The sequence below is a fragment of the Neochlamydia sp. TUME1 genome, assembly GCF_000813645.1.
GTDB lineage: Bacteria > Chlamydiota > Chlamydiia > Chlamydiales > Parachlamydiaceae > Neochlamydia.
The window spans coordinates 1-45,642 of the sequence record NZ_JRXI01000030.1; the positions used below are offsets into that span (position 1 = coordinate 1).

At 36.4% G+C, this 45,642-nt stretch carries 28 protein-coding genes and 2 pseudogenes; 8 read left to right on the forward strand and 22 right to left on the reverse strand.

All coding sequences use genetic code 11. The features are described from left to right. The first annotated feature begins 304 nt into the window (after positions 1-304). Together DB41_RS01290 and DB41_RS01295 are read left to right on the forward strand one after the other, a co-directional pair. Positions 305-1,090, forward strand: coding sequence for a leucine-rich repeat domain-containing protein (locus tag DB41_RS01290; RefSeq protein ID WP_155117529.1), 786 nt, complete (start codon positions 305-307; stop codon positions 1,088-1,090). Between the two features lie 850 nt (positions 1,091-1,940). Next, positions 1,941-3,257 carry a cryptochrome/photolyase family protein gene (locus DB41_RS01295; RefSeq protein WP_052243775.1) on the forward strand — a complete coding sequence of 439 codons (1,317 nt, stop codon included), beginning with the start codon at positions 1,941-1,943 and terminating at the stop codon, positions 3,255-3,257. A gap of 374 nt (positions 3,258-3,631) precedes the next feature. Here the strand turns inward: DB41_RS01295 and DB41_RS12785 are convergent. Together DB41_RS12785 and DB41_RS01300 are read right to left on the reverse strand one after the other, a co-directional pair. Further along, positions 3,632-4,033, reverse strand: a pseudogene (locus DB41_RS12785) (DUF2177 family protein). 84 nt (positions 4,034-4,117) lie between these two features. Beyond that, the gene (locus DB41_RS01300) at positions 4,118-5,377 is read right to left on the reverse strand and encodes a PP2C family serine/threonine-protein phosphatase (RefSeq protein WP_052243776.1); all 1,260 of its coding nucleotides are present in this window, start codon (positions 5,375-5,377) and stop codon (positions 4,118-4,120) included. A 509-nt stretch (positions 5,378-5,886) separates the two neighbouring features. Here DB41_RS01300 and DB41_RS11555 point away from each other — a divergent pair. After that, positions 5,887-6,045, forward strand: a complete 159-nt coding sequence (locus DB41_RS11555) for a hypothetical protein (RefSeq protein ID WP_238578394.1) — start codon at positions 5,887-5,889, stop codon at positions 6,043-6,045. A 264-nt stretch (positions 6,046-6,309) separates the two neighbouring features. Here DB41_RS11555 and DB41_RS12625 read toward each other — a convergent pair whose 3' ends face one another. From DB41_RS12625 to DB41_RS01320, 4 genes are all read right to left on the reverse strand, one after another. Next, positions 6,310-6,798, reverse strand: a complete 489-nt coding sequence (locus DB41_RS12625) for a methylated-DNA--[protein]-cysteine S-methyltransferase (protein ID WP_039383499.1) — start codon at positions 6,796-6,798, stop codon at positions 6,310-6,312. Between the two features lie 28 nt (positions 6,799-6,826). Then, positions 6,827-8,242, reverse strand: a complete 1,416-nt coding sequence (locus tag DB41_RS01310) for a DNA-3-methyladenine glycosylase 2 family protein (RefSeq protein WP_039383500.1) — start codon at positions 8,240-8,242, stop codon at positions 6,827-6,829. Positions 8,243-8,773: 531 nt separating this feature from the next. Next, positions 8,774-9,871 (reverse strand): DHH family phosphoesterase, encoded by a 1,098-nt coding sequence (locus DB41_RS01315; protein WP_162180895.1) that lies wholly within the window; start codon positions 9,869-9,871, stop codon positions 8,774-8,776. Positions 9,872-10,710: 839 nt separating this feature from the next. Continuing rightward, entirely contained in the window at positions 10,711-12,882 is a 2,172-nt protein-coding gene (locus DB41_RS01320) for a copper-translocating P-type ATPase (protein ID WP_052243777.1), read from the reverse strand. A 915-nt stretch (positions 12,883-13,797) separates the two neighbouring features. Here DB41_RS01320 and map point away from each other — a divergent pair. Both map and DB41_RS01335 read left to right on the forward strand, forming a co-directional pair. Next, positions 13,798-14,691: a type II methionyl aminopeptidase gene (gene map / locus DB41_RS01330; RefSeq protein WP_039383505.1), complete on the forward strand. Its 894-nt coding sequence runs from the start codon at positions 13,798-13,800 to the stop codon at positions 14,689-14,691. Between the two features lie 410 nt (positions 14,692-15,101). Beyond that, positions 15,102-16,046 carry a YheT family hydrolase gene (locus DB41_RS01335; protein WP_039383507.1) on the forward strand — a complete coding sequence of 315 codons (945 nt, stop codon included), beginning with the start codon at positions 15,102-15,104 and terminating at the stop codon, positions 16,044-16,046. 379 nt (positions 16,047-16,425) lie between these two features. Here the strand turns inward: DB41_RS01335 and DB41_RS01340 are convergent, their stop codons facing one another. From DB41_RS01340 to DB41_RS01410, 15 genes are all read right to left on the reverse strand, one after another. Next, the gene (locus tag DB41_RS01340) at positions 16,426-16,983 is read right to left on the reverse strand and encodes a peptidylprolyl isomerase (protein ID WP_155117531.1); all 558 of its coding nucleotides are present in this window, start codon (positions 16,981-16,983) and stop codon (positions 16,426-16,428) included. Between the two features lie 163 nt (positions 16,984-17,146). Then, positions 17,147-20,128, reverse strand: coding sequence for a hypothetical protein (locus DB41_RS01345; RefSeq protein WP_039383508.1), 2,982 nt, complete (start codon positions 20,126-20,128; stop codon positions 17,147-17,149). Between the two features lie 1,058 nt (positions 20,129-21,186). Then, a complete protein-coding gene (locus DB41_RS10495) occupies positions 21,187-21,726 on the reverse strand; it encodes a leucine-rich repeat domain-containing protein (RefSeq protein WP_052243778.1) in 540 nt (179 codons plus the stop codon). Between the two features lie 275 nt (positions 21,727-22,001). Further along, positions 22,002-25,511: a DEAD/DEAH box helicase gene (locus DB41_RS01355; RefSeq protein ID WP_039383510.1), complete on the reverse strand. Its 3,510-nt coding sequence runs from the start codon at positions 25,509-25,511 to the stop codon at positions 22,002-22,004. Positions 25,512-25,596: 85 nt separating this feature from the next. Continuing rightward, positions 25,597-26,214, reverse strand: a complete 618-nt coding sequence (locus tag DB41_RS01360; RefSeq protein ID WP_039383511.1) for a hypothetical protein — start codon at positions 26,212-26,214, stop codon at positions 25,597-25,599. After that, the gene (locus tag DB41_RS01365; protein WP_039383513.1) at positions 26,215-26,844 is read right to left on the reverse strand and encodes a hypothetical protein; all 630 of its coding nucleotides are present in this window, start codon (positions 26,842-26,844) and stop codon (positions 26,215-26,217) included. After that, positions 26,845-27,486 (reverse strand): hypothetical protein, encoded by a 642-nt coding sequence (locus DB41_RS01370; protein ID WP_039383514.1) that lies wholly within the window; start codon positions 27,484-27,486, stop codon positions 26,845-26,847. Then, entirely contained in the window at positions 27,487-28,116 is a 630-nt protein-coding gene (locus DB41_RS01375; RefSeq protein WP_039383516.1) for a hypothetical protein, read from the reverse strand. After that, the gene (locus DB41_RS01380) at positions 28,117-28,599 is read right to left on the reverse strand and encodes a hypothetical protein (RefSeq protein WP_039383518.1); all 483 of its coding nucleotides are present in this window, start codon (positions 28,597-28,599) and stop codon (positions 28,117-28,119) included. Between the two features lie 22 nt (positions 28,600-28,621). Next, positions 28,622-29,272 carry a hypothetical protein gene (locus DB41_RS01385; protein WP_155117532.1) on the reverse strand — a complete coding sequence of 217 codons (651 nt, stop codon included), beginning with the start codon at positions 29,270-29,272 and terminating at the stop codon, positions 28,622-28,624. 595 nt (positions 29,273-29,867) lie between these two features. Then, positions 29,868-36,830 carry an ankyrin repeat domain-containing protein gene (locus DB41_RS01390; protein ID WP_039383521.1) on the reverse strand — a complete coding sequence of 2,321 codons (6,963 nt, stop codon included), beginning with the start codon at positions 36,828-36,830 and terminating at the stop codon, positions 29,868-29,870. 30 nt (positions 36,831-36,860) lie between these two features. Further along, a complete protein-coding gene (locus DB41_RS01395) occupies positions 36,861-37,499 on the reverse strand; it encodes a hypothetical protein (protein WP_039383523.1) in 639 nt (212 codons plus the stop codon). A gap of 603 nt (positions 37,500-38,102) precedes the next feature. Then, positions 38,103-39,500 (reverse strand): sodium:alanine symporter family protein, encoded by a 1,398-nt coding sequence (locus tag DB41_RS01400; RefSeq protein WP_052243779.1) that lies wholly within the window; start codon positions 39,498-39,500, stop codon positions 38,103-38,105. 16 nt (positions 39,501-39,516) lie between these two features. Next, entirely contained in the window at positions 39,517-40,908 is a 1,392-nt protein-coding gene (locus DB41_RS01405) for a sodium:alanine symporter family protein (protein ID WP_042241957.1), read from the reverse strand. A 171-nt stretch (positions 40,909-41,079) separates the two neighbouring features. After that, positions 41,080-42,633, reverse strand: a complete 1,554-nt coding sequence (locus DB41_RS01410; protein WP_039383525.1) for a hypothetical protein — start codon at positions 42,631-42,633, stop codon at positions 41,080-41,082. A 190-nt stretch (positions 42,634-42,823) separates the two neighbouring features. Here DB41_RS01410 and DB41_RS01415 point away from each other — a divergent pair, with 190 nt between their 5' ends. Then, positions 42,824-43,903, forward strand: a complete 1,080-nt coding sequence (locus DB41_RS01415; protein ID WP_080502349.1) for a 3-deoxy-7-phosphoheptulonate synthase — start codon at positions 42,824-42,826, stop codon at positions 43,901-43,903. Between the two features lie 13 nt (positions 43,904-43,916). Then, the gene (locus tag DB41_RS01420; protein WP_052243780.1) at positions 43,917-44,360 is read left to right on the forward strand and encodes a hypothetical protein; all 444 of its coding nucleotides are present in this window, start codon (positions 43,917-43,919) and stop codon (positions 44,358-44,360) included. 189 nt (positions 44,361-44,549) lie between these two features. Here DB41_RS01420 and DB41_RS01425 read toward each other — a convergent pair whose 3' ends face one another. Then, positions 44,550-44,909, reverse strand: coding sequence for a hypothetical protein (locus tag DB41_RS01425; protein WP_039383527.1), 360 nt, complete (start codon positions 44,907-44,909; stop codon positions 44,550-44,552). Positions 44,910-45,027: 118 nt separating this feature from the next. Here DB41_RS01425 and DB41_RS01430 point away from each other — a divergent pair. Further along, positions 45,028-45,642, forward strand: a pseudogene (locus DB41_RS01430) (IS5 family transposase); the annotation flags it as partial.

The following is a 45,642-nucleotide window of genomic DNA, read 5'->3' on the forward strand; positions in this document are numbered from 1 at the left end:
TTTAAAGCTTTTTTTCTTAAATCGTGTGAATATACCATGCCAATTGATTATACATACATCCTTAGAAAAATAAAATTCAAATAACTATATTAACCGCCTATGGCTTTGGGGCCGCCTACCGGGAGGAAAGGAGTACTTAAACCAAGCAAAAATTAAAGCTTTACCTTTAAAGATAAAAGGAGAGCTGCTAGCACAATGGATTAAAGAGCATGATAAAAGAATTACCGACCTTGATTTAAATATAAAATTAAAATGTTTAACTTTAATTCGGCCGCGAGTAGATTCATATTTTGAGGCTACAATTTTGCCGCCTGAAATCGGGCAACTTTCTCAGGTGAAAAGGCTTTCTATGAAATACAGATGGCTAACTGTACTTCCTGCCGAAATTGGGAAACTCTCTAAGCTGAAACAACTTGACTTAGGAGGCAACCTACTTGCCTCTCTTCCTGCTGAAATTGGGCAGCTCACTAGGCTGAAACAGCTTGACTTAAGCCGCAACCATCTTGCTTTTCTTCCTGCAAAGATAGGGCAGCTTTCTCAGCTGCCATCGCTTGACTTAAGTGACAACCAGCTAGCCGCACTTCCTGCTGAAATTGGGCAGCTTTCCCAGCTAACAAGGCTTTGGTTAAGCGACAACCAGCTCACCGCGCTTCCTGCGGAAATTGGACAGCTTCATTTTTTAAAAGAGCTTTACTTAGTCAATAACCAGCTAGCTACCCTGCCTCCCGAGTTTGGACAGCTTGATGAGCTGCGGCTACTTTACTTGAATAATAATCGGCTAACCTCTCTGCCTCTAACGATTGGACAGCTTTATTCCTTGCAAGAGCTTTACTTAGATAACAACCGGCTAGCGAATATCCCAGGAACCATCGGGCAGCTTCTTGATCTTGATAAACTTCACTTAAGCAACAACCGGCTAACTTCTGTGCCTAATGGCCTCGGACGACTTCCTTCCTTGCGAGAGCTTTACTTAGACAACAACAAGTTAACTGCTATTCCTGAATCACTCCGACCGCTTCCTGGTCATTTTGAAGTTGTTGTAAGGGGCAACCCTTTTCTAGAAAATGTTTATAAAAGTAAAATTGTTTGACGTTAAATTAGTAGATTAAAGATATTGCTAGATCAAGAGGTAAGGCGCTCTAAAGCATTTTTTTTTGCAACTTAAGTAACTTAGGTTTTGAAGCAGCATTTAACAAAACAACATTTAGCTCTCTTTAATTCAAAAAAATTCGTTTTCTTTAGCCTCTTTTAGCAAAAACTGAGCGGAGAAGTAAATCTTTTTTAAACATGTAGAGGCCCTTGTTTATTCAAGTTTTTATCTATTTTTTGATAGCCGAAAAAATAATTTGGTTAACAAGTCAAAAGTTTTTAAATAAAAAATTTACATCGTTACCTTTTTAAGGATGGCTACCATAGAGGCTTATATGCGAATTAAGTTACAAATTTCTTAACATAATTTTTTCTTATTTAGTTTAAATTATTTCTTAAGCTTATTCATTCACTCTATCGATTCTAGCCATCCATAAAAGCCAAACATTTAACTCACTTTCGATGCTAATAATTTATTTGCCCCTGCTATCTATTGTAGTCGCTTCTGCTCCAGCTATTCCAGCTAAAAGTTCAAAAATAGAAGATGACTGAATTAAAGCAAGTGGTATAGGCTTTTATAAATAATCATTAGCTTTTGTTTAGCATAAGAATTTTTAAGCAACCTTTTTTATATAATTCTTGTTTAAAAAGGGATCTATTTGAGATGGTTAGAGGAAAGTTAGAGAGAGGATTCATTAAAAAATGAAAGAGATTACCCTAATTTTTCCCCATCAGCTTTTTGAAAAACATCCTGCCTTAGATAAAACTCGCCCTGTTTGCTTAGCTGAAGAATTTCTTTTTTTAAGGTACAAAAATTTCACAAGCAGAAACTTGTGTTTTTGCGAGCAGCTATGAAAGCCTATGCCGAGTGGTTAGAAAAGCAAGGATATTCTGTTTTCTATATTGACTCCACCTCTTTAAATAAGCGGGGAGACCTTTTTGAAATTTTAGCCCAGAAAGAATATGACCAAGTTCATTTAGCGAATTTAACGGATGATTGGCTTTCCCAAGATCTTACTGAAGCTGCTAGAAAAAATCATTGGAACCTCTGCTTTTATGAGTCTCCAATGTTTTTGTGTACTGAAAAAGAGCTTCAGCTTTTTTTTAAAGAAAAAACCCATTATTCAATGGTTCCTTTTTACATTTATCAACGCAAGAAACTTAATATTTTGATGGAAGGAGACTCTCCTGTAGGGGGTAAATATAGTTTTGACAAAGAAAACAGAGAACGTTTACCTAAAGGAATTGCTATTCCTCCACTTATTGTGCCTAAACAAAATCGCTGGGTTAAAGAAGCAGTTGAGTATGTAGAAAAAGAATTCCCTAACGCCTATGGTAAGTCTACACCCTTTTCCTATGCCGTCACTTTCAACGAGGCTAAAGAAGTTCTTTCTGATTTTGTTGCGCATAGACTTCAGCTATTTGGTACCTATGAAGACGCCATACATGCCACAGAGGCAGTGATTTTTCATAGTGGCCTGTCACCTTTATTAAATATTGGATTGATAACTCCTCAAGAAGTAGTTGAAAAAACTCTTTCTGCTCATACAAACCTTAATATTCCTTTAAATTCCTTGGAAGGCTTTCTTCGGCAGATTATAGGCTGGCGCGAGTTTATTAGAGCTTGCTATCTCTTAAAAGGAAGAAAAGAAAGGTGTTCTAATTTTTTTAAGCATACTGCTCCTTTACCTAAAGGATTTTGGGATGGAACTACAGGAATTTTACCTATTGATAATGTAATTAAGCGCTTATTGCAGACAGGTTATTGCCATCATATCGAACGCCTCATGATTTTAGGGAATTTTCTGCTTTTAGTAGAAACAGATCCAAACGCTGTTTATGAATGGTTTATGGGTTATTTTGTTGATGCTTATGACTGGGTGATGGTACCTAATGTTTACGGAATGAGCCAATATGCTGATAAAGGATTGATGAGCACAAAACCTTACATATCAGGAGCTAACTATCTGCTTAAAATGAGTGCTTACAACAAAGAAGAGTGGGTAGATAAATGGGATGGCCTTTTTTGGCGCTTTCTTGCAAAACATCAAGCTTTCTTCGAAAGAAATCCTAGAACAAAGATGCTTCTTAAATTGCTACAAAAAAATGCTAATACTATTCATCCAAAAATAGCCTTAGCAGAAACATGGCTGATGCAACAGCGTTAACTTCTATATTGAAGAGTATGAGAATCAAGATAAATAATTTATAATCTTGACTAGATAAGTAATAGGAACAAAGAAATTTAATTTAGCTACGACCTTAAGAGCTGATGCAGCTTTTGCTTTGACAGCCTGTTCTCAAAGTCTCTATGATTTTCCTAAACTATCTTATAGGCTTTTAAGCTGCTCCGTATGTAATCCTATATTTTATAACATTCCTTTCCTTAAGTAGAGAGACAGCTCTTAGAGGGTTGAGTATGCAAACTTTGCTTTTCTTAAATTATTATTAATCTCTAGAAATAAAATTTATCTTTAAAATTAATGTAAGCTTTAAGGAACTCATGCCTAGCTCTAAAGTAGCCAAGCTATGTAAGCCCTTCTTAGCTGAATCGGCTGACAAAATATAATGTAAGCCTGCTTATGGTTCCTATTAGAAAAGATCCCCAACCCACATCTACCAGAGTTGCTATTAAAAGCCAATCTTTTAAAGTGGCTTGATTAGTAAGATCGTAGGTGGCCCAGGTAGCAAACCCAAATAGCATTCCTGTTAAGAAGGTGTTTAAATAGCTAGTTTTTTGGTGTAATGAGGGTATAAACCAAGAGAGATAAACATGCGGCATAGATCAAATAAAAAAAGTGGCGGGTATTATTTTAGGCGAATCATTCATAAGATGACCGATATTGGAGCGATAAAAGCCCTTCATCATCCAACCTAGCCATACAGCATCTATTGCTAGCATGAAAAATAGGCTGGAAAGAACCGATATAAGTCCAGGGTGCATGACCCTCCTAAAATTTTTTGTAAATGCTTGATTTATTCAATTAATAATCCTTTAACATCTTTGGCGTGCTATGTCTATTTTTATTTAATGTATTTTCACCACTACCACGGTGACATTATCTGCAGAATTTTTCTCCAGCGCATAATCCACCAATCGTTGAGCTAAATTTTTTGGGGAATTATTCCAGGAGGTTTTTTCCTCCTCTATTTCTTCTTCTTCTGTGTTTTCTAAGTCAACCAAAGGCTCTTCTTCTTTTTCTTGAGGCTCTGAGATAACATGTGCGATTATCTCATTTTCTAAAACATAATCTTTTAATCCATCACAAGCGATGATAAGAATGTCTCCTTTTCTTAATCGATTGATGGTAATTTTAGGTTTGTGAATAACTGCCGGTTTATCAGGCTTTCCGCTAGCATATTTATCACCGATAGCACGACTTACATTAAGGCCAATACGCGAATTAGGATACCTTAACGTTTTAGGATTTTTTGCAAGAGGCCATGTTTCTGCTAGCGTCGGATCTTCGAGGGCTATAGCTGCTCTTGCTGCTTCTTTTGCGTGCGTCCAATTGCGCACACAAGATAGAGCGATTGACTCTTTGTTCCTATAGATATTAGCTTCAGTATCACCTAATGTAGCTGTATAAATGAGATGGGTGTTTTTATCTATAAAGCTTATAGCTAATGTAGTGCCTATCATATCATAATAAGTATGCTGGATGATATTTTGGTGAATTTCATCAATTAATTGTTCGAAAGTTAGATGTACATTTCCTTTATTCAAAGCTAATGTTTCGGAAAAAATTTTTTCAAATTCTTCTTTAGCCTGTTCTGCGACTTGTTGGCCCCCATGTCCATCAAAAACCCCTACTAAAGCCCCTTGCAAGATCTCCTGAAAAAGGTGAACGTCTTCCATACGCGGCCTTCTACCTTGAGCTTCGGCTGACACATATTCTAAGCTTAGAGCAGGAGCTGTAGGCAGATTATCCTCTAAAATAGGAAGACAACTTTGATAACTAGCATACGCAAGAAAATCCTCTTCTTTATGCTCTTCTATAGCTTTTCGAGAGTTTCTTAACATTTTCTGCATAGCAGTATCTATCTTTAAGTTACGAGGCTTCCAAATTGCATATTTTTTTCTCTTTAAATTTTGTTTGCCTAGCTCTTTTTCCTTAACTTCCAGTGCTCGTTTTATCACCTTTTTTTCTTTTTGAAATGATTGAGCTTGTAATAAGGATTCTTTAGAATCATTTGCAGAGGTGGAAATTATAGGGTCAGAGAGATTCATCGCCATTTCAAAAAAAAAGCCTTCAGGCTTAGCTTGTCCATCCGTTCCTTTCATCATAAACAAATCCTACTTTAAAATAATCTTCTAGTACTTCTTCTGTCGCTCAACTTGATAAAATTTATCAAAAGCTTATATAAGTTTTTTGCTTTAAATTCTTCTAAAATCTAACAGTTATTTACTTTAGCTTGTTTTTATCTTTGTGCCTAGTAATAAAAATATTTAGCATTCATTTTTCTCATTTTCTGATTAACGGGGTAAGTATTAAATAAAGTGATTAATCATATTGTAAAGGAGAGGCTAGGTTCAAACACAGGGAAATGGAAAAGTAAAATTTGCTTCTCCTTTATCAATAGCTAGGAGGAGGCTTCACTGCATGTTACTTGGGGAGCGATAAGAAAAAGAGATTTATTACCAGCTATCAATGAGCGTAAAAGCTGCTTATAAAGCCAGTGCTTATAGATAAGCTTTTTACCGATCATCTTAAAGGCGAGGCCTAAATCCTTTAATGCCTCCAAGAAGAGGAGAAAGACTTAAAGCCAAGAGACGGACACTCGGTGACTAAAGAGATGAACGATCCATTAAAAGTCATTAAAGATTTTGGAAGAGACGAGGAAGCTAGGCAGCTTTGGAAGAGGCTCTGCAGCTATTATGGAAGATCGCTTGCTGCCACGGCAATGTCTTGCTTTAAAGAAGCTTTGAAAGGAATTCTTCCTCTAGGAAAGTAGCTTACCAGTGAGCAGGGTTATATGCTAAATCGTTGCCTGTAAATTAAGATCACAATAGTTGGAAGGTCTCCAAAGCATGGGTACTAGCTGATGTGATAAGCTCTAGGATAGGTTGCGCCTTATCAGATGAGCTACTCGCTCATTTGCGCTTTAGCGCTGGTTGAATCTTAGGAAATAAATCTCCTTAACTTTTATTTTAATTATTTTTTGAGTGCAAAGATTAAAAAAAGAAGAGGGTTAGAGTCTACTTCTTTTTTAATTTTTTTAAAAAATAGGAAAATCTTCAATCTTTAAAAGCGTTCTTTTAGCTTCTAATCCCCCAGCAAATCCTGTTAGTTTCCCATTCGTCCCAATGACCCGATGGCAAGGAATAACAATTGATAGTGGATTCCTTCCTATGGCTGCTCCTAAGGCACGTACTGCGCGAGGATGATTTATTTCTTTTGCAAGTTGTCCATAACTGAGAGTAGTGCCATAAGGAATATGCTTTAAGGCCTCCCAGACTTTGCTTTGGAAGGGTGTTCCGTGGTGTTCTAAAGGAAGCTCAAAGAATTTTCGCTTTTTATTGAAATATTCTAAAAGTTGCTTTTCAGCTTCTACAAGAAGAGGATGAGAGATATCTTCGATTAGTTCATTAAGCTTAACACGGTTGAGCTTTTCATGCTCCCATAAGATAGCTATAAGAACATGGTTTTGAGCTACCAGCTTTAATTTTCCTACAATTGAATCCATGTATTTATAAAAAATTTTCATCTAATAAAGCTCCTTTTTAAGATAAATGTTAAAAATATTTTTTCCATAGATAAACGGCAGCATATCCTCGCCAGGGTCGGATACAGCTTAAGTCCAACGAAGGATTTAACCTTAACGCTCTTTTCAAAATTAAATCGGTAGCTGGGAAAGCATCAGTGTCTGCTAAAGCTCGTAGGCTAATGTATTCTGCTGTCCAGGGCCCAATACCTTGAATGCCAAGAAGGGATTTTTTAAATTCCTCAGGCGCTTGAGCTGGTGAAAGACTAATTTCTTGTTGAAGAATTTTCTGGCTTAGCATTCGAATGGCAGCTTTGCGTATTTGCGTTGTTTTAATCTCATGCAGAGAAGCTTTTGCTAAAATTTCGGGAAGGGGAAATAAATATCTTTCTTCTTGCGTTACGGGATGAAAAATTTTTTCTCCATAATATAAAACCAAATGGCCAATTAGTTGGGAGGCATATTTCATGGTAATGCCTTGCCCTAAAATTGCGCAGATGGCTGTTTCATAAGGATCCCAACCATTAGCCAGCCTTAAGCCAGGCCATTGTTTCCATAGCAAAGATAAAGGCAAATGAGAAGCAAATTGATTGGCTATTAAAAGAGGATCGGAATCAAGGTCGAACATCTTACGGACACGATTGGCTACCTCAAATAAAACTTTTGTATCATGGCAAGCAATCCGCAGCTTGAGATAAGGATAGCGGCTATCTGCTTCCACTGATAAAGTTCCTATTGAATCTCCAATCTTAAAAACTCGCTCGTAGCTGTTTTCAGAAATGCTTTCTATATAAGGAATAAAATGGTTTTTAAAATGATTAATTAAATGCGGCCAGTCTAAAGGAGGATGATAAGTTAACTTTAAAATAATATTTTCGTGAGAGGAGTGAGAAAGATTTTTCTTTCGCATTGAAGAGGGAGGTTGCTTATAACATTTTTTAAAAGCATCATTAAAACGCCTTAAAGAGGAAAATCCAGCCTCTAACGCTATACGAGTTATAGAAAGCTTAGTCTCTGCAAGAAGCTTTAAAGCAAAATTTAAACGGTTATTATCCCAAATTTTTTGAGGAGTTAAGCCGACCTCTTCTCGAAATAACCGACGTAAATGCCTAGCGCTTAAGCCAAACTGTTCAGCAAAATAATCTTCTCCTTTATCTCCCATCCCCTGGTTTGTAAGTACTCTAAGGACACGCGACACTACTGCCGATTTGCCTGAATAGGCGGAGGAAGGGGTCGAAGATGGAGGATGGCATCGTAAGCAGGGTCTATAGCCTGCCTTCTCAGCAGATAAAGCCTCAAGAAAAAATTCCACATTTTGACGTTTTGGCCTAGCTGGACAGATAGGACGGCAATAAATTTTAGTGGTTTTTACTCCTACATAAAATTTGCCATCAAAGCGAGAATCTCGGGATAGAAAAGCTTTATAAAAAATATCTTCTTCATTCATAACCATGGCCTATTTTTCTCTAATATAGAAAGAGTTTAATTAGAATGCTCGCCATTTTCGGCCGGGATCCTAAAATATCAATAAATTACCTACAGAGTAAAGTTGTATGTTTAACATTAAGAGAAGGGTAACGATTAAAAGATTCTAAAGAGAAAATTAGACGGAGGGGAAAGTCTAGGAAGCATTATTGGAACAATGATCAAGTGAGAGATTCATCTAAAAATACGCTTGCTTAAGCCATTCCTTGCCTCTCCATTGTTTACAAAAAAGTTTCATTACTACTATGCAAAGCTTTTTTAGCTTGTCCCAAGCTTGCTCTTTAGCTCTTAAACGAAGCGAATGCTAGCTAGGCGCTTTAAGGTTCAGGTTAAAAGATTATGGGGAGACCTGGCGTTTGAGCCCAGCAATAGGTTTTTAGAGGGTGAATAAGGGGCTTATATTTGAATTTTTTTATAAATTTTATGGCATTTGGCTTGTTGCCAAAGAGGTTAAATAGGTAAAAAGCGTTGTCTTTTAAAGAATTTTTTTACTTTACCAGGATAGATTAGCTAAATTTTTCAAAAAATGAAAATAAGGTTGTAAATGCTTTCTAGCTATAAAACTTTCTATTTCATAATATGCCAAGCATTGATGCCTTAAAGAGCTTGGCATGAGTAGCTTCTTTAGTATCACGTCTTTTTCTACATAAAATTTAAAAGATTCTAAAATTAAGGGGGAAGGGGTATAGACGATTATTCTACGCTTCGGGCCTATGGGATTTATGGGAGACATAAATAGGATCAGTAGCGATAGTTTTTTTTCCTGAACATATGTATTTAGCAAAGGAAGCAAGCTTTGCCTCTCTTGTTGCCACCAATCGACTCCTTGCGGAAGAGAAGAAATTCCATAGAAAAAATTGCCGGCTAGATAGCTTTTGAAATCCTTATTAAGAAGCTGTAGGGGAGATAGTAGGGAGATATTATTCTTTTCTACCTGGAGGATGTCATAAAAATTAGAAGGAAGGGCGCCAGCAGCCACCTGGAGTAGCTTTTCAGCTATTTTAATATCTCGCCAGGTAGTCTTATCTATAGATTTTAAATTATGGGTATCTACTAATATAGGTGCCAATAGCAAGGTAGCTATTTTAGGCGTAATATTAATGGTAGGATGAGCGAACAGTTTTTCTGCAATTAAAGTGGCTGTAGAACCCACAGGTTCTATTAGCAAGCTGGCAGGCGAGAGAAGGGGATAATTTATTGGCTCAGGAAAATGATGATCGATAATGCTTTCTACTGCCGCAGAAAAAATCTGTTGGTCCATTCTTAAAATATGATGATCGACCAGATTTAAACGTAATTGCCTTCGAGAAAAGAGATAACTGAAAGGAGCCTCTTCTAAAAAAAGAAGATGATTAGTAGAAATTTTTGCTAGCTGAAGCAAATAGAGAAGGTCTTTGCGAGTATTTACCTCCTCCCTTTTGATGTTGATAAGAGGAAGGTAGAGCTCTTGTCTAGAATGATTTTCATATAATAAATAAGCATACATTAGGGAAGAGATAACGGAATCTAAATCAGCGGATTCATTCCCTAATACATAATGGATTACCGTTAAGTTATCTGGTAAGCTAAGGCATTTGAGATATTCATTCACGGAAGTTTTTAAAAATACTGAAAAAGGCATGTTTGGAAGTATTAATAGAAGCAAATAAATCGATCTTAAATCTCCCCCGCATATTAAGCAAGTTTTGTGGGCATTTTTTAGCCAAAAATATTAGCAATCATTCATATGAAAAAAGTAAAAAAGAAATTTTCTAAGTGTTGCGAGCCTAAAAGAGCAAGAGCTATTCATGCAAATAGCCCTAGATTGATGGCTAGCTGGTATAAAATGGATAGCTCGCCTCTTACATAATCATACGTATAAAGCCGATCATTTAGCACGTAGAATCTTTACAATTCTGCTGGATCTTGGATGTTTTAACGCTTCCATGTCATGCATTTATTGCGCTCCCTACAATTGCTTACAATGCTGAGCACGAGAAAAATACTAATCTTTAGAAGTTTAAAATAAGGCTAATTCAGCTCTTAAGCCCTGCTCAACTGTATATCAGCTGCAGAGAAGAGAAAGCGCAAAAAAATGGAGAGGGCTTAATTAAAAAGAGGTACCTTATCCACCAGGAAATTTAATCTTATAGTAGCAGTTTAGGGATTCAAAAGATCTAAAAATTTAGCTAGCCATCTAGCTTACGCCTAACATGCTGACTGATAAATGCGCAAGATAAGAGAAGAGATAAATATTTTAATAGACCCGTTTTATTTTAGCCACTTTACAAGGTAGTTGCTTTATAGGCTTTGAATGGTATTAAAACACGAACGGCACAAAGGAGGTAGCCTTGTGCATTGGTTGCTGGCCCAGTTACATTGTCTTAAATAAACGCTTAATCGCTTTTTGCTCAGCAATTTTTTTAAAGGTTGGTTTCTCTTTCTTCAGTATTAACACTTTCTTAGCCTTAATGCATTCCCGATAACTGACACAGAGCTAAACGCCATGATTGCACTGGCAATCATGGGATTTAAAAGCAATCCCATCCAAGGATACAGAATGCCGGCTGCTATAGAAACACCTACAATATTGTAGATAAAAGCAAAAAATAAATTTTGCCGAATATTGCGCATGGTAGCTCGACTTAACTTAATGGCTCGTACGATACCCATTAAGTCATCTTTTACTAAAGTAATTGAGGCACTTTCTTTAGCAATGTCTGTGCCTGTGCCCATAGCGATGCCTACATGGGCTGCAGCCAGGGCGGGTGCATCGTTGATTCCGTCACCAGCCATAGCAACAATATGCCTATTTTGTATGGCGTTCTGTATAAAAATGCTTTTACCTTGAGGAGTGATTTCCGCATAAGTCTCATCCATATGCGTAGCTAAAGCAACTGCTTGGGCTGTCTGCATATTATCTCCAGTCAGCATAATAACTTTCAAACCTAGCGAATGGAGTTCACGAATAGCTTGAGTAGAAGTGGGTTTTAGAGCATCAGCTAACGCAATAAAGCCTATAATATTTCCCTCGACAGCAACAAACAGCACTGTTTGCGCTTGTGCTTGCGCTGCTTGAGAGGCTTTTAGTAATTCTTCCTGGCTGTGCACCTGCATTCTTTGCATTAAATTTTGGGTGCCAATTAATACTTCTCTGTGATCAACTATTCCTGCAACGCCTTCACTAGTCATAGATTTAAATTTTACGCTCGGTAAAAGATTTAAAGATCGTCGTTGAGCTTCATTCACAATGGCTTGAGCTAGGGGATGCTCACTATTTTTTTCTACAGAAGCTGCGTATGTCAAAAGTTCATTTTCTTGCCAGCCATGCATGGCGGTGATTTGCAAGATACTAGGTTTTCCTTGGGTAACAGTACCGGTTTTATCTACCATTAAAGTGTCAACTTTTTCTAAAAGTTGTAAGGCTTCTGCATTTTTTATGAGAATGCCTGTTTGGGCGCCTCTGCCTATTCCCATCATAATTGACATAGGAGTAGCTAATCCTAAGGCACAGGGACATGCAATGATTAATACTGCCAGCGCATTAATGAAGGCAAAAACAAAGCTTGGCTCAGGTCCTTTCCATACCCATATCATAAATGTTAGAATGGCTACTCCTATCACCGCGGGGACAAAATATTTGGCAATTAAATCGGCAAGTTTTTGAATAGGAGCTTTGCTTCTTTGAGCTTGGGATACCATTTGGATGATATGTGCCAGCAGAGTGTGATTGCCCACACGTGTGGCTTGCATAAGAAAGCTACCCGCTTGATTTACAGTACCGCCTGTGATCTGATCCTTAGCTTCTTTTTCAACAGCAAGGGATTCACCAGTTAGCATTGACTCATCGATAAAACTTGTCCCTTCGATAATAAAGCCATCCACAGGAATTCTCTCACCGGGCTTTACTTTTAAAATGTCGCCTTCTTTTAGTTGATCTAAAGGTGTTTCTTGTTCTTGGCCATTTTTCATTACATGGGCGCTTTTAGCTGTTTGATTTATTAAAGAGCGCATCGCGTGGTTGGTGTGTACTTTAGCTTTAAGTTCTAACAGTTGCCCAAGGAGAACAAGTACAGTGATAACTGCTGCAGCTTCAAAATAAACAAACAACTGCCCATTTTCTTTAAAAGCTGCAGGAAAAATGTGAGGAAAGATCACAGCGGTGGTACTATATAAATAGGCGCTTCCTATTCCAAGGGCGATTAAAGAAAACATGTTTAGAGAACGATTGACTATAGATAGCCATGCCTTTTCAAAAAAGGGCCATCCTGCCCAAAGGACAACAGGCGTGGCAAGAATAAGTTGAATCCATTGAGATGTTGTTTTTAAAGATGGAATTAAAGCATCCAAGGTAGGATGCATTTTGCCCATAGCCAAAAAGAAAAGAGGGAGAGTTAGAATAAATGCTAATCTAAACCTCTGCCACGTCTCTACATATTCTGAATCATCTATTTCTAAGGAAGGATGGTTAATCTCTAAAGGCATACCACAAAGGGAGCAATAACCGCGATGATTTTGCTGAATCTCTGGATGCATGGGACAGCTATAACCTCCTCCTGAAAAGGTAGCTTTTGAAGCAACAGGCTCTTTACTTGCATGACAAGGGGGGAGAGAAATATTCATACAGATCCTTGATACTCGGAATTTACCCTTCCAATCACAGAATTTAAAGCTAAGAGTTTTGGGAGCCTTATCATTGCTTAATCCCTTGTAAGGTTTTTTTGTTTAAACCATTGGTTAAAAATTTGTCTATTAAAAAGTTAGGCTTTCTTAGGTTTTTGCTATAAAGTGTAGGAATGTCATTATGATCGCCCTGATTTATTAGGATTAACAAAATCTTTTAAGAAAGCTTAATTTAAGAGGCTTTGCTGCTAAAGCAAACTTACCTTAGCTTATCTTTCAACAGAGTCACTTTATTTTATTAGAGGCTCTTTCCTTTTCTTTTTCTAAAGTTTTTTTTGCCGCTTTCTTATAGAGGTGTTTTATCAGAATTCTTGCAAGATAGATAGAGAGCGAAAAAAATGAAAAGATAGATAAGCCAATATAGATACAGCTGGCCGTGTGGTTATAAAGGAAAATGAATACTTTTCTTAAACTTTGACCTTTTAGGCTCCATCCCAAAAAAGTGATAAAAATAAAATAAAAGCCAAAAAAAATGATTCCTAATCCTAAAGTCATCCATATTTTTTTGTCGAATTCATGGCATAAGCGAGGGATGGGGCTGCCCCATTGCTTAATAATATAGACACCTAAAAGAAAGGTTAAAGATAAAAATCCTAAGAAAAAAAGTAAAAGCAAGAATTGTACAGTGGTGTAATGCATGAATAATAAATTTTTAAAAAGTTTAGGACCTTGTTAAAAGCCTGCTAGTGAAGAATGTGCTTAGCTTATTTAAATGATTGGATTTCTTCTACCTTAAACTTACAAAAGAATTAGCTTATGCAGCTTTAACAAGTTAGCTCTTAAGAGAATAAAGGTTAAAGTAGATTTAATGCGCTAGATTGAATAGAATACTTTCGCAAAATAAGGAAGTGAAGAATGAATGAAAAATATAAGCAAGATTTTATTCAAGCTGGAAGGATGGCTCATCAAGTACGTGCTTTTGGTAAAGCATTAATTAAAGCTGGAGCTTCATATAATGAGGTTATTACTAAAATTAAGGAGAAGATATTTTCATTGGGAGCAATTCCTGCTTTTCCTCCTCAAATAGCTTTAGATAATGTGGCTGCGCATTTTTTACCTCAACCCGATGAAGATATTATTTTTTCCCAAGAAGTGATCAAATTGGATGTAGGAATATGTTATCAGGGCGCTATTGGTGATTGTGCGGTCACAGTAGACCTATCGGGCAAATATCAAGCTCTAATTGATGCTGTTGAAAATGCTTTATTAAGTGCTGAGCAATCTATCCAGGTGGGTCTACCTATTAAAGAAATTGGTAGAATTATTGAAGAAAAAATTTCCTCGTATGGATTTAAGCCTGTAAAAAACCTTGCAGGTCATGGGTTAGGAATTTATAAGGTACATATGGCTCCCTTAATTCCTAACTATTGCGACAATTCTACAGCTATCGTAAAGCCTGGCATGACCTTTGCCATTGAACCTTTTGCTACCGATGGAAAAGGTCTTATTTATGAAGCGGGGAGCCCTACAATCTTTTCTTTTGTGCGTGCCCGGCCTATTCCGTTATCGGTTCCTCGGTCTTTGATTGCAAAAATTAAAAGTTTTAGTGGCCTTCCTTTTTGTATGCATGATCTTATCGAAGCAGAGCTTGAACTTCCTGAAATTAGGCGTCATATGGCAGAGCTACTTAAAGCAGGGGTAATTGTAGGTTATGCTCCCTTAGTAGAAGAAGGGCAAGGCATAGTAGCACAAGCTGAAAATTCTGTATTAGTAGATAAAACGGGAAAAGTTTTTATAACCACACGTTAAGCAAAAACTTAAAGAATCAAAATAGATAATCGCATTAAGTTACTGCGTTTTTGTTAAGATCTTTTAAAAACTGTCGATAAAAAGTACAAGCCGGTGAAAAAGAAGATAGGCGTATCATATTCTTCAGGGTAAAGAGAGGGATGAAAAGAGAAAAGTCTCTTCTTATAAAGCCAGTAGAGGCTTAGCTTATTTACCACGCATGAAGTAAGAAACTTTAAGGGGCTAGCACATTTAGCTAAGCTCTCTTCTATCCATTATAAAGGCTAACGATCAAATTGCCTGCAGCTCATGATTAAGAAAATAATGGCACTCAGGGGTCTCAAAACCAAAGCTTGAAAAATTAACTTTAAAAGTTGCAGGGATCAGGCCTTTTTTGTGATAATTAGAGGCAAACCTTATAAAGGCATCCCTTGCTCAACAAATTAAATTTTCAGCCTCTTTTTGGATTGAGCTCTCCTCATGTCCAAACCACTTTACCGACCTTTCTAGTCAATGGTAAAGCACCGCCTTCCTATGAAATTCTAGTTTCATTAGAGGATGGTGATCAATTGTCCTGCTATCTTTCTAACCCTTATCCAGGAAAACCTCCTACCAAAATTGTAGTGATGGTTCATGGCCTGGGAGGAAGCCATCAATCAGGCTATCTTTTGCGGTTATCGCGAAAGATCTATCAAGCCGGCCACTGTGCGGTGCGTGTTAATCTTCGGAGTGGGGGAGTAAGTAAAGCCAAACGTCCTTATCATGGAGGCACAAGCCAAGATATCTTAAGTGTTTTGAAATGGCTTAAAATTCATTTTCCTACCTCTTCGCTTGTCTTAGTAGGCTTTTCTCTTGGTGGAAATATAGTTCTTAAATTAGCAGGTGAGCTAGGAGAAGAGGCGGTTCAATACATGGATCATCTCATAGCGGTATGCCCTCCTGTAGATTTACATCATGCTGTTCAATATATCGAAAAAGAAGCCTACTGGATTTACCATAAGTACTATTTAGCTCGTGTGTTAAAGCAGAGCCAAAAATGGCTAAAAGATCTTTCTATTCAATCGATGTATGAGTTTGATGATAAAGTGACCGCCCCTTTATGGGGATTTAAGGACGCTATCGATTATTATCAACACTGTAGCTCGATTAAATTTATTCATTCTATTGCGATCTCTACTCATATTTTATTTGCAGAAGACGATCCATTTATTGATTGCTACAGGATAGACTACAATCATATTCCTTCGAATGTAAATGTGTATATGACTACGTATGGTGGGCACATGGGGTTTCTCGGCTGGGCAGGCAAGGAACATGGTTGCCATTGGATGGATAAAACGCTTATGGATTGGATCTTCTCATCTTCCTCCTATTAGGAAATTGTATGTTTTAAAAAAACTCCGTCGACATATCCATTCCTCTAAAAGCTGTCTTTTTACTTAACACAAGGGATTTTATAAAGTACGGGGCTGCATAAGAAGTAGCTCAAAAAGGTATGACCCTAACTTTATAATTAAATTTGAATTATTTAAGTGTTTACTTAAACTTCCGAAGTTATTTATTAAGTCTATCCCCTCTCTATCCTGTAGAGAAGACAGATTGTAAAAGATCAAAAGACTTAAAAAAGAGTGAAGGGAGAAGCAGACCTTTAAAGATAGAAAAAAGAGGCTATCACGAAGATTAATTCAACAGTTCATAAAGCATACTAACGAGAGGATACAAATAACAATATATCTATATCCTCTCAATCAAATATTACCTTTTAAGGGAAATTTTAATAATTTTTTGCGCTACTAGAGGACGGTTTTGTGCATCAGTCTGTGCTCCCTCTATTTTTTGGACGATCTCATAACCTTTAGTGACTTCCCCAAAAATGGTGTGCTTTTGATCCAACCATGGGGTTTTAGCGGTGGTAATAAAAAATTGACTTCCATTGGTATGAGGACCTCTATTAGCCATGGCTAAGATACCAGGATGATCAAAATGGCGGTCTGGATGAAATTCATCGGCAAAAGGCTTGCCCCAGATGGATTGGCCACCTGTACCGTTACCTTCTGGATCACCTCCTTGAATCATAAAACCCTTAATTACTCGGTGAAAAGAAGTCCCGTTATAATAATTTTCTTTAGCATGAGTTAAAAAGTTTTCCACGGCTTTAGGCGCAAGGTCAGGAAAGAGTGTCACTTCAAAATTGCCTTGAGTAGTTTCAAAGACTACTACTGGATGTTTAGGCTGATAAGATTCCCCATAAATAGCTAGATGAGCAAACAGCTGAAAAAATGCTAAACTTAAAAATAACATCCATTTTTGCATGGTATACCTCTTGTTAATCAAAGGGTTTAGGATAGTAAAAAATTAACATAGGTAGTAAAAACAGTCAACCATTTGCCTATTAAAGAAATCTTAATCTTTGAATAACATACAATTTATATGGCAATGCCTAACAAGTATATAGAGAGAAAATTCAATTTCTAACTCAAACTTTCGATAAAGATGCTAGTTTCTTTAAGAATGCTTGAAACCCTTTAAAACCTTCTTCTACTAATTCGATAGAGTTATCCTCAATACAAGTTCTTATGGTGTCATTATAGCTTATAATATCGTTCTCTTCCTCTTCGCTATCATATTGAGCAGTATCCTCTTCTTCCTCTTCTTCACCATAAGCTGAAATGTTATCTTTTTCAGGCATGCTTATGATTGGCGATTTAGCTAAAGAATCAGTGTGTTTAGGAGAAATTATGCTGCTAAGAAGTTTTTTTGCTTCCTCTGAATTCATCATTAAGGTGATCTCTTCTTGAAGTGCGCAAATAATTTCTACATATTGTTCCAAAAGAATTTGATCTTCTATTCCTATTGTTAATCGCAAAGCAGTTTCACATTCGATACAAGCGGCATGGGGAAATCCAAAACTGCCTCGTACACAAAGAGGTAAATCAACTTGAGTAGTTTTTGAATAAATATAATGTTGCATAATATAGATTAGCACTGGCAAGTGCACTTTATCAATCTCCATTTTTTTCAAGATAGAATCAAAATGAAGACCTATCATGGGAATATTAGGATCTTTTTTTCCTAAGTGGATAAAACTATTTTCTCCTAGTTTTTCTTTAAGGCGTTCATAAACATAATCTGTGTTTTTTTTAATCTTTTTGACATAATTCTCAATTTCTTCGGGGCATCTTGTAAGCATAAGAGAGTGAAAACGCTGAGTTTCTATAGAAAAAACATCTCTATCTTGGTGTATTATTAATTCTTTAGTAAAATGGCTATAATCAGGATGAGCTGAGACTAAAACGACCCCTCCAGTATATTTATCCAGGCCAGCCTGAGTGAATTTTGCTAAACTACTTGTTACGACAAAAATAAGTTTTTTATTCTCCACCCATTCTTTAACAGCCTGATTAATTTCTGCTATTTCTTCATCAAAAAAAAGGCTTGTAGCAGTGTCTAACACAAAAATCAAAGGAGATTTGTTTTCGGAAGAACGATTTGTTAAAGCACTATTAATTAAATTTACTACTTCAATTTTTTTGACTTCATCAAGAGTGATATCATTAGGGTACAAATCAGAATAAATGACGTTTGCTTGGCAGAGCTTATCTGGAGAATCCAAAGCGTCTTGCAAGCGCATAGAAGATGAATTAAAATTTTTTTTAATAAATTTATCAAACCCTCTTTCTTCTTCTCTTAATTCATAGTAACATCCTTCTATAAAAATGGCTTCTTTCTTATCAGAAGACTTAAATGAAGACTTAAATAGGGAAAGGATAGCTTCTGTGATAGCTATAAAACAACGCATGCCTGAAGTATATGCATAACGATCAGTAGTAAACAGTTTCATCTCTTCCAAGGCTTCATAGATATCTAGTTTTATATCCATTAAGACCATCAGATATTCTATTTTCTCAAAAATTAAGCTAAATTCCTGCTGAACTTCTTGAAATTTCTGCTGGGGAGGTAGGGAAAATAAAGCTCCCTCTTTATGTGATAAGCTATAAATTTTTTTCAATTTTTTAAAGATTTTATCTAGGGCTTGAGCATAGCAAGCCAAAAACACAGGATTTTTTTTCCATTTGCTTAACTCATGAAAATGTTCATGCATGAATCTTATCAACTTATTAAGAATAGGAAGGTAACAACTAGAAATTTCTAAAGAGATTGCAACATCTGCTTCTAGCGCTTCATTTATTCTAGCATATTTTTCCTGTATATCCTCCAATCTAGAAGAGTAATTAGAAGGTGAGGAAGGTAAAATAGAGGGAAAAGGAAAGTATTGATTTTTCAAATCAGCTAACGAAAAGCCACTTTTAAGCAAATGATGTTTCATTTGAAGCATTTCAGGAATATATCCTAACGTGTATTGAAAGTTTGCAAATGCTTCAATTATCTTAAATGCTCGTTTACTTACAAAAAGGTCTTGACCCCCCACTTTTATGACGCCTCCTATCATAAATTCCTTTACTAGAGGTTTTTCTTCCATGCTTTCAAATGTTTTATTCACAAGCTCCAAGTAACCGCTAAGAGAAAATTCATAAGGGTTGTGAGAAGCCAGAGAAGATGTTATATCTAAAAAATAATTTTCTTCCTGATCTGTGTCGGGCTCTTCTTCTTTTACTTGTTCGTCCTCATCTAAATAAATAACGTTGCAGCTACGACATAAAGGCTTTATGAAAAAAGGATATTCATCATTTTTTATAACCCTAAATTCATACTCGCTAACTTCTTCTTGAGGAAAGTGTTTTTCTATCTCTGCTAAAAACAGCTGTACGGCCACTCCCCCATCTCCCCGATAGTAAAGTGGGTAGTTATCGTTAATATATTCTATGAGAGGAAGATGATAAGGTGTAATCACACCCTTGTGTTGATCAAAAATGGGAATTTTTGCTCCTTTAGCTAAAAAATGAAGATACCTTACATGGAGGTTATGAATAATTTCATCGAGATGAGCATTTTGACGATCATCATTAAGCTTTTTCGATTTCACTAAGTTATCTGTTTCAATTAATAGTTTGTTTAGCTCTTTCCAACTTTCTCGTGTAAGAGCACGAAGCAGTACTAAAGGAACTTTTTTTAAAGCAGAAGGAATATGCTTTGGGGAATTATCTGATAGAGGAATGATTTGTCTGCTTATCCGCATTGCGTGTTCAGCCAGCCTGCTTTTTAGTTCGTCAAAATAGGACAGATCTAAATTTTTTCTCTGGTTTAATAATAGGGTTGCTATGCTGTGTACCTCAAGCTCTTGCTGGCTTTGCCTTTCCGAAATGGATAGATTAAAAACTTTCCTAAAAATTTTCTGAGATTTTTTATCTTTATTAATTTCTTGTAAGAGAGGGGTTATGATACCTTCTATCATTTCTAAGGAAGTACTCTCTTTTTGTAGCTCCTGGTATAATTTACTTAGCTGTAAAGGAAAGACTTGGGTAACGGCGGCAATCGGCTGAGAAGGATAAAAATGCATGACATCTCGAGTAATTAATTTTTAGTAAAAAAAACAGCAATATACTAACAATTCTTCATTATTTTTGCAAATAAAGCTTTCTTAGTTTAGCCATATATAAATAATTAAATATTTATTTTAAGAGTAATGTCAAAAATGACTATAAAAGTAAGCGGCCTCAAGTGTTATCAGTTATTTTCTGGCAGGTAAAATACTTTCTAGTGTTTATATTCGTTTAATCATCTATTGAATTGGTAGGCAACCTTCATCTGCACAACTATTTGCAGAGAATGCGGAGCTAAAAGCTGAAAATGCACTTAGAAGTTGTGTTGAAGAGGGCAGAAAAGATAATTACCTAGTCCGGATATGATTTAAAGAGTGGTTTGGACTTAGATAGGCTTTTCTAAAAGTGTTTTTTTTCGTAAATTGCTATAACTTTTTTAAGCGTAAATCATTGTAAACCTGAGTTCCGAGTTTCTTAGGTGGTAATCAAGAGACCCGTTTTTTTGGCGAGAAAACCGCACAAAAGCTTAATAGCAAAGGAGCATGCTTTTTCATTATCGCCTAAAAAAGTCGAAACTCAGGTTACTAAAGGCGTACTGCCAAGATAATGTAAAATTTTATGAGCCATCCAAGGTTAAGGAAATGGATTAAAGTTCATGTAAGCTTAAAGGCCATTATTTAAAAGATTTTTGCTAAGGTAATCTATAGTCTATAAGGGATAAGATAGTAAAACGGCCAAACCTTGACTGGATCAATCTGTTAAGCCTATTAGAAAGGTATAGGCAAGGTTGCTTTAAAGATAAAGCCTAAGAAAAGAACATTAGGGTTGAATTATAGCAAACCAGCATAAAAGAAATTTTTTTGTATAAGCGGCAATCTGAAAGCCAAGGAGAGGGGGAATGAAAGAACGGCTTTCAAAATATAGAAAATTAACAGGTGGGGACCAAGAGAGCTGCCTACTAATTTTTAGCAGCCAAATAAAAACGTTTCTACTCTACCTCAAAAAAGCTAAAGATTTCTTAATATAATTTATAGCCCTTAATTATTTTTTCATGCTTAATTAAGGGCTTACTTGGTCAAGTAAATGTCACGGTAGCAGGATAACTTGCGATAATATTTTTGCAACTATAGGGAATTTCTTTAATTTTTGTCCTATAAAGAGAAATACTTCTAAGATTATTCATCTCTTGATTAATAACATAGTCTGGTAGACTTTCGATAGGGTTTCCATTTAAAATTAGGCTGCGGAGCTTGGTAAGTTTTTTAATTTCTTCTCCTTCTGGAAAAGTTTTTAACTTGTTAGAACATAAGTCTAAGATGGTCAAATTTTTAAGTAAAGATAACCCTTCTGGTATAGCTTCCAAATCCTTACCACAAATTTTTAACGCCTTAATCTTTTCTAGATCTTTTAGAGCTTCCTCGGGATTAGAGTAATGAGCCTTTACCAATTTTCTTGCTTCTCGATCTCCGTTTTCGAAAATAAGTTTGCACCATTTTGAAGCTTCATTATTAATAGTAGAGGAAGGTGCTTTTTCCCCTGCTTTTATTATATGTCTCTCGTCACCATGATAGCCATGAGGTCCAGAAAAATGAAGACTGTTAGCTATTATACCCATAAAGTGCTCCTTTTATAGGAAGTTTTTTATTTCACGATATCATTTTTATTTTATTATTAGCAACTTAACAAATTTTTTTATCTCTTGTAAAAATTTTAACAAGTAATGGCAGGTTCGCTGGCCCCAGCTTAATTGCCCGTTAATCGAGTTGGTTTTTTAATCAAGAATATGAGAACTTCGGGCCGTATAGGATGCCTCCAGAACACCTTTACCCCCAGTTGCTTTATTACTTTTTTTATTCAGTAGAATTGAACAGACACTTATTAAATTACTTTTCAAGGGGCTATATTTTTTAAACTAACTTTGGCCATTTCGCGAATGTATTCGATAAAAAACGAACCTGAAGAATCCTGATATTTTTTCCATAAAGCCATATGATGTTCAAACAACTCTTTAATTTCCTCTTTTAACAAAGCAAGTTTGTGATTCCTAATGCGGAAAATCTGATTATTAAGAGCATTGAAAGCTTCTTCGTTTTTATCTTCTTTTTCTATCTTTATAAGCCAATCCACTTCCTCTTGAGCCCTAATCATCTCTTGGATCTTTAATTGACCCGACATCTCTGAAAACTTTTTATAAACTTTTACTGACCATGTATGAAGGATTTGAGCTTGGAGATGGGCCCCTATATGTTTAAGAAGGTTCTTCCACTGTCCTTGTTCTGCTTGACCTACTTGAAGCAGTTTTAATATATCTTTTACTATCAGCTGCTCGGTAGGGCTTAACGTATGAATATCGGGGGAATGATTTTTACTTATTTTTTGATTTTTTAGAGTATCAGTCCATTTTTCTAAAATCTGTTCATTATTACAAAGAGCATTAAATGAGTGGAGAAAAGTAAAAAATTCTTGTACTAAGGTATAGCAATAGCGTTCAATCTCAGCTTGAAAGATTTGCTGATGCTTTAGAAAATTTGCTTCTCTCATTCGTTGATAGTGAAGGCAATGCTCAATAAATTCATCCCGTTGGACTTCTATTTCCTGCATACACTTCAGCAAATGCGGTAGATTTTCCAAAGAAATGATGATTTCTGAAGACCCCTTTTGTCCTTGACGGCCTGCTCTTCCACGTGCTTGATATTCCACTCGGTCAGAGTTAGGGTAAAATGTTAATATCACATGCAGGCCTCCTCTCTCGAGGCTTTCGGGATCTAGTCTAATATCCGTGCCTCTGCCTGCATTATTAGTAGCAATGGTAAGGGCGCCTGGTAGGCCAGCCACGGCTAAAATATCCTCTTCTTTTTCAGCTTGTATTTCATTAAGCATCCGATGGGAAATGTTATTTTTGGCTAACATTTCTCCAAGCACTTCGGAGGCATGAATAGTAGGGCATAAGACTAAAAGAGGGCGTTTTGTTTGTTTAAATTGTTGAATTTTCTCAATAATGGTTTGCAGATGAAGTTCGTTGGTATTTACAGCAACTAGAGGAAAATCTTTCCTTAGCACTGGCTTTTGTGTAGGAACATCAAAGGTTTCTACCTGATAAATTTTTCTTAATGTTTCTCTTTCTATTTGTGATCCAAGCGTGCCAGTAAGCCCATACAAGCAATTATACATTTCGTAAAATGCAGGGTGGGATAAAGAAATAGGAGTTATGGTTTCCTTTGCCGGGGAAATAGAATGTTTAATTTCCACAAATTCATGTAGGCCATGGCTCCAACGAGAATGCTTGTGTATGCGCCCTGTATTAACTGCATCGACGATTAAAATCTTTTTTTTATCTTCGCCGCTTTTAGCATCAACCACATAATCTATATTTTCCTGCAAAACGAAAAGGGCTTTAAAAGCGGATTTGAGCCAATTTTTTAATTGCCTATTGGCTAATTGATGAACTTGAGAACTAAATTTTCCATTTGAATATTCTTTTAAAAATTCTTTAAGTTGTTGGAGGGATTCATCCTTAAAAAGACCTTTAGTATAGTTTGCTTTTACAAATGCAAATATGGGCTTGTATACCCAACTAAAATGTATTTCAGCAGCATGTCCTAATCGTGCACTATTAGCTGCTGTATCGATCGTTAAATTATCTAGTTCATCAATGATTGCATAATTAAAACGTTTAAAAAGGTTAGGTTCGGAATGTTGAGGAAAGATTGGCTTAAAATAAAGCATTTCGCGCATCACAGCAAACTCAAAATCAGTGGCAGTTCCATATAGTATATTTGCTTTGAAGGAATTAGCTTCTGGCTCATTTTTGCAGATATGCGAGGAACTAATTGCAAAAATGTTAAAAAATTTGGCTGCTTGTAGCTGGTCACGCATGGCTAGGTTTTTTGAAGAAGAGATAACGTGAACGCTTTTATTCTGCATAGCTAATACAAAAGCAAGCAAGGTCACAATCAAGGACTTACCTTCGCCTGTCTTGACTTGAGCTATGCAACTTGTCTCATGCGCTAATAAACCTAGTACGGTCAGGGTTTGAATGCTATGAAGCTCTATTTGAAATTTTATCTTTAAAGCTAAGTGACCGATAGCCATAATCTTTAAAATATCGCTATAGTTTGGCTGAAGGTGAAGACGGATTTTATGTGCCAAACTAATTAATTCTTCCAACTGCAAATGTTTCCACTTGTGGCACAAACCTTGTATTAAGGAGAACTGCTTAGTAATAGTTTTTAAATGCACGTCAGGAAGGCAGAAGTGAACATGGCCATCATCTTTTTTAAATCTTTCAAGCACATTTTTTATATCTTTTTCTAGAATAGATGCATTCGTATGGGTAGTAGGTGCAAGCTGCTCTAGCTTTTCTAAGAACTGATCAGGGCTTAGCTGGCAGTTGGAGTAACAATCTAATAATTCAAAAGCATGTTCGGCTGTCTGTAGATCTTCCGCCAAAATATGCATAAGCTTGAGAATATGTATAATATGCTCTAGCCTAATGGAAAAGTGTACAAGCGTAGCCTCGTAAAAAATCTGCAGCGTTTCTTCTCCCCATTTTTTATAAATATGTTGGGCTTCTGCAAGTATCTCTTCTAGCTCTGCTAGGCAAAGCTCTTTTTCTCCCCAAGAATCTTTCCTGCGGGATGCAAGGATAGTAATTTTAATGAGAGCAACTTTAGAGCTCTCATTAAGCTTGGAATCCTTTTTTACCTTAGAAAAAAAGGATTTGTAGGTTTCTATCTCTACTTGATTTTTTTCTAAAGAAAAGTCTAGATAGCTAATAGCTGTTTGGATTAAATGAGGGAGGGAAAAGCTTTTTTCTAAAGCATTTAATAGATTTGCTGGAACTGTTTTAAGCAAGGGAGCCTGTGGAGGGTGCTCTTGCTTTTTAAATGGGGCTATTGAATTTATCTTTTCCAGATTGTTACGCTGGTTTTTCAATTTTAATCCAAGCTTTCTTATTGCTACCTCATAAGGAGGAAAGTGAGAGATCGAGGACAAAGGCGCAGTGGTTAATAAGGTAATTTGGTAAAAAGCCTCAATAGCTTCTAAAATTACAGGCAAGCTAAAATTCTCCTGCATGTCCACACATGTGCCCAGAGCTTGCTCCCCCTTCATTGCAAAAATCTTAGTAAGCTTTTTCAATATCTCCCTTATATTATTTTTACCCTCAGTTATAATTACATATAAAATTTTTTCTGTAATCTCTCGGCAGCTTTTACTGGATTGGTTAAGAATGTCTAAAGAAAGCTTTGCTATTTTAATATCCACTTTTAAAGTAGAGCTTAATAAATTATATTTTATATGTCTTTTTAATGGAGAGTTGCATTCTTGAAGGATTTCATGGTGGAGAGGGGTTAAGTAATAATTAAAATCATAATGAGGAAAGTTGACGGCTGGCAACATAGAAATCCTTAATTTTTTCTGCAAAAAAAAGAGAGTTTAGGGAGGTAAAGTAATAACTTTTTTATTTCTTTCTAATTTCCAATATTTATGTTAGTAATAGAGAAAAAGTATTTTCTGCGCCTTGTGAAGCTTTTTCTGCTTCTAGCACATACTTTTCAAATAGGGTGTAAACTTCTTTAAAGCTTGTAATGAAATCTATGCGTTGATCTAATTCATACTCCAGGTCAAGTTTTTCTACCCCTAAAATATTTAATTGGTCCACAGGATCATTAAGATCAAGATCAATAGCAAGCCTCGTTCTGGGAGAGCCTCTTTGATTTTTAATAAAAAGATGTTTGTATTTATGGTAATATTCTAAGCATTTAGCTTTAAGCTCAGGCCTTTCATTTATAAAGGTATCTAAAAGATAAGTTTTCTGCTTTAATTCTTCAATTTTGGGTTTAAGCTTTTCACATTCTATCCTTGCCTCGGTATCGATAGGATCTTCTTTTTCAAACCACCAAATTGAAAGATCATCCTTAAGATCCTTATAAAATTCTTGTAAATAATAAAAAATCTCAAGAGCAATTTTTTTTATGCGGGCGCCTAAATAAGAACATATTTTACAAATTCTAGCGAATACTTGAGAAGCATGCCCAGTTTTTTGTGAGCATGCTTTGATAGGAAGTATACAAGATGAAGTAACACTTAAAGTTATTGCCATTTAATCTTCCTTATTTTCCAAAGCTTGTGTTAATAGAAGAGGAAAAACGTTTCCTGCTCCTTTTGTAGCTTTTTCTGCTTCTAGCACATGCTTTTCAAATAGGGCGTGAACTTCTTTAAACCTTGTAATAAAATTTATGCGTTGGTTTAATTCAAATTCAAGGTCAAGTTTCTCTACTGCGAGAATATTTAACTGATCCACAGGATTATCAAGATCAAAATCAGTTCTCCCACATCCTCTAATATTCTTGATAAGAAGATGTTTATATTTGTGGTAATATTCTAGGCATTTATTCTTAAGCTCAGGTCTTTCATTTATAAAGGTATCTAGAAGATAAGTTTTCCGCTTTAATTCTTCGATCTTAGGTTTGAGTTTTTCACATTCTATCCTTGCCTCAGTATCGATAGGATCTTCTTTTTCAAACCACCAAATTGAAAGATCGTCTTTAAGATCCTTAAAAAATTCTTGAAAATAATAAAAAATTCCAAGAGCAATTTCTTTTATTCGGGCTAGCAAATAAGAACACCTTCTACGCATATCAGCGAATAGTTGAGAAGCATGCCCAGTTTTTTGTGGGCATGTTTTGATAGGAAGTATACAAGATGAAGTAACACTTGAAGTTATTGCCATTCAATCTTTCTTATTTTCCAAAGCTTGTGTTAATAGAAGAGGAAAAACATTTCCTGCACCTTTTGCAGCTTTTTCTGCTTCTAGCACATGCTTTTCAAACAAGGCGTGAACTTCTTTAAAGCTTGTAATGAAATCTATGCGTTGATCTAATTCATACTCAAGATCGATTTTTTCTACTTCTAGAATATTTAATTGATCCACAGGATTATTAAGGTCAAGATCAATAGCAAGCCTTGTTCTTGGAGAACCTCTTTGATTCTTGATGAAAAAATGTTTATATTTATGGTAATATTCTAAGCATTTATTTTTTAGCTCCGGCCTTTCGTTTATAAAGGTATCCAGGAGAAAGGTTTTCCGCTTTAATTCTTCAATCTCAGGTCTAAGCCTTTCACATTCTATCCTTGCCTCTGTATCGAGAGGATCTTCTTTTTCAAACCACCAAATTGAAAGATCGTCTTTAAGATCCTTAAAAAACTCTTGAAAATAATAAAAAATTCCAAGAGCAATTTCTTTTATTCGGGCTAGCAAATAAGAACACCTTTTACGCATATCAGCGAATAGTTGAGAAGCATGCGCAGTTTTTTGTGGGCATGTTTTGATAGGAAGTATAAAAGATGAAGTAACACTTGAAGTTATTGCCATTCAATCTTCCTTATTTTCCAAAGCTTGTGTTAATAGAAGAGGAAAAACATTTCCTGCACCTTTTGCAGCTTTTTCTGCTTCTAGCACATACTTTTCAAACAAGGCGTAAACTTCTTTAAAGCTTGTAATAAAATCTATACGTTGATCTAATTCATACTCCAGGTCAAGTTTTTCTACTGCAAGAATATTTAACTGATCCACAGGATTGTCAAGATCAAAATCAGTTCTCCCACACCCCCTAGTATTTTTAATAAAAAAATGTTTGTATTTATGGTAATATCCTAAGCATTTAGCTTTAAGCTCTGGTCTTTCGTTTATAAAGGTATCCAGAAGTAAAGTTTTTCGCTTTAATTCTTCAATTTCGGGCCTAAGTTTTTCACATTCTAACCTTGCTTCTGTATCGATAGGATCTTCTTTTTCAAACCACCAAATTGAAAGATCATCCTTAAGATCCTTATAAAATTCTTGTAAATAATAGAAAATCTCAAGAGCAATTTTTTTTATGCGGGCGCCTAAATAAGAACATATTTTACAAATTCTAGCGAATACTTGAGAAGCATGCCCAGTTTTTTGTGGGCATGCTTTGAAAGGAAGTATACAAAATGAAGTAGCACTTAAAGTTATTATCATTTAATCCTCCTCATTCTCCAAAACTTGTGTTAATAGAAGAGGAAAAGTATTTCCTGCGCCTTTTGCAGCTTTTTGTGCTTCTAGCACATGCTTTTCAAACAGGGCGTATACTTCTTTAAAGCTAGTAAGAAAATCTATGCGTTGATTTAACTCATATTCCAGGTCAAGCTTTTCTACTGCAAGAATATTTAACTGATCCACAGGATTGCCAAGATCAAAATCAGTTCTCCCACACCCTCTAATATTTTTAATAAAAAAATGCTTATATTTGTGGTAATATTTTAAACATTCATTTTTAAGCTCAGGCCTTTCATTTATGAAGGTATCTAGAAGATAAGTCTTCTGCTTTAATTCTTCAATTTCGGGTCTAAGCCTTTCACATTCTATCCTTGCCTCAGTGTCGATAGGATCTTCTTTTTCTACCCACAAATTTGAAAGGTAATTATTAAAATTATCAGATATATTTTGGAAAATGGCAAACATATAAATTCCTCTTTAAGTAGTTTTAGGAAAAAGTGAATTTATTTTTTAATTGCTGGAGAAAAATAGCTATATCTACGCCTTCTATAATAAAAGATTGTTGAGGAAACAATGTTTGGTTAACTAAAAAGTGCTGCTGTAGCGTTTTGAATAAATCAACTGAACATTCTTCATCTTTCTCCAATTCTTGAAGCTCTTTTAACACTCGTGCTGCGCTTAGTTCTAAATGTACTTGCATGTTCTCTAACCTATTTTTTTCAGCTAGGTCTATGGATTGAATCCACTTTAATCGATGTGTACTTCCTTCGCGTAAGACAAAAGTGTCCACTAGTTTTCGTGCAGAAAAGCTACTTCCTAACAACCCGCATGCAAACGTTATTGCTCCGGCGGGAACTGCTCCTATACCCCCTCCTGCTAAAGCTCCTCCCAGTGCTCCTGTGCCGCCTAAAACAGCTGCTCCTGCGACTGCTATTTTAACCCATGTCCATTGATGGCGGTTTCTTAATTTTTTTAAATTGTTTGCATCTAAAGCAGTAGCAAATTCGAGCGTTTTTATATAATTATTAATAGCATTTCTATAAATTCGGTCGAGCATTGAAATTTCTGGTGATAATTTTTTTGGATCTAAGCCTGCTAAGGCAGAAGGCAATAGAGAGTCTCCTTGAAGGATTGCCATAATATGCTCAAAGTTTATGGCTCTCTTTTCTTCGGCAGTCATCAAAACGGGATTTTTTTTCCAGTCCAATGTTGAATTTTTTTGACTAAAGTAAGCTTTTTTCCGTCATATTTTGCACGGATACGAGTGCAAGAGAAAGAAACGGTAAGAGACATAAAATTATTTCCTTATATAATGAGTTAAATTTTTTTATCCTATATATACGCTTAAGCACCATCTAAACAATGAATTATACTGGGTCAGAATCTGAAAATTTCTTCAGCCTTTATTTAAATTCACTTCGCCTGTTTTCCTTTCTTTTCTTATAAGAAACTGTTTTTCTTATTAATTATTTTATGTTTATATAAGCATAAAGAGAGGTAGCTAGGGTAATGTTGAGTAGGATGTTTTTTCTTAAATTATGTAGTGCTATTTCCTTTTACATATTTTAGCCTGATAGTCTTAATTTACTGGTTTCATCCCTCGTCTTTTAACAGCCAATTATCTTGTTGCTTTTGTTTTATTCCAAGTGGCCAGCGTGTTATATATTAGCCTAAAATTAAGCCTGGCAATTGTCCTTAAGTTCCCTCTTTTAATAGCCGGAGGGTTTTTTTAATTATATTAGAGGTCCTATTTTATGAAGGAATTTTTTGGCCTCATTATTTAATAAATTTAAAAGTTTTTCCTTTCCCTCAAAGTTTATTTTCTCTACCTGTTGAATAATATTTAAGGCCGAAATATCTGGATATAATGCATGAGCTCCTGCCTTAATGAGTAATTTGGCGATATCAAAATGTTGTTTTTGCACACAGGCATACCATAAAGGCGTACGGTAGTGTTTATCACAAATATCCACATCAATATTAACAGGTGATTGAGAGTGCAAAAGGCGGCGCACAGATTCTGTTTGTCCTTTTCTTACAGCTAAATGTAAAGCAGAACTGCCTTCGCTGTCTTGTTCGTTGATATATTGCGTACGAGATAAGAGAGGAATAGCTAGCGGGTAATTACTTCTTACGGCTCGATGTAAAAGTGTTTCATTTTTCTTCTTTTTTTTATCCAACTTTTGATATTTTTTGAAGACACAACGTAAAATATGGTTTTCTTGGGAAATCAAATCTATAGGACGTTTGCCTTCAACATTGCAAATTTCTTGATTCGCACCGCAGGTTAACAGTAAGCGGACAATCTCTACCTGACCTTTTTGAGCTGCACTATGTAAGGGAGTTAATCCGTTATCATCTTGGATGTCTAAGTTGGCATGATTTAAAATTAAAATTACAATATGGTTGAAGTTTCTAGCTGCGGTGGCTAAATGCATCAATGTTTTACCTTCGTGATTAGTTTCATCTAAATCCGGCCGTGCAAATCCAATCAACAGTCGAAAGTGTGTATAAGAGCTATTTTCTGCCGCTAATTCAAAAGCATTTTTGTTTAGAGGACCATTTGCCCATGGATCCGCACCATTCTGTAAGAGCCATGCTGTGCTTTGCAAGGCTCCTTGCATGCAAGCAATATGCAAGCCTGTATGATAGGGCTTTAATAAAGTATTAGGAGTGATACCATGCTGATAGAGATAAATGACGGCCTCAATATTATCCTGAGAAATTGCTATTCGAGCAGCTTGATTGAGGCTTTCAACATTTTTTGAGATACGATATTTATAGAATATCTCTAAGAGCGGCTTGGCAGCTTTGTTCATAGCGGCAAATGATAAAACATCTAAGCCGTGATCAGTTTTTGATTGAACTTGAACTTGCTGTTTTAGTAGCCATCTGGCAGTTTCTGCTTGGCCATTAAAGATGGCCAAATGAAGGGGAGTGGCTCCTTGAAAAAGGCTGTCATTATTAGGTAAATCATTTAAATTTTCTGATGTTTCTAATTCTACGGGGGTATCTAAAGAAACACCTAATTGTTTTAAGTTGGATAAAATATCTGTTTGGCCATGATAAGCTGCAAGATGGGCAGGTTCTAGGCTTGAGCGAGAGGTATTATTACATGCCTCTTGACGTGCCATCAATAGCTTGAGCACTCGCTTTGCTCCTGGAAGAGTAATAATGTTAATTTCCTTTTCATCTATAATATGAGGATTAGCCCCCTTGAGAAGGAGATGGCGAGCAATTTCCTCTCTTTCTAAGGCCAAAGAGATAGATAAAGGCGTTACCTTTTCTAATGTTCCTATTTGATTGGGGCGAGCTCCATATTTTAAGAGAGCATTAACGGCAAGGGATTTATTATGCTTGCATGCAAAAATTAGTGGTGTTATCCGCTCAAAGTCATAATGTTCAAGATTGGCTCCGAATTCAGCAAGTATACGAATGTTTTCTTTAGCAGTTGGAGTATTGTTCCGTATAGCATAAAAGAGGGGGGTACGCCCCTCATTATCTTTTCTATTTAAATCTTTCTTTTTAAGCTGTTGAATGAGTGTTTTTAACTCTACAAGATTGCAGTATTGCGCTGCTAAATGGAGAGGGGTGCTTCCTTTATGGTTTTTTACAGTTAATTCACTAGCAGGAATGCTCAAAAGAGAGAGATTGTTTTTGGCAAGCAGGTGGGCGACTGTATCTCCATTACTATCACTTACTTTATGTATAAGAACGGGATATTTTAATAATTCGCTTATAAGCAAGCGAACATTATCCTTTTTAAAAAATTGAAGAATAAAATGTAGATAAGTTCCCCAATAATTAGAAAAGTTATCGGGCGAGAAGATTATCTCCTTAGAATCAAACTGAGGGAAAATTTCTAGTAAACCATTGACATCATCATTATTCAACATTTGATAAAATTTACTAACCCTTAAATCTCTTTCGGCTGTCTTATTGTTTAAAATAGCAACTACACCTGGATGCTTGCAAGCAAGCTCTAGATTAGATTTACCAGATTTGTGGCCTTCATTCAGGAATCCCGCATTTAGAAGAAGCTGAACACTGTGAGGATTTCCCTGTGAACACGCTAGATGCAAAGCATTATAATCAGAATGAGTAGTTCTCTTATCTAGAAAGCCTGTATGTAAGATGGCTTCAAGAATTTCCTTATCTCCTCGGAATGCAGCTAACATTGTAGGAGTCCATCCATAGGGGTTAGCATAGTTAAAGGAGGCAAAATTCTTGCGTAAGAGAAAAAAAGCTTTCTTAGAATGATGAAGAATGGCCTCATATAAAGCATCGTCTAAAACAGCTTGTGAAGGCTTGGTAAGCATTAATAAATCAAAAATTCTTTCATCATCTTTTCGTGCAGCTTCACATAAATCCTCTCCACTTATAAGGATTTTGTGCTTGAGTAGGAATGTGACTAATTCTAAGCTATTGGATCGAATAGCATAAAATAAGGGAGAATGGTTCTTATCGTCTATTTTTGAAAGGTTGGCACCTTTTTCTACCAATAACTGTACTAATGCCTGTGAACCTGTTCGAGCAGCTAAATGAGAAGCACAGCAATTACGATCATCAAGAGGAATGTTGACTAAATCAATGGTTGTAAAGCTCTTCAACAGCAGTTCAATGCAAGCCTGCTGCCCTGATTTCATAGCTGCATAGAAAAGGTGTTTTTTTCCATAATGATTCTCTAAAGAAATATTGTTTTTCTTTACTATCTGAATAAGGAAATGCAATACACGCAAGCTTCCATTTTCTGCAGCAATATAAGCAAGTGTTTTACCATATTCTTTTTCTAACGGTTGCATGCTATCTTTTACCTTATAAATCAAACTTCTAAAAAGAAAGATACCATCAGCCTTTGCAAGATAATGTAACAGCTTCCATCCGTTAGGCCCCTCGATGGCTTCTAAATTTGCTCCCATAGGTTTGAAAATGAGTGAAATAATCTCATAATTTCCTGCCTGCGCGGCTACTAACGTATACTTATCTAGTTCCTCAGAAGATATATCTATTGAATTAAATATTTTTTTGATGCAGGCGTTATAGGTGCTTGCTAACAAGGGCCGTGGGTAGATGGAGGCATGTTTTTTGAAAAGTTCTTTGACAATAGACCAAGCTCCTAGGGAAGCAGCTATGCTGAAAGGTGTTTCATTTTCTATATTAACGCTATTTAAATCTTCTGTAAAATTGATTAAGAGCTGTGCTGCAGAAAGATTGCCATAACGGAGTGCAATATGTAAGGGAGTATCGCCACAGCAGCTTTTATATTGGCTAAATTTAGGAGTATTAAGTGCTACAAACTCTATAACTTCAGAGGATCCTTCTTGCGCGGCTGCTTCAATGGCAAGAGAAGAGGGTTGGGTGGCTTGAAAAAGTAATTTAAGGATAGGAAGGCAATTATTCCTTATAGCAATTTCTATAGCTGTAACGCCATCTTGGCGCTTAATAGATGGATCGGCTCCTTTTTCAAGTAAAATGCTTACCACTTCCACTAAATTATGCTCGCAAGCCATCATCAGGGGAGTTCCTCCTTCATCAGAGCAAATGTTTATGCAAGAATTGACGATAGATTTACTTTCCAATAGCCTGTGAATAATTGAAAGGTCTCCCTCATGTAAGGCGCAATGCAATTCTGTATATCCGCCAGAGAGAGTAGCTAAGACAGTTTTCCGTTTTAATAAATGATGTATGAACTCTAGCTGTTGATGTTGAATAGCGACAATTAAAGCAGTCGATCCATTATTGCTTGCTGCAGAGATCAAATTTGCATTCTTTTTTAATAATAACTCTAAGTGTTTTACATTTCCTGCCATAGCAGCATAGTGGATAGGTAAATAGCCGTGCACATCCTTTAACTCACAGGCTAGAGTTTGACTCAATAAAGTGTCTAAATAAAAAGGATTTCTAGCTAAAGCAGCAATATGGAGAAGTGTTCTTTTATATCTATCGATCATTTTATGCAAAGGCGGCTTTGTTGCCATTAATTTCATAAATTCATCTTTTTGGTCCGCCTGGATAGCTTTTTCAAGCTTTTGCCTTTGCTCTACCGCTTTCCAGTCGTTTCCTTTAGGGACTAGAAGATAGGATTCCATCCAACTGTAATCTTGAATCCATTCTAGGGGAGCATCTTCATGCATTAAACTAAAGGCAGCTCCTTGGAAATTTTCGCTTTTTATTTTAGTCCATGTTTCGGGAATTAATTTGTGTAATTTGCTCCAGTTATCGTGGACAATGGTATTGGCCAGGGGAGAACCTTGTATCTGCTCGGTGGCTAGCTCCATTCCGCAACCTCCTACCACTCTTTTGGACTTTTCTTTGATCTCTTTGCTAACCTGGGGTGAAGTATGAATTTGTTCATATTGAAGTTTATTAAGAGTAACAGAGTTATTGCTAATTTTACTTATATCAAAAATCAACTCAAAAAGTTTGGCATATAAAAGCGCTCTAGCCTTTGGCTCACTAAGTTTCAAGGAGTAATAATTGATTTTTAAATTTTTTAAAATTTCAACGTAGTCCGACAAAATTTGCTCAAAATAAAGAGAAGCTACTCGTTTATAAGTAGGTTGGAATAGATCATTTTGATTTAAATAAGTTTGAACCGACAAATTAGCATGTTGAAAAGCATTTTTTTTGACGATTTCTTGTAAGAGATCCAGGAGGGCTGTCTTTTGATCTAAAAAAAACTTTTTCTCTAAATTTTCTTCCTCTCTATGGAGTAGCATTAGCTCGCTAAGGCTTTTAAAGTAGCCTTTTAGCTTTCCTTCGTGGCTTTTCAAAAATTGACGCATGATTTCACGTTTATTAACTTCAAGCTTTTCTGTATGGTGTATGGAGATAGGAAGATAAGGAAATAAGGGAGGGCATCCGTGCACAAGAGATTGCTCACATGATGGTAAGATAGGAACTTTGCCATATTTTTTTAATGTGGAAAAATAACTAGAAAAAAAATTGATGATCCCAAGCATAGAAAAATAATGGCGACAAAGAGGCATCTTGACCATATGATTGTGAATTCTTTCTGACATGAGTTCATAAGCATTTTCCAAATCGGTATAGGCTGCAGGCATACATCCATATTTTCTCACATGCTTTGCGAGCGCTTCATTGTAGGCTGGAGAAGGTTCTATGGTATAGCGAACCTCAAAATCTGTATCTATTAAGAATAAGTTTTCTTCTTTACGATAACTATTTTGTTTGGCAATAATTCTAAATGAATTTTTGAATCCTTCTTGGCTTTCAAAAATTTTTTCGTATGGCTCATCTACAAAAAGAGCATCATGGATTTTATCCCATAATCTTTTACTTTTGATTAAATGAGTTAAGCCATTAACCGCAAAATAATTTTTATCTCCATCTTTTAAATAAGCTTTGCAGTATTCCTCAAAGCTTATTAGCTTTTCTAAAGCAGAGGCCGACTTTTTATTCCAGTCTGGATTTTTATACCATTCATCTACAAACTCTTCGGAATAAATGCCTCCATTTAGGTAACCCTTCATCATATAATCTAGCATGCTGATTACACGACCTACGAGAGTATTTTCATAAGCTGGATGAATGACGGGAAATAGATCAGCTGTTCCCTGTTTGAAATGCAAGCTGAAAAAAGGTATAGCATTATCTACATAAATCCCTACAGCTAGCTCTCGCAAAATGTGCTGAAGCTCTTCATTTGAAAAAGGAAATTCTCCATGAGGAAGTTGAGGTAAGCAGAAAAAGTGAGTGTTCTCAAATAAAGCATTTGGTGAATCGAATAAGCCTTCAATATATTCCATGCTGCAGGCTACTCCGCCAATCTCTCCTCCTGCACCCGCTTTAGCAGGAATAGGAGAATGGGGATGGGTAGAGTTATAAGAATTTGTCAGTCGCGTTTGTTGCAAGGTTTGATAGAATTGCTTATGGGCTGGAGTGGCTGCTTTAGTGGTAAATTTGTATGAATCATCTAAAATTCTACTTGTTTTAGCTAAAATACTTTCAAGCTCTTTTCTCTCATCGGCTGTAAGATCATCAAAACGCAAGCGTAATCTAATGTCTCTTATAATTTTCTTTGCCCCATTCTGCTGATCACTTACATCTTTTATATGGTCATAGGGTTTACCGTTTTTCGGGTTTAGGAGAGGTTTGCCTTCTCTGTTTAATAGTACTATGCCTTGTGCTTCTTTTCGATAAGCTGTATAGTGATAACGATTCAAAGCTCCCTTTTCAGTTAGACGTATTAAGCGTTCATTCAAATCTTTAATCACTTCCTGACAAGGCTTTTTATCATACTGGCTTTGAGCTACTTTTCCTTCTAGAATGTAATTATGCCTACCTGCGGCTTCCAGATGGGGCCAGATAGAGAGGCTTAAGGTGTTAACATCATAGGCGATATCCCATTTACGCAAGCTACAGCTTGTTAAACGAGCAATAAGCTTAGCCGGTGGCTCCTGAGAATTTAAAGAATTAATGATCTTTTTTTCAGGTACAATCACTAGCTGTCCTTCTCTCTCCAACACAGCTCCTATCATTTTATCATCCATTTTCCATAGCTGAATGATGCGACCCTCAATATCATGAAAGGGGAGTATAAGAGGAATTAATTTTTGCTTTAAAAAATGCACCTTATCGTAGTTGATTGGTTGAATACGTTTATTTGTAAATCCTTCTCGGCTAGATAGATTTAAAGGAGGATGTAAAGTAAATTGTGAAGGTGAGTTAACCATTTTTTATTCTTCCTTCGTTAGGAGAGGTAATTAGAATTTTTGCTGGAGCCTTTGGCGAGCTTTTTTTAGCACACTTAAATCTAAAAGCTCCATTTGACCGTTGAGGAGACAATTTTCTATATCATCAGTATCAGTAAGGTCCTGATACTTTTTTCCCGAAGCAATAGCTAAAGCATTAAAGGCACAGCTTCGTATAAATTCACGAGCATAAGTACTATGTTCATGAAAACTATTCAGTTTTTCAAGGTTTTCAAAAACATCTAACACAAGCTGAAGAAGCTCTGGATCATCATTCTCTTTAAGAAAATCTCCGGCGATGCTTAACGCCCATAAGCGTATATCATCATGGGGATCCCATTCTACACCTCTAATAAACATTTTAAGTTCTTTTAAATAGTCCTTAGTGTACTCCCAGTAAGTGCACAGAGCTTTTAAAGCTTGCATGCATACCCATGGTTCCGTTTGATAATAAAGAAATTTTTCCAGTAAAGGGCGGTGACGAGTTAATCCTAATCTGCCTACAATAAATATCCATGTATCTAAATCTTCATCTTCATCCGCCTCTTTATCTTGAAGTTTTTGTTCCACATAGGCAATTTCTTCAGGAGTCAGTTTACCCCATTTTGCTTCATGGGATAAATCGCTTGCTCTGCGCATTTTTTTTGACATGTCTTTGTTGATCCCCTAGTAAGCGTTATAGGATTAAAAATTGCCTAATTTTCATATAGGATAATACATTATATAAATTATGAATCTTATTATTTTAGGTAAAATAAAACAAGTGTTAATTTAACTAAGTTTATTTTTTTTCTCGGAAAGGATTTAAAAAGAGGGTTTATTTGGTAATAGAATAATTTGTAGTTCATTAAAGAAGATTATTGAAGCGGTTGGATTAGCGGAGAGCTAGTAATTAAAGTTCTAGCTTCTCTGGAATAGCTAAAAGCGAAGTAAGATAAGATGAATAACTTTTAAGCCAGAAATATTTAATTTGAGTGAATAAGAAGTTATAGGAAAGCTTAAGTTTATAATCTCAACAATACATTTAAATCTTTCCTAGCTAACTCTCTTAATTAAGTTCATAGTTTTTTAAAGCCCATGATTGCATAAAGAGCTGCTTAAAAAATTATAACTGATATGCCAAAGAGAAAATTAAAATGATTAGTGACCGGCTTTAAAAGGCAATTTCTTAATTTAAGCTTATTTTTTTACCCAATTATTCTGTTCAGATTATAGTTGCATTGATGAAAGGCAGTTTACCTTAAGAAAAAAGCTTTAAACCCTACCTTTCTGTTCATGGGAAAGCACTTTAAGAAATGAGCGGCTTTCAGCGATCACTACTTTTGACAAGGCACAGAGGCCAATTAAATTTGGAAAAGCCATTAAGCCATTGCATATATCAGAGATTTTCCAAACGACATCAAGCTCTAAGATGGCGCCAGGAATGACTACTAAGGTAAAAATAGCCCTATAAAAAGGGACGGATTTAGAGCCTAGTAGATATTCTACACATTTTTCTCCATAATAAGCCCATCCTAAGAGAGTGGTAAAAGCAAAGAGCACAAGGCCTAGAGTCACCACATAAGCTCCTCCTGAAAATGTTTGGTTAAAAGCTGCAACGGTCATCGAAGCTCCATTGAGGAGCTTGCCCTCTGCATCTAAACTACCAAAAACTTCGGTGACCCCTAGGACCAAGGCCGTGGCACTACACATTACAATGGTGGCTAAAAAGCAGCCTGTCATAGAAACTAAAGCTTGGCGTCCTGGTAAATCTGTTTTGGCGGCTGCGGCAGCAATCGACGCTGTTCCTAATCCTGCTTCGCTAGTCATGAGGCCACGGCTGACACCCACCTGAATAGCCATTAACATGGTCGAACCTGCAAATCCCCCAAAGGCGGCTTGCCCTGAAAAGGCATACTGGAAAATGTGTGATAAAGCGGCAGGTAAGCGATCATAATATTTACACAGTATCACGCCTGCTCCGCCAATATAAATGATGGCCATGAAAGGAACTAATAAACCAGCAACCTTACCAATCGATTTAATTCCTCCCAAGAGAGTAGCCCCTGTTAAAAGTGCTACAATGAAGCCAGTCACCCAGGGCTCGATGTGAAAGACATTTTTCATTACATCTGCCACAGAGTTGGCTTGAAGCATATTACCGCCTCCAAACGTTCCAATGGCTCCAAAAATTGCAAATAACACTGAAAGCCACTTCCATCCTAATCCATATTCAATGAAATACATGGGCCCCCCACACATTTCGCCTCGTCCATCCACCTTGCGATATTTAACAGCTAAAATGGCTTCAGCATATTTAATGGCCATACCTATCAGTGCGGTGACCCACATCCAGAAAAGTGCCCCTAAGCCGCCTATGGCAATAGCTGTGGCTACACCCGCAATATTTCCTATTCCTATGGTAGCTGCTAAAGCCGTCATTAAAGACTCAAAATGGCTAATATCACCTTGACCTGATACATCTTTTTGTCTGCCAAAAGCTATTTTTAAGGCATAGGGGAGGTAGCGAAATTGTAAGCCTTTTAAGGCTATTGTAAGATAGAGTCCAACTCCTACCAACAAGATCAATAGGGGCGCCCCCCATATCCAACTGTAAATATTATCTAAAGTATGCAGAAGCAAAGAGCTTAATTCTAAATGTGTGGTTGCCATTTCTATGAAGTCCTAGTTATTGCTTCGATTCAAAGGTTTTTTGTAAGGCTAATCTTTCTTTTTGAACTAAGGCTAAGAAACGTTCATTTTCTGCCACAACCACTGCCGATAAACCTATCAAGGAAATTAGATTAGGGATGACCATCAATCCATTGGTAATATCTGCTAAATACCAAGCGATTTCCATCTTGGTTACAGCACTTGGAATAATAATCAAGGTGAATAAAATGCGATAAACATTTACAGAATTAATGCCAAAAATGTATTCAAAGCATTTTTCTCCATAGTAGGCCCAAGCCAGTACGGTAGAAAAAGCAAATAAAATAAGGCCAATAGAAACGATATAACTGCCGCCAGGGATGGTGGATTCAAAGGCTGCAAATGCCATCGCAGCCCCATTTAAAACCTCTCCTGAATCGTTGATAGCTCCCTGCACCTGGGTAACTGCTAATACAAGGCCCGTTACTGTGCAAACAATCACTGTAGAAATTAAAGCACCTGTCATCGTAATCATGCCTTGACGCCCAGGGCTATCGGTTTTGGCAGCCGCCGCCGCTATAGATGAAATCCCTAAACCTGCTTCATTGGAAAATACGCTACGCGAGACCCCTGATTGTATAGCCATCATAAGAGTAGCTCCTACAAATCCACCGGTTGCCCCTTGCCCTGTAAAAGCAGTTTTGATGATGAGTCCAAAAGCATGGGGAATTTTATCAAAATGAAAAGTAATAACAATAAGCCCGCCGATAATATAAAATAGAGCCATAATAGGGACTAATACGCCGGCCACATGGCCAATACTTTTAACCCCTCCAATAATGACTAATCCTGTAATGCCGGCTAGTACAATTCCTGTCCAAAAAGGATCCACCGCTTTAAGATGTTGAATAGCTTCGGTAATAGCATTAACTTGTACTAGATTGCCAGTGGTGATTGCTGCTAAAGCTCCTAAAAGAGCAAACAGGAGAGCCATCCATTTCCAGCCTAAACCTTTCTCAATATACTGCATGGGGCCACCCATCATCTCGCCACGGTCATCTATTATCCGATATTTTACGGCTAATATAGATTCTGCATATTTAGTAGCCATTCCTACAAATGCTGTTATCCACATCCAAAAAATTGAACCTAAGCCACCGACAGCTAAACCTGTAGCTACTCCCACAATTGCTCCTGTTCCAATAGCGCCTGCTAAAGAGGTCATTAATGCTTCAAAAGGGCTAATATCCCCTTGAGAATTTTGGCGCGTGCGGGCAAATACTTGTTTGATTGCATAACCGAGATAACGAAACTGCACACCTTTCAAAATAATGGTCAAGTAAGCCCCGGTGCCGATAAGAAAAATAAGAAGAGGTGCACTCCAGATAGCGTTTTTAAAGTTATTCAGAAAAATATCCACATTTTCCATCAGGAAGTCCTTTGTTTGAGGAAGAAAAAGGATATCTTAAAAAAGCTTTTTATTAAAGTCTAAAGCGGTTAACAGCAGCTAAGCGATTAAACTAAAAATTATATTAAAGGCTTTTCATATGAGTTAATTTCTTTAAATTTTAAGGCCACTTTAGAAGAGTGGGCAAAGAAGTTAAAAAAGAAATTCCTTTCCTTGCTTTTGCTCATGCAGCAGGCGATGTTTTGAGCGCTGCTCTAAAGAGCCTTTCATATCTTTTTCCTTAAGTAAATGAGGAAGTGATAGGTTAAGGTCGGGGAGAATCTGCAAAATAATGAAACGAGCATCCTCAGCGAAAAATTTGAAGTATTCTCCCAAAGGGGTATTTTCGCTTTTTTGTGGGCATTTTCTTTCTTCTCTATCCATTCTACTGATAAGGGCATCGATCTGGATAAGAAGAGAATCTACAAATAAGCGGCATTCGTGGCTAGATAGATGACCGGCACTTTGTTGCTTAGCCAAAGAACGCAGTAGGCTTAGCTGTTTTGATAATAAGCCTATTTGGCACAAAAAAGGGGCATAAAAATTGTAATTCCAATCAGGACGATGAGCGGAAAACCATGTTTCTACCCACATAAAGGCAGGTATCTGGGTGTTCCACATCATTTGAGAAGCTGTCCATAGGTTACAGTGGTGAATCCCTTTTTTGGCGGGAAGTTGATTAGCTATGCATAAGACTCCTAAAAAACGTTCATTTTGGCAACGTAACATGTATTCATCAATTAAATCATCAACTAAAAGAGGCCATAAGCCCTCACTTTGAGGCACTTGCCCTACATTGAGGATAGGCATTAAAGGGGAGAAAGATTTCTCAATTTGATGACGGAGCTGATTCCAAAAAGGATGTGGGGATTGATTATTAAGCAAGCAATCTCCAGCAGTCACAGAATAAGCTAAAATAGTGTTCTGCCGTAAGTCGATAGCTAGACGTGACATCCAGATAGCACTTTGCTGAGCAGATTCTTCTTCATCTGCAGGCACATAGAAAATTAAAGTTTTAGATTTTTCTAAAATATTTTCCAATAAGTGTGCTTCTTCTAAGACTACTTCGGGTAGAGTATAAAAATCCACACCGGGGGCTTCTAAAAATTCAGGACGCTGCCATTGACTTTCCCAAAAAAGAAAATCATAATGGGCATTTTGAGAGGAGATTTGGCTAATGTAGCTTTTAACTTTATCGCTATAATCTGGGATTAAAGGTGAGCAAATAGTTTGGTGCTGAGCTTGAAAATGCGAAAGCTTTAGAACAACTTTTAATCCATAACTTTGCAAAGCTGCACAAAGGCTCGTAAGATTTATTTGATCACTCGATTGATCAACAATCATGGTATTATATCCTAATTCCAACACGGCTGTAGCAAATGCTTCTATTTTATGAGGCTCGCCTAAAAGAGCTTTAACAGAATCTTCTATCCATAAAGGGCGAATTTTAAATCGAGGTTTAATATGCCCTAAAAAATCGGCAAGATGGCCGCTGCGTATTCCAGTATGAATTTGTTGGAGAGCATAAATCGCGCCTAGATAACCTTGAGCTTTTATTGTTATCCTTCCTGCAGCATAATTAGCATTAAAGTTTTCCGAGTCACTACTTTCAATAGGGAGCCAATCAATTTCAGGGTAAGGCTTAAGGGCTTTAATAGAAGAATATTGTTTTCGCAGCTTTTCAAAGACTAACTTTAGTTTTTGCATTTTTAAGAAGTAGGGGGGTAATTCATTATAAAAAGTTTTAAATTTTTTTATTAGTAAATGTTTTAAAAAATATTATATAGCTTATAAAAAAGAAAAAGTCTGGGATCAGGCTTTGTATCCTAGTTGGTATTTAATCTTGCTTTTTGCTAACCTTCAGCTTTTCAATCTACCTTTAATTTAATAAGAGCTTATGCTTCATTATAAACCACTTCCGTCGCCGAGGGAGTTAAAAATATTATATCCTTTAGATGCTGAGGCCATCCTCTTTATAGAAAATGCACGAAAAGAAATTTCTAATATTTTGGAAGGGAAAGATCGAAGGCATCTGATTATTGTGGGACCTTGTTCTATTCATGATATGAAATCTATACGTGAATACGCTTTTAAATTAAAACTTTTAATGCATGAAGTTGCCGACCAATTTTTACTTGTCATGCGCACCTATTTTGAAAAACCTCGTACTGTTGTGGGCTGGAAAGGTTTTTTACATGATCCTGAACTTAACAATAGCAATAATATCGAACAGGGCCTTAAATTAACAAGGCAACTTTTAATAGATCTTGCCCGTTTAAAAATTCCCACGGCTGCAGAATTTCTTGAGCCTCATTCTTGTGCTTATCTTGATGATCTAATTGCATGGGGATGTATTGGAGCGCGCACTTCAGCTTCTCAGACACATCGCCAAATGGCTTCTGGCTTGCCTATGCCAGTAGCATTTAAAAATAGTGTAGAAGGAAATGTAGAAGTTGCTATTCATGGTATTATTTCTTCTGCTCAGCCCCACTCTTATATGGGAATAAATCAGGAGGGCCAAATCTCTGTTATGCATACACAAGGTAATTTTAAAGGGCATGTAGTTTTAAGGGGAAGTGATTCGGGTACAAATTTTGACTCTGCATCTCTTGCGCAGGTTGTAAAATCTTTGACAAAATTTAATTTACCTTTAAATTTTCTTATCGATTGCTCACATGGTAACTCTAAGCGTCTGCATGAGCAGCAATGCCAGGTGTTTCATTCAGTCATTGATCAAATTATCGAGGGCAATGCTTCCATCCGTGGTCTAATGTTAGAGAGCCATCTACATGCAGGTAATCAGCCGATGTTGAAAAACCCTCAGCTTCTACGCTATGCGGTTTCTCTTACAGATCCCTGTATAGGCTGGGAGACGACTGCCGCGCTTATTCGTGAGGCTTATAATAAAATGCGCTATGCGCTTCCTATGGAGAACAACTTTAATCAGACCTTGCATTCTGCAAGCTGTAATTTTTAAAGAAGCAGGTAATGTGAGAACCATTTGTTTAGTATTATTCTTATATGTTTTGGGGGGATGTTCTAAGAACGCTTATTTATCCGTCCAATCTTCCTATTTTACAAAAGAATCTTTAGCAAGCTATCGTGTAGGAACACCCGATCCTATGCTTGCCAATCCGCCCGTAGAACAACAACTGCTAATCTCCTGGTCTATTCCTTATCCCTATTTAAAGAGTGAGAATTTGCATTTAGATATCTATATTCAATTACGCAATAAAGAGCAGGTGAAATTAACTCTTCCTTTAAAAAAATCACATGGCTCATATCTATATGTTTTGGCGAATGAGCGTTACTTTAATACTAAAGGAATATTAACTTATAAAGTTGACTTAATAGCTGATGGCAGGGTGGTAGAAGAGTGGCGGCATCATTTATGGCATGAAATTATTCGAGTAGGAGAAGATGGATCAAACTAAGCAAGAGATATTGGTTATTAATAAGCTCGATTCCTTACTTATAGCTCCAGCCACTATCCGCCAAGATAGCGAAAATTAAGATATCTAATCATTAAGACTAATCAATTCAAATAAGGGCCCGATAAGTCCTGTAAAGGTAGCGATAATTCCTATCTTCTGACATAATTAAGATGCTAATTATTTGAAAATTCAATATCCATAAAAATTAGTATTTAAGTAATAATTTTGTAGCTCTTGCGTGGTCTCAAATTTGGGTTGCATAGCTGCATTTTTAGAAATATGTTTATCAAAAATTTCTTTAGTAAGGTAGACAAGCTTAAGCTGATGGGTATCTGAAATTGGAACGATGATTTCTGTAGGACAATAAGAAATCATTTCATCTCTAGTACTAGGGCTTGTCTTAAGTTTGCTCCAAAATCCATGGCCTGTGTCTTCCCACTCAATTACTTTTCCTTGATTCTTTATTTGTGGACGTATTGCCAAGGGATTGATGCCACCTTGTTCGCTTTCCAAAACATAATAAACAGCTGAGTAAGTTGGTACACTCATTTCCACATCTCCATATTAAAGCTATCATTTATGATAATAAAGTCATTAGACCTCTTTCGAAACTGGAATAAAATGTAAATTTTAGTATAATGGTGACTCAACATTTAAAGGAGGCACCATGAAATTTGATAAGATAGAGAAATTAGATGATGAACGATTTCGCAGATTGACAGGGGTAAAGCGTGGTACCTTTGATAAGATGGTGCAAATTTTACAGCAAGCCGATGCAGCTAAGAAGATTAAAGGCGGGCGTAAATATAAACTACGTTTAGAAGACATGCTGCTAATGACCTTGGAATATATACGAGAATATAGGACCTATTTTCATATTAGCCAAAGTTATGGAATTAGTGAAAGCTCAGCTTATAAAGCGGTGAAATGGATTGAAGATACGTTAATCAAGCATCCAGATTTTGCTTTACCGGGACGTAAAGAGCTTTTGAAAAACGATACGGAATATGAGGTTATTTTGGTTGATGCTACAGAAACGCCTATTGAGCGCCCTAAAAAAAACAAAAGCGCTATTATTCAGGGAAAAAGAAAAAACATACCCTAAAGACCCAAGTTGTAGTCGATAAGAAGAGTAAAAAAGTAATTTGTACCTCATTTGGCAACGGCAAAAAGCATGATTTTAGGCTATTCAAAGAATCCCAAGTTAAAATCAATCCACAAATAAGAGTGTTAACCGATTCAGGATATCAAGGATTAAAAAAGCTGCATGCCCAAACCCAGA

What these genes read in the sequence shown, in the direction of transcription:
- DB41_RS01395 (WP_039383523.1), bottom strand. Translation starts at nt 37,499, where the DNA reads ATGTCAAAAAAAATGCGCAGAGCAAGCGATTTATCCCATGAAGCAAAA.
- DB41_RS01365 (WP_039383513.1), bottom strand. Translation starts at nt 26,844, where the DNA reads ATGGCAATAACTTCAAGTGTTACTTCATCTTGTATACTTCCTATCAAA.
- DB41_RS01390 (WP_039383521.1), bottom strand. Translation starts at nt 36,830, where the DNA reads ATGGTTAACTCACCTTCACAATTTACTTTACATCCTCCTTTAAATCTA.
- DB41_RS01360 (WP_039383511.1), bottom strand. Translation starts at nt 26,214, where the DNA reads ATGGCAATAACTTTAAGTGTTACTTCATCTTGTATACTTCCTATCAAA.
- map (WP_039383505.1), top strand. Translation starts at nt 13,798, where the DNA reads ATGAATGAAAAATATAAGCAAGATTTTATTCAAGCTGGAAGGATGGCT.
- DB41_RS01425 (WP_039383527.1), bottom strand. Translation starts at nt 44,909, where the DNA reads ATGAGTGTACCAACTTACTCAGCTGTTTATTATGTTTTGGAAAGCGAA.
- DB41_RS01405 (WP_042241957.1), bottom strand. Translation starts at nt 40,908, where the DNA reads ATGGAAAATGTGGATATTTTTCTGAATAACTTTAAAAACGCTATCTGG.
- DB41_RS01300 (WP_052243776.1), bottom strand. Translation starts at nt 5,377, where the DNA reads ATGATGAAAGGAACGGATGGACAAGCTAAGCCTGAAGGCTTTTTTTTT.
- DB41_RS01320 (WP_052243777.1), bottom strand. Translation starts at nt 12,882, where the DNA reads ATGAATATTTCTCTCCCCCCTTGTCATGCAAGTAAAGAGCCTGTTGCT.
- DB41_RS12625 (WP_039383499.1), bottom strand. Translation starts at nt 6,798, where the DNA reads ATGAAAATTTTTTATAAATACATGGATTCAATTGTAGGAAAATTAAAG.
- DB41_RS01310 (WP_039383500.1), bottom strand. Translation starts at nt 8,242, where the DNA reads ATGAATGAAGAAGATATTTTTTATAAAGCTTTTCTATCCCGAGATTCT.
- DB41_RS01340 (WP_155117531.1), bottom strand. Translation starts at nt 16,983, where the DNA reads ATGCAAAAATGGATGTTATTTTTAAGTTTAGCATTTTTTCAGCTGTTT.
- DB41_RS01385 (WP_155117532.1), bottom strand. Translation starts at nt 29,272, where the DNA reads ATGGCAATCCTTCAAGGAGACTCTCTATTGCCTTCTGCCTTAGCAGGC.
- DB41_RS01375 (WP_039383516.1), bottom strand. Translation starts at nt 28,116, where the DNA reads ATGATAATAACTTTAAGTGCTACTTCATTTTGTATACTTCCTTTCAAA.
- DB41_RS01355 (WP_039383510.1), bottom strand. Translation starts at nt 25,511, where the DNA reads ATGTTGCCAGCCGTCAACTTTCCTCATTATGATTTTAATTATTACTTA.
- DB41_RS11555 (WP_238578394.1), top strand. Translation starts at nt 5,887, where the DNA reads ATGAACGATCCATTAAAAGTCATTAAAGATTTTGGAAGAGACGAGGAA.
- DB41_RS01295 (WP_052243775.1), top strand. Translation starts at nt 1,941, where the DNA reads ATGAAAGCCTATGCCGAGTGGTTAGAAAAGCAAGGATATTCTGTTTTC.
- DB41_RS01345 (WP_039383508.1), bottom strand. Translation starts at nt 20,128, where the DNA reads ATGCATTTTTATCCTTCTCAGCCGATTGCCGCCGTTACCCAAGTCTTT.
- DB41_RS01400 (WP_052243779.1), bottom strand. Translation starts at nt 39,500, where the DNA reads ATGGCAACCACACATTTAGAATTAAGCTCTTTGCTTCTGCATACTTTA.
- DB41_RS10495 (WP_052243778.1), bottom strand. Translation starts at nt 21,726, where the DNA reads ATGGGTATAATAGCTAACAGTCTTCATTTTTCTGGACCTCATGGCTAT.
- DB41_RS01410 (WP_039383525.1), bottom strand. Translation starts at nt 42,633, where the DNA reads ATGCAAAAACTAAAGTTAGTCTTTGAAAAGCTGCGAAAACAATATTCT.
- DB41_RS01415 (WP_080502349.1), top strand. Translation starts at nt 42,824, where the DNA reads ATGCTTCATTATAAACCACTTCCGTCGCCGAGGGAGTTAAAAATATTA.
- DB41_RS01380 (WP_039383518.1), bottom strand. Translation starts at nt 28,599, where the DNA reads ATGTTTGCCATTTTCCAAAATATATCTGATAATTTTAATAATTACCTT.
- DB41_RS01370 (WP_039383514.1), bottom strand. Translation starts at nt 27,486, where the DNA reads ATGGCAATAACTTCAAGTGTTACTTCATCTTTTATACTTCCTATCAAA.